Below are 57,671 nucleotides of genomic sequence, written 5' to 3'. Positions count from 1 at the left end.
GGATTGATACCGGAAAGCCCGACTTCCGCATTTCGCTGGTGTCCCCGGCCACGGTGCGCGAAGGATGTGGCTACGAATTCCCGCTGGAAACATCCTGCTACAACCCGTCCTACGGCCCGGACCGGCAGGCCAGGGTCTTCATCAACGAAGCCCGCTGGGTGCGCGGCGCCGTACCGTTCGAGGGCGATATCGGTTCCTACCGGCAGTACGTGATCAATCACGAGGTCGGTCACGCCATCGGGTACCTGCGGCACGAGGCCTGCGAGAAGCCGGGCGGCCTGGCCCCGGTGATGATGCAGCAGACCTTCTCGACGTCGGATGACGAGGCCGCGCCGTTCGATCCCGAATTCGTCAAGGCAGATGGCAAGACCTGTCATTTCAATCCCTGGCCCTACCCGATCGCCTGAGAGCGGCGGGGCGTCACCGTCCTTCGGCGCCGATCCGCGTGCCGAAATTGCGCCGACAGTTTGGCTGTTGAACACTGTTGCGCATCGTTGCCGCCTACCCGCGTACCTGCTGTGATTGGTTGGGCAACGTGTATCGGCGTTGAACCGCCATGATTGCCGAGGAGATGTTCGGTGTCCACGACAGCATTGCCGCCCCTGGTTGCGCCCGCCGCAACGCTGAGCCGCGAAGAGGTGGCCCGCTACAGTCGCCACCTGATCATCCCCGATCTGGGCGTTGACGGGCAGAAGCGACTCAAGAACGCGCGGGTCCTGGTGATCGGTGCCGGAGGGCTGGGTTCGCCCACGTTGTTGTACCTGGCTGCCGCGGGTGTGGGCACCATCGGCATCGTCGACTTCGACGTCGTCGACGAGTCGAACCTGCAGCGCCAGATCATTCACGGCGTCGCCGACGTCGGGCGCTCCAAAGCCCAGTCGGCGCGTGACTCGATCGTCGCGATCAACCCCCTGATCGAGGTCCGGTTGCACGAGTTCCGGCTGGAATCCGACAATGCGGTCGACCTGTTTGGCCACTACGACCTGATCATCGATGGCACCGACAACTTCGTCACCCGCTATCTGGTCAACGATGCCGCGGTACTGGCCGGAAAACCCTATGTGTGGGGTTCCATCTACCGGTTTGAGGGCCAGGTATCGGTGTTCTGGGAGGACGCCCCGGGCGGGCTGGGGCTCAATTACCGAGACCTCTACCCCGAACCGCCGCCGCCGGGAATGGTGCCTTCATGTGCCGAAGGCGGGGTGCTGGGCATCATCTGCGCCTCCATCGCGTCGGTGATGGGCACTGAGGCGGTGAAGCTGATCACCGGGATCGGAGAGACACTGCTGGGCCGGCTGATGATCTATGACGCGTTGGAGATGACCTACCGCACGATCAGGATTCGCAAGGATCCGGCGACGCCGAAGATCACCGCGCTGATCGACTACGAGCAGTTCTGTGGCGTGGTCTCCGACGACGTCGCCAGGGCCGCCAGCGACTCCACCATCACCCCGCAAGAACTGCGCGCGATGATCGACTCCGGCAAGAAGCTGGCCCTGATCGACGTGCGCGAGCAAGTGGAGTGGGACATCGTGCACATCGACGGAGCTCAACTGATCCCCAAGTCGTTGATCAGCACCGGTGAGGGCCTGGCGAAGCTGCCCCAAGACCGCACCACGGTGCTGTACTGCAAAACCGGCGTGCGGTCGGCCGAGGCGTTGGCCGCGTTGAAGAAGGCCGGTTTCGCCGATGCGGTCCACCTGCAGGGCGGGATCGTGGCCTGGGCCAATCAGATGCAGCCCGACATGGTGATGTACTAAGCCGGATGTCTTCTAAGCCGGATACAGGCCCAGCGCCCCGCGGGGCCTCCACTAGGCTGACTGCCGTGAGTGTCGAGCCACCGCCCGAGCACGTGTTGGCGGCATTTGGTTTGACCGGTGTGGAGCCCGCCTCTTTGGGCGCCAGCTGGGAAGGCGGCTGGCGGTGCGGTGAAGTCGTGTTGTCGATGGTGGCAGAGAATGCCCGGGCGGCCTGGTCGGCCCGGGTACGCGAGACCCTCTTCGTCGACGGCGTGCGCCTGGCCCGACCGGTCCGTTCCACCGACGGGCGGTACGTGGTTTCCGGCTGGCGGGCAGATACATTCGTGGCCGGAACACCGGAGCCGCGCCACGATGAGGTCGTTTCGGCGGCGGTGCGACTGCACGAGGCCACCAGCAAGCTGGAACGGCCGCGGTTTTTGACCCAGGGGCCCGCCACGCCGTGGGCGGCGGTCGACGTTTTCATCGTCGCCGACCGCGCCGCGTGGCAGGAGCGACCCCTGCAATCGATCCCGCCGGGGGCCCGCCCGACCCAGATGACCGAGGACGCAGAGCAGTCGATCGAACTCGTCAATCACCTCGCGACGCTTCGCAAACCGACGCGCAGCCCCAATCAGGTGGTGCATGGGGACCTCTACGGCACCGTGCTGTTCGCCGGAACGGCTCCGCCGGGGATCACCGACATCACACCGTATTGGCGGCCCGCGTCCTGGGCCGCCGGAGTGGTTGTCATCGACGCGCTGGCCTGGGGCGATGCCGACGACGGACTCATCGAACGGTGGGGTGCTCTGCCGGAATGGCCGCAAATGCTATTGCGTGCCTTGATGTTCCGTCTGGCTGTGCATGCGCTGCATCCCCGCTCTACCAGTGAGGCATTTCCGGGTCTGGCCCGCACCGCTGGGCTGATCCGGATGTTGCTCTAGCAACTGGGCGGGAATTCGTAACGCACCTGATCCAGCGCGATCTTGCCGTCCACGCTGAGCACCCCTTCGGCGCGCAGCAGCTCGAGTTGGCGGCTGGTCAGGTGCCGGGCCGGACGCCCGGAGGCAGTGATCACCCGGTGCCACGGCAGATCGACCGAGTCGGTACGCATGATCCAGCCGGCGATGCGGGGGCTGGAAAGCCCGGCGGCAGAGGCGATATCACCATAGGTGGCTACCCTGCCCGACGGAATCGCTGCGACCAGCCGGCGGACCCGCTCGACCTGCTCGTCGGTGACGGGGGCCATGGTCAGGGTGTTTTCAGCTGTTCGCGGATCAGTGTGGCGACTTCAGTGGGTTTGGCCTGGGGAACCATGTGTCCGCACTCGAATTCCCGCAGGGCGAAGTCGGCTCCCAGCCGTTCCCGCAGGGCCGCGATGAGTTCGTCGCTGACGTACTGCGGATCGGCACGCACCGCCCGCACCAGCGTGGTCGCGATTCCCGGGGGAGGCAGCGGGGCGTCGCGGGCGAGCTCACTCCAGTAGCACACCATGGCGGGCAGGCTGATTCGCCAGCTGTACCGCCCGTTCGGCAGGGTGATGAGGTGCTCGTCGAGTTCGGCGTCGAGCACCGCGGGATCCACGTCCGCCCACGCGCCGTATGCCCGCTCCATTCGCGCCTCGGCCGGGTCGGTGTAGTCGGGGAAGGCCACCATGGCGTCGACCACCTCGCGCACCCGTGAACCATCCAAACCGATCGCGGGATCCAGCAGTATCAGCGCTGCGACCAGGTCCGGATGCGCCGCGGCCAGTTGCAGCGCCACCGCCCCGCCAAAGGAGTGCCCCACCACCACTACCGGCCCGTCGGCTTGGTCCTTGAGCAATGCGGCCAATGCCGAAACGTTGGCATCGATGCTCCAGGGCGCGGCCCACGACGATCTGCCGTGGCCCAGCAAATCCGGTGCGGCGATGCTGACTTCGGGCAAGTAGCCGGCCAGGTATTCCCAGGATTGCCCATGCTCGGTGACGCCATGGATGGTCAGCACCCGCACGGGTTCCTCGGGGCCATAGCGGTGCACGTGCAGGTCGGTGCTCACGTGTCGATGGTGCCAGGTCGAGCACGAGTCGCCCCTCGAGGGAGGTGCGCGGCAAAAACACCGATCAGCGGTCAGCGCCCAAGTCGTCGTCGGAGGTCGCGACGATGTAGGCCTGATCGATCACATCGGCTTCGTTGGCATCGCGGTCCCCGGCGTCGCTCAGGTACTCGGTGTCCAACCCCGGCTCTTCGTCGTAACCGGCCGGAATGCTCTGTTCGGCGGCATCACCTTCAGGCACGGGATCGGGTGTACCTACTACTTCGGCATTGTTGTCGGCATTGTTCATGATCGATACTCCTGCCGTAGACATCCGGCATCAAGCCAGCTTAATCGGCCTGACCTGATGCCCGTCGCCGTTGCTGTTGCCGCGGGCTACGATAGCCGTTCACAGTGCGCGCCAGCGAACTTTTCGCGTCTGACGGCGTGGAGCGGGCCGAAATCCACCGGGAGCAGCAATGGACTGCATCAAGCGCGGTTGGGCGCTGACCGGGCAGAGCTGGCGGATCCTCAAAGGCGACCTGTCGCTGATGCTGTTCCCACTTCTTTCCACGCTTTTCGCGTTCCTGGCCGTGGTCGCCATCTGGGCGCCCACGCTGATCCTGCGGGGAGTGTTTGACGGCCAATACATCGACGAGCATGACCCGGTCTTCTACATTGCCGGCTTGGCAACGGCGTACGTGTCCACTTTCATCGCTATCTTCTTCAACGTGGCACTGGCCGCTTGCGCGGCGCGTTCCATGCGCGGTGAGGACACCAAGGTCAGCGATGGGGTCAGGGCCGCCATGCACCGCATCGGCCCGATCCTGGGTTGGACTCTGGTGGCCACCACGGTTGGGCTGATCCTGCGGGCCCTTGAAGAACGGATGCCGCTGTTGGGCAAGATCGCGGTCTGGCTGACCGGAGCCGCTTGGGCCATCGCAACGTTTTTCGTGATCCAAGTCGTGGCGCTCGAGGGCAGCGGGCCGATCGAATCCCTGAAACGTTCGGCGACCGTCGTCAAGGCGCGGTGGGGTGAAAGCGCAACCGGGGCCGCCGCCATCACGGTGATCATCTGGCTGGTCAGCATCATGATCGTGCTCACCGGCGTGGGGGGTGCCGTCGCGCTACTTGCGGTCAATCAGCCGGTGCTGGCTGCCGCCGTGGTGGCGATCGCGGTCGCCTGCATCATTGTCGTCTCGTTGATCTCGAGTGCGCTGGGCCAGATCTTCCGCGTTGCGGTTTACCAGTACGCCGTTTCCGGCCAGGCGCCGAGCGGGTTCGACGCGGGGCTGCTGCAGGCGGCGTTCGAGCGGCGCTAGCCGAGCCCTGCCGAGTCGGCTTGGCCGCACCGCGGTCAGCTTTGTACCTGAAACCACCTATGCACTAGCGAATTTGGTCCGATCTGGCGCCTTGGCCGCCATCAGCCGGGCCAACCTTGTCAGACCCCTGTGATTGCATGCCGTCATGTCACTGAGCTGGGGTGCCGAGGCGCGGGAGCTGCTGACGCCGGGGTCACGGGGACTGGTGCGGGTCCTGGGTGGTCCCGGCACCGGGAAGAGCGCCTTGCTGGTACAGGCGGCAATCGCTCATATCGCCGCGGGTGCCGATCCGGAATCGGTTCTGCTGCTTACCGGTTCCGGCCGGATGGGGATGCGGGCGCGCAGCTCGTTGACCACGGCGCTACTGCGCTCACACACCACCGGGAGCGGCCGCGCCGCGGTCCGTGAGCCGTTGGTGCGTAGCGTGCACAGTTACGCCTACGCAGTGCTGCGGCGGGCGGCCGAACGCACCGGCGATGCGCCGCCGCGGCTGCTGACCAGCGCCGAACAGGACGCCATCATTCGGGAACTGCTTGCCGGGGACCTCGAAGACGGACCGAGCGCCAGGTCGGCCTGGCCGCGACACCTGCTGCCCGCCCTGACGACCGCGGGATTCGCGACCGAGCTCCGAAACCTCCTGGCACGCTGCGCCGAACGCGGGGTAGACCCAATGGAGTTGGAGCGGCTGGGCCGTCGCAGCGGACGCCCCGAATGGGCCGCTGCCGGCCGATTCGCCCGACAGTACGAGCAGGTGATGTTGTTGCGCGCGGCGGTCGGGACGGCGACGCTACAAGCCACCGCACCGGCATTGGGTGCCGCCGAACTGGTCGGGAGCGCACTGGAGGCCTTCGCCAGCGATCCCGAATTGCTGGCCGCCGAACGTGCGCGGCTGCGGTTCTTGCTGGTTGACGACGCTCAGCAACTCGATCCGCAGGCGGCAAGGCTGGTTGAGGTGCTGGCGGCCGGTGCCGAGTTCGCCTTGATCGCTGGCGACCCCAACCAGGCGGTGTTCGGTTTTCGCGGCGGTGAGCCCGCCGGATTGCTGGGCGGCCCGCTGGACGGCGGTCCGGCGGTGACCTTGACGATGTCGCATCGCTGTGCCCCCGCCGTGGCGCGCGCCGTCAGCGGCATCGCCCGCCGGCTGCCGGGCGGCAGTGCCGGTCGCCACATCGATGGCACCGGAACCGAGGACGGGTCGGTCACCGTGCGCCTGGCCGCCACGGCGCATGCGGAGGCGGCGGCGATCGCCGCCGCGCTGCGACGGGCACATCTGGTCGACGGAGTTCCGTGGTCGCAGATGGCGGTGATCGTCAGGTCGGTACCCCGGGTCGCCGCGCGGCTGCCGCGGGCACTGGCGGCCGCGGGTGTTCCGGTGTCGATACCCCCGATCGGGGGGTCACTGGCCGAGGAACCCGCGGTAGGCGCGCTGCTTACGGTTCTGGCTGCGACCGCCGAAGGGCTCAACGCCGATCAGGCGCTGGCACTGATCACCGGACCCATCGGCCGCGTGGACCCCGTCACGCTGCGGCAGCTGCGCCGCACCCTGCGGCGCGCCGTCGCCGGTCGTTCGCCAGAGGATTTCGGGGACTTGCTGGTTGCGACGTTGTCCGAGGATGGGCGCCCTGCAGTCGGGTCAGCGGGGTCAAACCAGCCGCCAGGGCCACAGTTTGGGCCGCTACGGCGGGTGCGTGCCGTGCTGGCCGCGGCAACGCGATGCCACCGTGCGGGCCAAGACCCGCGCTACATCCTGTGGGCCGCATGGCATCGGTCGGGTCTGCAGAATCGCTGGCTCGCAGCCATCGATCGCGGCGGCCCGGCCGGTGTCCAGGCGACCCGCAACCTTGAAGCGGTAACGGCCTTGTTCGACATCACCGACCAGTACGTCTCGCGCACGTCGGGCGCATCACTGAGCGGACTCCTCGAGCACGTTGCGGCCCTGCAGTTGCCTCGAGTCAGCGAGGAGCCGGTAGCACAGAACGAGCAGGTCCGGGTGCTCAGCGCGCACGCGGCGCTCGGTCATGAATGGGACCTGGTGGTCATCGCCGGATTGCAGGACGGCTTGTGGCCCAACACGATTCCGCGCGGGGGAGTGCTGGCCACGCAGCGCCTGCTTGATGAACTCGACGGCGTCAGCGGCAATGCCTCGGCGCGGGCACCGCTACTGGCCGAGGAACGCCGGCTGTTGCTGGCGGCAATGGGCCGGGCGCGGCGGCAACTACTGGTGACTGCCGTCGACGGCGACACGAGCGGGGGTGGCCAGCAGGCCGCGCTTCCGTCGGAATTCTTCTTCGAGATCGCGCAGTGGGCCAACGGGGACAGCCAAGCCGTCGCAGCGCCGCCGGTTTCGGCGCCGCGCGTGCTGTCGGCCGCGGCGGTGGTGGGCAGATTGCGCGGCGTGGTGTGCGCGCCGGACGGCGCGGTTGACGACGCTGCCCGGCAATGTGCAGCAACACAATTGGCTCGGTTGGCCAAGGCCGGCGTGGCGGGGGCCGATCCCGCGGGATGGCACGGGCTGATCCCGGTGAGCACGACTGCTGCGCTCTACGGCGCCGGCGATGTTGTCACGCTGACGCCCTCCACCCTGCAGACCCTCAACGACTGTCCGCTGCGTTGGCTGGCCGAACGTCATGGTGGGACCAACCCGCGTGACCTGCGAGCCACCATCGGTTCGGTGCTGCATGCGCTGATCGCCGAGCCGGGCGCAAGTGAAGAGCAACTGCTGGCCGAGCTGGCCCGGGTGTGGAAGCTCCTGCCGTTCGAGGCGGATTGGTTTTCGAGCAACGAGCTTGCCCGGCACCGAGCGATGATCCAGGCGTTTGTCGAGTGGCGGGGCCAGACGCGCAGTGAACTGACCGAAGTGGGAGTCGAGATCGACATCGATGGAGTCCTGGACGCGGCCCGCGACGACGGCGGCGCAATTCGTCTGCGGGGACGGGTCGATCGGCTCGAGCGCGACGGTGCGGGGCGATTGGTGATCGTCGATATCAAGACCGCAAAGACACCAGTCAGCAAGGACGACGCACAGCAAAATGCCCAGCTGGCCATGTATCAGCTTGCGGTGGCCGAGGGGATGGTGGAGGCCGGTGCCGAGCCCGGTGGTGCGCGACTGGTCTATCCGGGCAAGAGCGCGGCCGCCGGTGCCGCCCAACGGGATCAGGATCCACTGACGCCGGCCGCTCGTGACCAGTGGCGCAATCTGGTCCGTCAGGCTGCCGAGGCAGCGGCCGGGCCGCACTTCATCGCTCGGCGCAACGATGGCTGCTCGCACTGCCCGATCCGGCCGTCGTGTCCGGCCCACACCGACCGGTCGCCGCGATGAACCCGCGCTACAGCCCGGATGAGATAGCAAGTGCGCTAGGAATTTTCCCGCCCACCGACGAGCAGGCCGCCGTTATCGCCGCCCCTCCGGGTCCGTTGGTTGTCATCGCGGGCGCGGGAGCGGGCAAGACCGAGACGATGGCCGCCCGGGTGGTTTGGCTGGTCGCCAACGGCTACGCCGAACCAGGCCAGGTGTTGGGCTTGACGTTCACCCGCAAGGCTGCCGGCCAATTGCTGCGCCGTGTCCGGTCGCGGCTGGCCCGATTGGCAGGTACCACCGTGGGTGTCGCCGTCGGCGAAGCAGCGGGTGCGCCCACGGTCAGCACTTATCACGCATTTGCCGGCTCACTGCTGCGTGACCACGGCTTGTTGCTGCCCATCGAGCCCGACACCCGGTTGCTCAGCGAGACAGAGCTGTGGCAGCTGGCGTTCGAGGTCGTCAACGGATATCGCGGTGAGCTGTGCACCCAGAAGACCCCGGCGGCGGTCACCGCCACGGTGCTGCGGCTGTGGGGCCAGCTCGCCGAGCACCTGGTTGACACCCGGCAGCTTCGCGATACCCACATCGAGCTGGAACGACTCGTGCACGCCCTGCCGGCGGGCCCAAACCAGCGCGATAGCGGCCCGAATCAGTGGCTGTTGCGGATGCTGGCCACCCAGACCGAGCGGGCCGAGCTGGTGCCCTTGCTCGACGCGTTGCATGAGCGGATGCGCGCCGCCAAGGTGATGGACTTCGGAATGCAGATGGCCGCCGCCGCACGGCTGGCAGCGACGTGCCCGCAGGTCGGCGGGGAGCTGCGCAGCCGGTACCGCGTCGTGTTGCTCGACGAGTACCAGGACACCGGACACTCCCAGCGCATCGCGCTGTCGGCACTGTTTGGTGGCGGCGTCGATGACGGGTTGGCGTTGACGGCAGTCGGTGATCCGATTCAGTCGATCTACGGCTGGCGTGGTGCCTCGGCGACGAACTTGCCCCGGTTCAGCACGGATTTCGCGCTGTCCGACGGTGCCCCGGCACCGGTTCTGGAGCTGCGGACCAGCTGGCGCAACCCGCCGCGCGCACTGCACCTGGCAAACGCGATCTCGGCGGAGCCCCGCCGGCGGTCGGTGGCCGTACATGCACTGCGTTCGCGCCCGGATGCGCCGGCCGGGACGGTTCGTTGTGCGCTACTCGCCGATGTGCAGGCCGAACGGGACTGGATCGCAGACCAATTGCAGGGTCACTATCAGCGCGCGGCGGCCGACGGGGTTAGCCCGCCGACGGCAGCGGTGCTGGTGCGCCGCAACGCCGACGCCGCACCCATCGCCGATGCACTGGTTGCGCGGGGAATCCCGGTTGAGGTTGTCGGGCTGGCCGGCCTGTTGTCCATTCCGGAGGTGGCCGACCTGGTAGCGATGCTGCGACTGGTGGGTGACCCGACGGCCGGGGTCGCGGCGATGCGAGTGTTGACCGGTCCGCGCTGGCGGTTGGGCGGCAGCGACGTCGCCGCACTTTGGCGACGGGCGGTCGCGTTGGTGGGCGGTCCTCAGGTGGGCGCATCGGTCTCTCCCGGCGCCGTCGCGGCGGCGGCGGGTCCGGACACCGATACGGCGTGTCTGGCCGATGCCATCTGCGACCCGGGCCCCGCCGACTGGTACTCGTCGGCGGGCTACGAGCGCATCGGTGCGCTGGCAGCGGAATTGAACGCCCTGCGTGGGCATCTTGGTCATTGGCTGCCGGATTTTGTCGCCGAGGTACGACGCGTGCTTGGGCTGGATTGCGATGTCCGTGCCGCGGCGACGGCTTCGGGGGCATGGGTCGGTGCCGAGCACCTCGATGCGTTTGCCGACGTGGTCGCCGACTACGCCGAGCGGGCCGCCATCTCGGCTGGTAGCGCCCTGTCAACCAAGGCATCGGTGGACGGTCTGCTCGCCTATCTCGATGTCGCGGCGGAGGTAGAGAACGGGTTACCGCCGGCCCAGTTGACGGTGGCACGGGACCGAGTTCAAGTGCTCACCGTGCATGCCGCGAAGGGCCTGGAATGGCAGGTGGCGGCGGTGGCACATCTATCGGCAGGTGTTTTCCCGTCGACCGCGTCGCGAAGCAGTTGGCTCACCGATCCGGGCGAGTTACCGCCGCTGCTTCGGGGGGACCGGGCGTCGGTGGGCGCGCTGGGCATCCCGGTGCTAGATACCTCGGCGGTGACAAACCGAAAGCAGTTGTCGGACACCATTTCCGCGCATCGGGAGCAGCTAGATCAGCGGCGCGTCGATGAGGAGCGCCGGTTGCTCTACGTCGGCGTTACCCGGGCCGAGGACACCGTGCTGGTATCGGGTCACCACTGGGGGGCCACCGGGCTGAAGCCGCGCGGACCATCGGACTTCTTGTGTGAACTCAAGGACATCATCGAGCGGTCGGCCGCGGCCGGCGATCCCTGCGGGACGGTGGATCAGTGGGATCGGGCACCGGTCGCTGGTGAACGGAACCCGCTGCTGGACGACGTTGTCGAAGCGGTTTGGCCAACTGATCCGTTGGCCACGCGGCGCGGCGATGTCGAACGTGGGGCCAGGTTGGTCGCGGAGGCGATCTCTGCCGATGCCGGTGTCGAGGCCCCCGCTGGCGGTGCCGCGGTCGCCGATATCGAGGGCTGGACAGCCGACGTCGATGCGCTGTTGGCCGAGCGGGCGCGTGCCGTGGGGCCGCCGACGCGAGCGTTGCCGAACCAGTTGTCGGTGAGCGGGCTCGTCGAGCTGGCCCGCGACCCGGTGGGGGCCAGGCAACGGTTGGTGCATCGCTTACCGACTCGGCCGGATCCGCATGCCCAGCTGGGCAATGCCTTTCACACATGGGTACAGCAGTTCTACGGCGAGGAGCTGCTGTTCGACTTGGGGGACCTCCCGGGTGCTGCCGACTCCGATGTGGGCCAAGTCGAGGATCTTGCGCCGTTGCAGGAGGCCTTCGCCGGATCTCCTTGGGCGGCGCGCACGCCGATCGCCGTCGAGGTGCCATTCGAAATGCCGGTCGGCGACACCGTGGTGAGGGGCCGCATCGACGCGGTATTCGAAGACCCCGATGGCGGCGCAACCGTCGTCGACTGGAAGACCGGTGAGCCGCCGCGTGGGCCCGAAGCCATGCGGCAAGCCGCCGTTCAGCTGGCTGTGTACCGGATGGCGTGGGCTGCCCTGCGCGGATGCCCCGAATCGTCGGTGCGTACCGCCTTTCACTATGTGCGCACCGGAGTCACCGTCATCCCCGATGAGCTGCCTGATGGGATGGCGTTGGCCGAGTTGCTCGCCGACTCCGATCCGCCTTGCAGTTGCTAATCGTGGTTACATGTTTCTCGTGCCTGTGTCGTGCATTGGGGTTAGCCGATGACGGATTTCCGTGGCGAAAGGTAGTTGGCGGCGGCTGAGGCGTCTCGACGAGAGACTGACCGCTCAGCCCAGTTACGCGCTTGTCGGCGTGCTGCGTATTCCTCAAGGGCAGGCCAGTCCTGCTCGCATCATTACGCGCAGGGTGACGATCGCCTTGGCGGCGCTGCTGGCGGGTGCCATCACGGTCTATCTGGATCGCGATGGGTATCACGATTCGCAGGGTGATGAACTGTCCTTCTTGGACTGCCTGTATTACTCGGCGGTGACCCTGTCGACCACCGGGTATGGCGACATCACACCGATTTCCGAACTGGCGCGCGCGGCGAACGTCCTGATCATCACACCGCTGAGGATTGCGTTTCTGATCTTGCTGGTCGGGACGACGCTCGAGGTTGTCACCGAAACGTCGCGTCAGGCACTGAAGATCCAGCGTTGGAGGAGCAGAGTGCGTAACCACACCGTGGTCATCGGCTATGGCACCAAGGGCAAGACGGCAATCAGCGCAATGCTCGGCGACGAGGCCGTTCCCGGTGAGATCGTTGTTGTCGACACCGACCGGGGCGCCCTCGACCGCGCCGCCGCGGCCGGGTTGGTCACCGTGCACGGTGACGCCACCAAATCCGATGTGCTGCGGTTGGCCGGTGCACAGCACGCGGCCTCGATCATCGTGGCCGCCAGTCGCGATGACACCGCGGCGCTGGTCACGTTGACGGCTCGCGAGATTTCGCCCAAGTCGCAGATCGTGGCATCCATCCGAGAGGCTGAGAACCAGCACCTACTCGAGCAGTCGGGAGCCGACTCGGTGGTGGTTTCTTCCGAAACCGCCGGCCGGCTGCTGGGGCTGGCCACCACCACACCCAGTGTCGTCCAGATGATCGAAGATCTGCTCACTCCGGATGCCGGGCTGGCCATCGCCGAACGCGAGGTGGAACAAAGCGAGATCGGTGGATCTCCGCGTCATTTGCGCGACATCGTGCTCGGTGTCGTTCGTGGCGGCCAGTTGCTGCGCATCGGCGCCCCCGAAGTGGACGCCATTGAGGCCAACGACCGCCTGCTCTACATCCGCAACACGGGGCACTAGTGGCGATCGCAAGCGCGGCGCAGCCGGGGGCAGCGGGTCGCCACCAAGGTGGCGGCGTGGCGATCGCAAGCGCGGCGCAGCCGGGGGCAGCGGGTCGCCACCAAGGTGGCGGCGTGGCGATCGTAAGCTCGGCGCAGCCGGGTCGCCAGGGGGGTGAGAGCTAGCGTGGACTTCCAGCTGCGCGAGGTTCCGTTGTTGTCCCGCATCGGCGCAGACCGGGCCGACCACTTGCGAACCGACGTCGAAGCGGCGGCCGCGGGGTGGGCCGATGCGGCGCTGATGAGGGTGGATTCTCGTAATCGGGTATTGATGGCCGACGGCCGGGTGGTGCTCAGCCCGGCCGCCGATTTCGCCGAGAAGCCGCCGCCGGAGGCGGTGTTTTTGGGCTGTCTCGAGGGCGGTCGCCATGTCTGGGCAGTCCGAGCCGCGCTGGAAGCTCCCGAGGATCCTGGAGCTCAGTCCGAGGTGGCCGACCTGCGCAAACTCGGCAGCATCATCGATGACACCAGCAGCCAGCTGGTGGCATCTGCCATGGCCTTATTGAACTGGCACGACGGTTCGCGGTTCAGCCCAGTCGACGGCAGTCCGACCAAACCGGCCAGGGCCGGCTGGTCGCGAGTGAACTCCCTGACCGGCCACGAGGAGTTCCCGCGCATCGACCCCGCGGTGATCTGCTTGGTGCACGATGGCGGCGACCGGGTGGTGCTGGCCCGCCAGGCAATCTGGCCGCACCGGATGTTCTCGCTGCTGGCCGGGTTTGTGGAGGCCGGCGAATCGTTCGAAGTCTGTGTCGCCCGGGAGATTCGTGAGGAAATCGGTCTGACGGTGCGCGATGTGCGTTATCTGGGCAGCCAGCCCTGGCCCTTACCGCGCTCGCTGATGGTCGGTTTCCATGCGGTGGGTGGCCCAGATGAAGACTTTTCCTTTAATGACGGCGAGATCGCCGAGGCGGCCTGGTTTACCCGCGATGAGGTGCGAGCCGCCCTTGCGGTCGGTGATTGGACGAGTGCATCGGACTCAAAATTGCTGCTGCCGGGATCGATTTCGATCGCCCGCGTGATCATTGAATCTTGGGCGGCAGCGCGCGACTAAGCGCTATTTGACTCGATCACAAATCAGGGCTCCCCCTGGATCACAAATGGCTTCGAGCACCGCATTCGCGATCCGCTCGGCGGGTTCGATGCCCAATACGCCAACGGATATTAGAACCGAATTCTTGGCCCGATACAGGTGGCTCCATCCCGCGTCGGTGATCCTCAGCGTGGTGGGATCCGACTTGTCCACATCGAAATCGTAATTGGGGTCGTGCATTGCCACACACGTCGTCAGGGACGTTTCGAGCTGATCGAGTGCATTGCGAGCGGCGTGCTCGTCCGGGTAGATGGCTACCGCCTGACTGACCGAGTCAATCAAGGCCTTTCCGCCGGGATCGATGTCGTCGGTGACCCCGCTGTAGCCCGCGCTACGAAATTCCAGCCATCCATTGGCAAAGGTGAGGTCACTGGTTCCGGCCGCCCGGCAGGGGCCCGGCGCGCTCAGGTCACCCGGCGGTGGATGGCGCAAGTCTGCGTGCGCGTGTGCGGTCAGTTCTTCGTAGTTAGCAATGCGACGCACTTCTTCGACGCTGATGATCAATGCGTCGGCGCCGCTGGGAGGTGTAGAAGTGGTGGTGCTGGGCTTGGCTGTGGTGCTCTGATGCGAGCAGGCTGAAATCGCCAACACCGCAATGCAGACGATGAAAGCCGACCTGTTGCGACGGCTAGACGCGGCACGAAAGACCATCTGCCACTTGCGCCAGCCTGCGAAACGCATCGCTGTCGTTCGGGTTGAGCCGTCTGGCCTCATCGTTGATAGCCGTTTTCTGCGGACTGCTGTCCGCGGTCGGAGTTGGCGTTGCTGTACCGGCGAGTCACCGGTACTCGACGACATAATGGCCATGGTACGGGCGGCTGCATTCTTTGTCGGGCACCCATGCATTGGGCGACAAGCTGTGTCGGAAACGCGCCGTGAGTGCGCGGTCCCCAATTAGCTAGCCGCCAATGTCGGCCATTTTTTTTCTTGACCTCCCGGGCGCTGGGGTTAGTCCGCGTCGAGCCGTCTGCGAACTTCACTGTCGGAACGGTCCGGTTGCCCCCGTTGACCGAGCCTACGAAATCCCCTGCGGCAGGTTCGCGTTCAATGTCGATCTCATCGTAGGCGATTCCTTCGGCTTTTAGGGCCGTCTTGAGCCGAAGACAATAACCACACCATGAAGTTGTGTAGATGGTGAGCGCGGCATTGGTCATGGGACGTAAACGTAGCCCGGTGATCGGGGGCTGCGCGCGGCAGGGCTGACCAGCGGCGGACGGCTTAGGGTAGAGGCGTCCGGCAGGGTGCCGGCCGCGTCTGGCGGCGTGGCGGGGCCCCCGGATTGTCAGCCCGCACTGTCAAGATGGAGACCATGCCGACGCTCGCTCAGCCACTGACCGCCGGGCTGGACGACGAGCAACGCGAAGCCGTGCTCGCGCCCCGCGGACCCGTCTGCGTGCTCGCCGGGGCCGGAACCGGCAAGACGCGCACCATCACGCATCGGATCGCTCAGTTGGTCGCTAGCGGCCACGTCGCCGCCGGGCAGGTACTCGCGGTGACATTCACTCAGCGGGCGCGGGGGAGATGCGCGCCCGGTTGCGAGGGCTGGATGCCGCGGCACAGACAAGCGCCGGTGTCGGTGCCGTCCAGGCGCTGACGTTTCACGCGGCCGCCCACCGCCAGCTGCGATACTTCTGGCCGCGCGTCGTCGGCGATATCGGCTGGCAGCTATTGGACAGCAAGTTTGCCGTCGTTGCCCGCGCGGCTGGCCGTGCCAGGCTCAACGCCAGCAGTGATAACGTGCGCGACCTGGCCGGCGAGATCGAGTGGGCCAAGGCATCGCTGATCACCCCCGAGCAATACCCGGCGGCGGTGGCCGCCGCATCCCGAGATACTCCGCTGGACGCCGCGCAGATCGCGGCCGTCTACGCCGAATACGAGTCACTCAAGGTGCGCGATGAGAGCCTCACCCTGCTCGATTTCGACGATCTGCTGCTGCATACCGCGGCCGCCATCGAAAACGACGCCGCGGTGGCCCAGGAATTCCGGGACCGGTACCGCTGCTTTGTCGTCGACGAATACCAGGATGTCACTCCGCTGCAGCAACGAGTCCTGTTGGCCTGGTTGGGAGATCGCGACGACCTGACAGTCGTCGGTGACGCCAACCAGACCATCTATTCGTTCACCGGGGCATCGCCTCGATTCCTGCTCGACTTTTCCCGCCGATTTCCCGACGCCACCCTGGTGCGTCTGGAGCGCGACTACCGGTCCACTCCGCAGGTGGTCTCGTTGGCCAACCGGGTGATCGCGGCGGCCCGCGGCCGGGTTGCCGGTAGCCGGCTGCAGCTGACCGGCCAGCGCGAGCCCGGCCCGGCTCCGTCGTTTGATGAATATCCCGACGAGGTCGCCGAAGCCACCGCGGTGGCGGCGTCGATCGCCCGGCTGATCCAATCCGGAACGCCCGCATCCGAGATCGCCATCCTCTACCGCGTCAACGCGCAGTCCGAGGTCTACGAAGAAGCCTTGACCGAGGCCGGTATCGCCTACCAGGTGCGTGGCGGCGAGGGATTCTTCAACCGCCAAGAGGTCAAGCAGGCGATGGTGGCCCTGCAGCGTGCGGCGGAGCGCGATATCGAGGCAGCGTTGCCCGATGTGGTCCGCACGGTCCTAGAACCCCTCGGGCTGACCGCCGAAGAACCCGCCGGGACCCGGGCCCGGGAGCGCTGGGAGGCGCTGAGCGCATTGGCGCAACTAGTCGACGACGAGGTGGCGCAGCGACCGCACCTGCAGCTTGCCGGATTGCTCGCCGAGCTTCGAGCGCGCGCCGACGCACGCCATCCACCGGTGGTGCAGGGTGTCACCCTCGCCTCACTGCACGCGGCCAAGGGTCTGGAGTGGGACGCGGTGTTCCTCGTCGGCTTGGCCGACGGCACGCTGCCGATCTCGCACGCGTTGGCGCATGGCCCCGAGAGTGAACAGGTCGAAGAGGAACGCCGGCTGCTTTATGTCGGAGTCACCAGGGCCCGAGTGCATTTGGCGCTGACCTGGGCGCTGACCCGGTCTCCGGGCGGGCGTCAGGGCCGCAAGCCGTCGCGCTTTCTCAACGGCATTGCGCCGCAGACACGTGCCGATCCGGGGCCGGCCAAGAACCGGCGCAACCGCGGCCCAGTGCGCTGCCGGATCTGCAACAAGGAGCTGACCACGCCGGCGGCCGTGATGCTGCGCCGGTGCGAAACGTGTGCCGGCGACGTCAATGAGGAATTGCTGCTGCAGCTCAAGTCCTGGCGGCTCAACACCGCCAAGGAACAGAACGTGCCCGCCTACGTCGTCTTCACCGACAACACGCTCATCGCGATCGCCGAGCTGCTTCCCGCCGATGATGCATCCCTGATCGCGATACCAGGCATTGGCGCCCGAAAGCTGGAGCAGTACGGGGCCGATGTGCTCGAGCTGGTGCGCCAAGCACGGTAAGCGGCAAAACCGCTGGTCAAAAAATCGGTTGTGATGTTCGGTCGCGACCGTTTAACCTCTAACAGGCTTATAGGTGCCGGCGCTGAACGCTGGCACGGCGGCGAGCAACACGAAAGGAGGCGGCCACGATGATGAACATGAATACGTTCGGTGTAGGCGTGGCTGCCGCCGTGTGGTACCCGGCCGCCCGTCATGCCGCCCGCACCGCCATCCCGGCGGCAGCGGGTAAGCACCGCGTCGCCGCCGCGACTGACTCGTCCGTGGATCGGAGCCCAACGTAGGCACTACGTAAAGCCCGATTTCCGCCCAAGTGGCCACGGACCTCAGTCACCAGGATCCGTGGCCAATTTTTTTTGGGTCAACCGCCCGCCGCCTGGTCCGGATCACTTCGAACGAAAGCCCCTAGACCAGGAAGCAGGTGAGCATGGACATGTCGGCACTGGCCGTCCCTAGACAGACGCTGCCGGTGTTGCCCTGTCATGTCGGTAATCCGGACTTGTGGTTCGCCGAGACCCCGGCCGATCTCGAGCAGGCCAAGGAACTCTGCGCGAGCTGCCCGATTCGCCCCCAGTGCTTGGCCGCTGCGCTTGAACGCGCCGAGCCGTGGGGAGTATGGGGTGGCGAGATCTTCGAGCGTGGCTCGATAGTGAACCGCAAGCGCCCGCGCGGGCGTCCGCCCAAGGTTGCCGCCTAGTAACCGCCCGAATCGCCGGGGCGCGGCCATCGCACCGATTCTCGATGGCCGCACCCTGGCGATCCTTACGCGGAACCCGGATCCCGCGGCCCGGGCGCCCGCTCAGACAGCGGCGGTATCGGGCTCGGCAAAACCGGGGATCAGCTCTTCGGACAGCGCCTTGATCGGCACATGCGCATCCAGCTGGCACAAAATGGCGGCCACCGACGCGATCACACGCATCGGAATGGCCAGCTTGGGCGGTAGATCCATTTGCCGAGCCGCTTTGATCTGCGCGACCGAGCGGTCAATCTGGCTCACGGTCATCCGCTGTAGCCACCTACGCGTGTAGTGGAAGACCTCGACTTGGATGGGTTCGACGTACTGGCGCAGCATCTCGTCGATCTCTCGCACCGAGACCTGTTGCCCCCGCTGGATGAGCCCGGCTTTCTCCATCGTCGGCAACAGCAGGTCATAGTTCTTGTCACGAGCCAACCGAATGGTCATCCCGAGCTCGATGGGGTAGCCGCCGGGCATCGGCGCCACCGCGCCGAAGTCGATGACGCCCATCCGCCCGTCTGGCAGCAGCATGAAGTTTCCCGGGTGCGCATCGCCGTGCAGCATCTCCAGCCGCCGCGGCGCGTCGAAGGTGAGCTCGAGCAGCAGCGTGCCCATGAGGTCGCGCTCCTGCTGGGTCCCGTTGCGGATGATCTGCGACATCGGCACGCCGTCGATCCACTCCTGGATCACCACCTTTGGCGCACTGGCCACGATGTGCGGTACCAGGAAGCGTGGGTGACCCGCGTAGGCCTTGGCGAAGGCACGCTGGTTATCGGCTTCGAGCCGGTAGTCGAGCTCCATTTCGGTCCGCTCGATCAGCTCGTCGACGACGCCCTGCACGTCGGCACCCGGCGAGAGTTGCTTGAAGACACCGACCATTCGCTGCATCGTCTTCAGATCGGCCTTCAACGCCTCATCGGCGCCGGGGTATTGGATCTTGACCGCCACTTCCCGGCCATCCGACCAGATCGCCTTGTGCACCTGGCCGATGCTCGCCGAAGCGACCGGGGTGTCGTCGAACGAGCCGAATCGATCGCGCCATTTGGTGCCTAGCTGCGCGTCCAGCACTCGATGCACCTTGGCCGCCGGCAACGGTGGTGCGTCTTTTTGTAGCTTGGTCAGTGCCTCGCGGTACGGTTCGCCAAATTGCTCGGGAATGGCCGCTTCCATCACGGACAACGCCTGTCCGACTTTCATCGCTCCGCCCTTGAGCTCACCCAAGACCGTGAAGAGCTGGTTGGCCGCCTTCTCCATCAGCTCGGCGTTGACCTCATCTTTTGACTTGCCGGCCAGTCGCTTGCCGACCCCTAGCGCTGCCCTGCCAGCAAAGCCGACCGGAATGCTGGCCAGCTTTGCGTTGCGCGCGGCCCGGCCGCGTTTGATGTCCGACACACCCCCATCATCCATTACGGACCTGTGCGCAGGGTATTGATCTGGCTACAACTGATTTCAATTGATTCAATCGCAATTGGTGCGGCCGTCCCAGCGCTGACGTTGCGTCGAGACCGGCGCGATCAGCAGCGCATATGTAATCTCTTGCAGGTCGCAATGGTGTGACTCATCGAAACCCACGTCCGGAGGGTGGACCCCGAGAAGCCATGTCAGCAAAACAGACGCAGCACGAGGCCGCAGATGCCCTGTTCAGGGCGATCATCGAAACGTTGGACAAGCACCGCAAAGATTGCACCTTGACCGAGGGCGTACTGGACGACTTGGCCAGGGCGTACGCGGCGATCTCCACCAACGTTCCCGAGCAGGGTCGCCTGGGCTAGCGGGCCCGCGGGGCCGGCGTCAGCACGAGCACAACGGGTGCCTGGCCCAATACCGCGCCACGACGGAGCCCGCCTGGAGGTCGAATTCCAACGTGGCATTCAGCGCCGACGGCGGATCGGACGGGTTTTCCTGATCTCGGACCGCGGCGATCACACCGTTGATTTGGCGCAGCGCCAGCGCCGCCGTCGCCAGCACGGTGGCCCGATCGGCCACCCCCACGGTGTCACGAAGCTGCGCCGCGATGGCCGGCCAGGCCGGGTCGCGGTCGCTGCGGTGTAAGTCGGCGCACCGCAGGCAGCTGGTCACGCCGGGAATCACCAACGGTCCGACCAGCCCGGTGCCGTCGCGAACCCGAACCGGCAGGTGCGCGATGCCCTCCCTTTGCAGGTCGCGCACCAGGCGCGGCTCGGCCACCAGGTTGTCGGACAACACCACCAGATCCACGGCGCTGCGGGTGACCGCCGCGTGTGGCTGACTGCTTTGGCCGATTCGTGCCCCCGAGCAACGCAGCGCCTGCACCAGCAGGTCGGACAACGGCCCGCGGCCGTGGATCCGGATTGACGCCGTTCGGCCGGTCCGATCCCGGTGCCGGCGGGTCGCGACGCCGGCACCGACCAGTTGGCTGACCAGGTTGGCCACGTCACCGGGCACCCATCCGCGGCCGGTGGCGTGGCGTTGCAGTTCGGTGATCGGTATCGGTGATCGCATGGACCGCAGCAGTTCGGCGACCGCCGTCGTCGTCAGCCCCTCTGGCGGGCGGATCAGCACGGCCCGTTGCGGATCCCAGCCCACCTGCACCGCACCGTCGGGACGCAGCAGCACCGGCATCGCCGGATCCAGCGAGTACAAGGCGGGCATGACCCGAGACTGTGCCAGGCCGGCCGGGCAGACCCCGCTCAGTTATCCACAGGACCGGCGCCCGGGTCCTCCCGGTTGCGCATGTCGCGGTCGAGCTCGGCTTTCAGGTCGGACAGTGCCTCGTCGATACCGGAGGTGTCGCCCCCGATGGTCCGATCGATGAACGCCGCCGGGTCATCGAGGTCCTCGATGGAGGGCAGCAGGTCGGGGTGCTGCCAGACCGCGTCGCGCGCGTCGATACCGGCGCCCTGAGTCAGCCGGTCCCATAGGGCCGCGGCCTCGCGCAGTTTGCGGGGCCGAAGTTCCAAACCGACCAGTGTCGTGAAGGTCTGCTCGGCGGGCCCGCCACTGGCCCGGCGGCGACGAAGTGTTTCGCTGAGCGCGGCGGTGCCCGGAATCCGGTCACCGAGTGCATCGGTCACCACGGTCTGGACCCAGCCTTCGATCAGGGCCAGCAGTGTTTCCAGACGCTCGAGCGCCTGGGTCTGCGCCGGGGTTGCCTGCGGCTCGAACACCCCTTGGCTCAACAACTGCTCCATGGCCGCCGGATCGCCCAGCGTGGCCGGGTTGAAGTCGCGGGCCAGCTCCTCGATGCCGCTCATGTCGATCTTCATGCCCGCGGCGTAGGCCTCGACCGCGCCCAGCAACTGGCTGGACAGCCAGGGAACATGGCTGAACAGACGATGATGCGCCGCCTCCCGGGCGGCCAGGAAGGTCATGATCTCGCTGCGCGGCTGTTCGAGGCCGGAGGCAAACGATTCGACGGCCTCGGGAAGGATCGCCGCCACGCCCTTGGGGCCCAACGGCAGACCGATGTCGGTGGAGGTCAGCACCTCACGGGACAGCCGGCCCAACGCCGGGCCCAGCTGCGAACCGAACGCCATGCCGCGCATCTGCGACATCATCGACAGCAGCGGTCCGGCCATGCTCTTGGCTTCCTCCGGCAGCGAGGATGCCCACACCGACGAGATCTGCTGGGCCATGGGATCGCACAGCCGCTTCCAGACGTCCATGGTGTTGTCGACCCAGTCGGTGGGGCCCCAGCCCACCGCCTTGGCGGTGCCGGCGGGCAGCGAGGTCGCCCCGTTGAGCCAGGTCTCAGCCAGGTGCACCGCGTCGGAGATGGCGGAGTTGGTCGCGTCGGGGATGGGCGCGATGAAGCCGATCGAGCTGGCGGCGACTTGCCGGGCCAACTGGTAGTTGACCGGGCCCGAGCTCTGGCCCGAGGTCATGGCGCTGCCGACGCCGCCGAACATTTCGCCCAGGCGGGTGAAGATCTGGCCCAGATCGGCCATGCCGAAATCCCCGCCGATGCCGAACGCGCCCAGCGGGTTGGCGTCCGACCCAGACTCGGGATCGTTGTTACCGGGCTTGTCGCGCCCAGATCGATCGTCGCGGGGGTCGTCTCCGGAGGAGAAGCCGAAAGGCAGGTCAGCCATAACCCCAACGGTACTCACCGGGGGAACAGAAAGCGCGAGGCACGGTCATGCTTGTAGCTGAACCGGCACCTGCTAAGGCCGTCTAGTGTATGCGGCGTGAACAGGCGGATATTGACGTTGATGGTGGCGCTGGTACCGATTGTGGTGTTCGGGGTGCTGCTAGCGGTGGTGACGGTGCCGTTTGTGTCACTGGGCCCCGGCCCCACCTTCGACACCCTCGGCGAGGTCGACGGCAAGCAGGTTGTCCAGATCGAAGGTACCCAAACGCACCCGACAACGGGTCACCTCAATATGACGACCGTGTCTCAACGCGATGGGCTGAGCCTGGGTGAGGCCCTGACCCTGTGGTTGTCCGGGCAAGAGCAGCTGGTGCCGCGCGACCTGGTGTATCCGCCGGGTAAGTCGCGCGAAGAGGTCGACAACGCCAACAGTGCGGATTTCAAGAACTCCGAGGAAAGCGCCGAGTACGCGGCCCTGGAGTACCTGAAGTACCCCGACGCGGTGACGGTGGCCACCGTGAGCGAGCCCGGTCCGTCCGCGGGCAAGTTGAAGGCCGGTGATGCCATCGACGCGGTCAACGGCACCGCGGTGGCCAATGTCGAGCAGTTCACCTCGATCTTGAAGGACACCAAGCCCGGCGACGTCGTGGTGATCGACTTCCGCCGGAAGAACGAGGCGCCCGGCGTCGCGCAGATCACGCTGGGCACCAACAAGGATCGCGACTACGGCTTCATGGGCGTCGCGGTGCTCGATGCGCCGTGGGCGCCGTTCGTGGTCGATTTCCACCTCGCCAACGTGGGCGGCCCCTCGGCCGGGTTGATGTTCAGTCTCGCCGTGGTGGACAAACTGACCACCGGCGATCTGGTCGGTTCGACCTTTGTGGCCGGCACCGGAACGATCACCGCCGACGGCAAGGTCGGCCCCATCGGCGGCATCACCCACAAGATGGCGGCGGCCCGGGCCGCCGGCGCCTCGGTATTCCTGGTGCCGGTCAAAAACTGCTACGAGGCGGCCTCCGATACGCCCAGCGGCCTTCGGTTGGTGAAGGTCGAAACGCTGGGCCAAGCGGTGGACGCATTGCACGCCATGACCTCGGGGACAGCGACGCCGAGTTGCTAGCACCAGGGGATGCGTAGAGTTGTGACCGTCTAGACAAATCTCTAGCAGCCGGTCGGGAAACGTCTCGTGGAACGACGGCCTTCAAAACGGCGCCAGCCAAACCGAGCAGGGAGCGTAGCTAGTGGGGATGCGGCCCACCGCAAGGATGCCGAAGCTGACTCGGCGCAGCCGGGTTTTGATCTTGATCGCTTTGGGTGTGATCGCCCTGTTGTTGGCGGGTCCGCGTCTGATCGACGCATACGTGGACTGGCTGTGGTTCGGCGAGCTTGGCTATCGCTCGGTGTTCACCACCGTGCTGGTCACCCGATTCCTGGTTTTTCTGGTGGCAGGAGTGCTGGTCGGCGGCATTGTCTTCGCCGGGCTGGCGCTGGCCTACCGCACCCGCCCGGTTTTCGTGCCGAACAACGACAACGATCCGGTGGCGCGCTATCGCACCGTCGTGCTGGCTCGGCTGCGGCTGTTCGGGATCGGGATTCCGGCGGCGATCGGCCTGTTGGCCGGCATTGTCGCCCAGAGCTACTGGGTTCGGATCCAGCTGTTCTTGCATGGCGGTGACTTCGGGATCACCGACCCGCAGTTCGGCAAGGACCTCGGCTTCTACGCCTTCGAGTTGCCCTTCTACCGACTGCTGCTCAGCTACTTGTTTGTCGCGATCTTCCTGGCGTTCGTGGCCAACGTGGTGTCGCACTACCTGTTCGGCGGCATCCGGTTGACCGGCCGCAGCGGCGCCCTGAGCCGCTCGGCGCGCATTCAGTTGGTCAGCCTGGTCGGGGTGCTGGTGCTGCTCAAAGCGGTCGCCTACTGGTTGGACCGCTATGAGCTGCTGTCACACACCCGCGGCGGCAAACCGTTCACCGGCGCCGGATACACCGACATCAATGCCGTGTTGCCGGCGAAGCTGATTCTGATGGCCATCGCCGTCATCTGCGCGGCGGCGGTGTTCTCGGCGATCGTTCTGCGCGACTTGCGGATTCCCGCCATCGGTTTGGTGCTGTTGCTGCTCTCGTCGCTGATCGTCGGCGCCGCCTGGCCGATGATCGTCGAGCAGATCAGCGTCAAACCCAATGCGGCGCAGAAGGAAAGCGAGTACATCAGCCGAAGTATCACGGCGACGCGGCAAGCCTATGGGCTGACCTCAAATGTGGTGACGTATCGCAACTACACCGGCGACGGCGAAGCGACCGCACAGCAGGTCGCCGCCGACCGCGCCACCACCTCCAACATCCGGCTGCTCGACCCGACGATCGTCAGCCCGGCATTCACCCAGTTCCAGCAGGGCAAGAACTTCTACTATTTCCCCGACCAGTTGTCGATCGACCGCTACTTCGACCGCAACAACAACCTGCGTGACTACGTGGTCGCGGCGCGCGAACTCAACCCGGACCGGCTGATCGACAACCAGCGGGACTGGATCAACCGGCACACCGTGTACACCCACGGCAACGGATTCATCGCCTCGCCGGCCAACACCGTTCGGGGCATCGCCAACGACCCGAACCAAAACGGCGGTTACCCCGAGTTCCTGGTCAACGTCGTGGGCGCCAACGGCACCGTCGTGTCCGACGGTCCGGCGCCGCTGGATCAGCCGCGGATCTACTACGGGCCGGTCATCTCCAACACCCCCGCCGACTACGCGATCGTGGGCAAGACCGGTGCCGACCGGGAATACGACTACGAGACCAGTGCGGACACCAAGAACTACACCTACACCGGTAGCGGGGGAGTGTCGGTCGGCAGCTGGATCTCCCGCACCGTGTTCGCGGCCAAGTTCGCCGAGCGTAACTTCCTGTTCTCCAACGTGATCGGCTCCAACAGCAAGATCCTGTTCAACCGTGATCCCGCGCAGCGGGTGGAGGCGGTGGCGCCGTGGCTGACCACCGACAGCGCGGTCTACCCGGCGATCGTCAACAAGCGGATGGTTTGGATCCTCGACGGCTACACCACCTTGGAAAACTACCCGTACTCGCAGCTGACCTCGCTGTCGTCGGCGACCGCGGACTCCAACGAGGTCGCCTTCAACCGGCTGCTCCCGGACAAGCAGGTCTCCTACATCCGCAACTCGGTGAAGGCCACCGTCGACGCCTACGACGGCACCGTCACGCTGTACCAGCAGGACGAGCAGGATCCGGTGCTCAAAGCCTGGATGCAGGTCTTCCCCGGGACGGTCAAGCCCAAGGGTGACATCAGCCCGGAGCTCGCCGCACACCTGCGCTACCCCGAAGACCTGTTCAAGGTGCAGCGCATGCTGCTGGCCAAGTACCACGTCAATGACCCGGTGACCTTCTTCTCCACCTCGGATTTCTGGGACGTGCCGCTGGACCCGAACCCGACCGCCAGCAGCTATCAGCCGCCGTACTACATCGTCGCGAAAAACATTGCGAAGAATGACAATTCGGCGTCATATCAGCTGATCAGCGCGATGAACAGGTTCAAGCGCGACTATCTGGCCGCCTATATCAGCGCCAGCTCGGATCCCGCGACGTACGGAAAGATCACCGTATTGACCATCCCGGGGCAGGTCAACGGTCCCAAACTGGCCAATAACGCGATCACCACCGATCCGGCGGTGTCCCAGGACCTGGGTGTGATCGGGCGAGATAACCAGAACCGCATCCGCTGGGGCAACTTGCTGACTCTTCCGGTGGGCCAGGGCGGGCTGCTCTACGTCGAACCGGTGTATGCATCCCCGGGTGCCAGCGACGCGGCCTCTTCGTACCCGCGCCTGATCCGGGTGGCGATGATGTACAACGACAAGATCGGCTACGGCCCCACCGTGCGCGATGCGCTCAACGGGCTGTTCGGGCCGGGTGCCGGTGATGCCGCCACCGGAATCCAGCCCACCGAGGGCGGAGCACCCGCCAATGTTCCGCCCAACAACGCGCCCTCGCCGGAGGCGCTACCGGGAACGCCGCCATCACCGCCCACAGCGGTGCCGCCGGCTCCCGAGGCGTCGGTGACGCTGTCACCGGCCAAGGCCGCGGCCATGAAAGAGATTCAGTCGGCCATCGGCGCGGCGCGTGATGCGCAGAAGAAGGGCGACTTCGCCGCCTACGGGGCAGCGCTGCAACGGTTGGACGACGCGATCACGAAGTTCAACAACACCCAGTAGGGGCGGGCTGGGGCTTGCCCTTGTCGCCCTTGTTGCTCTTGTCGCCCTTGCCGCCGCGAGCGTGCGTGTCTGTGCACTGACACGCCGCTTGGGCCGGCATTTTGCGCACGCTGGTGCTGGCCGTGGCCGACGTGGTGGTTGTCGTTACCCGTGCATGCGGCGGGCCACTTCGCCGTAGCGCTCGAATCGCCCAGGGTCGCCCAGGGCGTTGTACATCACCAGGCGGGTGGCGATGCCCCCGTATTTGTCGGTCAGCGCATCGGCCAGCCCATCCCAGCTGGACTCGGTGGCAAAGGCATCGATGTGCTCATCGGAGATCTGGGCCATCATGGCGGGGAAATCCCCGGCTTTCTGCTTTTCCCGAATCCGCGCGGTGGTCCCCTCGAACCCGGCCTCGTCCCAGATGAACGCGTAATTGGGCGTGCTTCCGTAGAAGGCCATGCTGGCGCGCACCGACTCGCGTTCGATCGCACGCTCCTCGTCGCTGTCGCCGACGATGGTCATCACCGGCAGGATGACGGCGATGTCCGCCGGTGAGCGCCCGGCTTTCGCGGCGCCCTTGGCGACGTTGGGCACGACATGGCGGGTGAGGTAGCCAAGCTCGCCGAGCGGATGGATGTGTACCCCGTCGGCCACCTCGCCCGCCATCCGCAGCATCCACGGATTCACCGCTGCGATATCGACTTTGGGGTCGGGGGCATCGATGGGGCCCGCGCTCCATTGGGGGGTGATGAAGTCGAGATCGTAGAACTCGCCATGGTGGTCCAGCGTCCCCGTGCGGAAGGCGGAGAAACACGCCTTGACGGCGAGCACGTAATCGCGCAGGCGCGGGCCGGGGCGTTCAAAAGCCATGCCGTAGCGCCGCACCACGTGGGTGCGTACCTGGGTGCCCAGACCGAGCCGGAACTTTCCGCCCGTCGCCTCCTGCAGCTCCCAGGCCGTGGCCGCGGTGACGAACGGACTGCGGGGAAAGGCCACCGCCACGCCGGTGGACAGCTCCAGGCCGGGCGCGGCCTGTGAGGCGATAGCGGCGTTGAGATAGGCCGTGCGGCCGGTTTCGGTGAACAGTAGACCGGAGAACCCCGCGGCCTGGGTGCGACGGGCCAGATCGCCGATCTGAGCCAATGGTTGCGGGATCGTCATCACATCGATGTGCACGCCGTCACAGTATGCCCGCGAAGCCGTCGCTGGCGATGCCTCCGCGGGCGGTAGTGCCCAAAACGTCCAGTTGAGCGCCGCTGTTGGGTCGTCTTGCCGCGGGCCGGATTGTTTGTTCGGTGTCGGGCGCCGACGGCGCCGCGTTTCCAGGCGTTTTCGGGCCGCGCGGGCCGCTGAGCGTGCGATTTGGAGAGCCCCGTACGTGTTCGGTAACCTTGCATTCACCAACGCGGGGTGGAGCAGCTCGGTAGCTCGCTGGGCTCATAACCCAGAGGTCGCAGGTTCGAATCCTGTCCCCGCTACCAGCGGAAATGGCCCTCGGAGGAGACTCCGGGGGCCATTTTCATTGGCGTCCATCGGACGACGATGGATGTGAGGACGGGCCGGTTGGTTTTGCCGGCGTAGAAGTGCTCGGATGCGGTAGCTGGTGAAGCCGCAGCCGATGCGTTTGATCAGCTTGTTTACATATTGAGCGAGTGCAACCACGCGTCTTCCCGCGCCAGAGCAACTCGCGACGGCACCCGCCGGCAAGTCCACCGGCGACCATCTGCCAGTGTGGTGGGCATGACTGCAAAGAAGCCTGAGATCGACTTTCCCGGCGGGGAGCCGCCCACCGACCTGGTCATCACCGACGTCGTGGAGGGTGACGGTGCGGAGGCTACCTCCGGCAAGACGCTGGTCGTGCACTACGTCGGGGTGGCCCACTCCACCGGCGAGGAGTTCGACGCTTCCTACAACCGCGGTGACCCGTTGATGTTCAAACTCGGCGTCGGCCAGGTCATCCAGGGTTGGGATCAAGGCGTGCAGGGCATGAAGGTCGGCGGCCGCCGACAGCTGCATATCCCCGCCCACCTCGCTTACGGCGACCGTGGCGCCGGAGGCGTCATCAAGCCCGGCGAGTCGCTGATCTTCGTGGTGGACCTGCTCGATGTCAGATAGCAAATGAGACCAGGCGAACATTCGACAACCTCTGGCCGCTAGCCCAGCGGCCGCAGGTTCGAAATTCGGTCCCCGCTACCAGCGAAGATGGCCCTCGGAGAGACTCCGGGGGCCATCTTCATGCGTTCTGCGAGCGTGACCCCGGTGCATTCGCGCCGGCGAGCGCGCCTGACCCCGCAGCGGCGCGGCCACTACCTACAATTGCCCAAGCCCGCCGACGGCATGTTCCAAGAGCGCCGGCGGGCGTGAGTGGCGCGTAGGTCATCAGCTCGATCGAGGGTGAAGTGGAGGGCCGCGATGGCGCATGACGCGACCGCGCATGACCCGGGCGAAAACCTGGACCGAACCCGACTACCGCTGCCGGATACACCGACCGGCGGCCATTCCGGCAAGACGGTCGCCGAGTCGAAGATGGCGACCATCACCCCCATCCGGCCCCCGCAGGGGGCGCCGAACGTGGTGATCGTGCTGCTCGACGACGTCGGCTTCGGCGCCACCGCAACATTTGGTGGGCCGGTTGAAACCCCGGCCGGTGACGCGTTGGCCCAGGAAGGGCTGCGGTACAACCGTTTCCACACCACGGCGCTGTGTTCGCCCACCCGGGCCGCGTTGCTGACCGGCCGCAACCACCACGTCGTCAACACCGGAACCATCACCGAGTTTGCCACCGGCTACGACGGCTACAACTGCATCATCCCGAAATCGGCGGCGACCGTAGCCGAGACGTTGCGACAGAACGGCTACAGCACAGCGGCTTTCGGTAAATGGCACAACACTCCGGTATGGGAAGTCAGCGCGGCCGGACCGTTCGATCGGTGGCCCACTGGGATGGGCTTCGAAGAGTTCTACGGATTCATGGGGGGTGAAGCCCACCAGTACAACCCGGGTCTGTATCACGGCACCACGCCGATCGAACGACCCGAAGACGCCGAGGACTATCACCTGAGCACCGATCTCGCCGATCGCATGATCGAGTGGGTCCACCGGCAGCGGGCCATGGCGCCGGACCGGCCATTCTTTGCCTACTGGGCGCCCGGCGCGACCCACGCGCCCCACCATGTGGCGCCGGAGTGGAGCGATCCGTTCCGGGGCCGCTTCGACCAGGGCTGGGACGTGCTGCGCGAGGAGATCTTCGCCCGGCAGAAGCGGTTGGGGGTGATTCCCGCCGATGCCGAGCTGACCGAGCGCCACGAGTCGCTTCCCGCGTGGGACTCGCTGCCCGAGCAGCGCCAGCGCATCGCATCGCGACTGATGGAGGTGTATGCCGGGTTTCTGGCCCACACCGACCATGAGGTCGGGCGAATCATGGACGCCCTCAAAGAGATTGACGTATGGGACAACACGCTGTTCATCTACATCATCGGTGACAACGGCGCCGCCCCCGGGGGCGGGCTCGGTGGCGTCTTCAACGAAATGGTCACCCTCAACGGACTCCAGGAGGACGTCGATGTGGTGCTGTCGAAGATGGACGAGATCGGCGGGCCGAGGGCCAGCAACGAGTATCCGGTCGGATTCGCCTGGGCCATGTGCACGCCGTTTCAGTTCACCAAGCAGTTCGCCAGCCATTTCGGCGGCACCCGCAACCCGATGATCGTGAGCTGGCCCGCGCGGATCACCGACCGCGGCGGGCTGCGTTCGCAGTTTCACCACGTCGTGGACATCGCACCCACCATCTTGGAGGCCGCGGGTATCCCCGCACCCGAGATCGTCAACGGGGTGGCGCAAAAGCCCCACGACGGGATCAGCCTGATGTACACGTTCGACGACGCGGAGGCCGCCGATCGTCGCCGCACCCAATACTTCGAGATCGGCGGTCTGCGCGGGATCTACCACGAGGACTGGATGGCCTGCACCTACCACGGTCGCATCCTGTGGCGACCGGGGGCGCTGCCCGCGTTCTCCGACGATCGCTGGGAGCTCTATGACCTGTCCCGCGACTACAGCCAGGCCGTGGACCTTTCGGCGCAATTCCCCGACAAGCTCGAGCAACTCAAGGCGCTGTTTGACGCCGAAGGCGTGAAGAACAACGTCTTTCCGCTCGATGACCGGGGCCGCCTCGCCCGCGCGCTGGAGCCCCGGCCCACGATCTTGGGATCGCGGACCTCGATCTCATTCCGCCAAGGCGCCACCCGCATCCCCGAAGACATCATTCGCAGCGCCTTCAATCGGTCGTATTCGATCACCGCAGTCATCGACACCCCCGGCGGCAGCACGGTCGAAGGGGTGCTGCTGGCGGCCGGGGGATACTTCGCCGGCTTGTCGCTGTATGTGCAGCACGGGATCCCCAAGTTCACCTACAACTATTTCGGGTCGACCTACACCACCGTCGCGGCCACCGAGGCCCTGCCCGCCGGCAAAGCCACCGTGGCGATGGAATTCGACTACGACGGCGGCGGTCTGGGCAAAGGGGGACTGGTCAGACTGCTGCTCAACGGACGCGACGTCGGGCAATCTCGCATCGAACGGACCGTGCCGCTGGGCTTCAGCGCCGACGAGGGCGTCGACATCGGCATGGACTGCGGAACCCCGGCCGCAGACACCTACGAAGGCACCTTCGTGTTCAACGCCACGATCGAGCAGGTGACCATCCAGTTGCGCTGATCCGCCGGCCGATGCGGCCACTCCGGCGCGACTGTTGCGGAGTCCGCCACGGCCCGCAGGCCTGGCCGGTATTGTCGACGGCGTCCCTTTCCCGGTTGGCTTTGGCATGCAGATGGATATCTCGACGGCAATTTCCAGTCCCGAGCTCGAAGCGCTGTCCCGCCGATACGCGGCAGCGGTCGATCACCGAGACAGTGCTGCCCTCATCGAGGTGTTCACCCCCGATGCGACGATGCGAATCCACCGCCCCGGACGCGAACCCGCACTGCTCACCGGTCACAGCGAGCTAGCGGGGATCATCACCATCGTGGCGCGCTTCCCGCGCACCGTACACCTGGTGGCGCAAAGCCTCTACGTCATCGAAGGGAAGACGGCCAGCGGCGAAGTCTATTGCACCGCCAACCATTTCAGTGAGAAGCAAGGTGCCTGGCGTAACCACGTGATGTACATCCGCTACCTGGACCGGTATCTGCTCGGCGGCGACGGGGCGTGGCGGATCTCGCACCGCACCGTCGCCATCGATGCCACCGAGGACCGTCCCGTGTCGATCACCGAAGGCGGGGCATGACCTCGGTGCAACTGTCGATGGGGATCCCCTCATTTTCGGCCGAGCCGCCACCGAGCTGGGAACACCTGACCGACTGGGCCCAACTTCTCGAGGGCTTTGGGTTTGATCGAGTGCTGGTTTCCGAGCACATCGCGTTCGGCGCGCACATGGACGCCTACGCAAATCCCGCGACGGGGGGAACCGCCGGTGGCCGCCAGCCCACCGGCCCGGACGGCCACTGGTTGGAGCCGCTGACCACGCTGACTTATCTTGCCGCTCGCACCGAACGAATCCGGTTGGGCACCAACATCCTGCTCGCCGCGCTGCGGCCCGCGGCGGTGTTGGCGAAAACCCTGGCCACCATGGATGTGCTGTCAGGTGGGCGCATCGACATCGGTGTGGGCGTGGGCTGGCAGCGCGAGGAATACGAGGCCGCTGGTGTCGACTTCGACCGCCGCGGGGCGGTCCTGGATCAGACCCTGGAAGTGTGTCAGCGCTTGTGGCGGGAGAACGAGGTCAGCTTTGAGTCTGCGGGGCTGAATTTCGAGCGGATCCATCAGATGCCCAAGCCCGCGCAGCCGGGGGGAGTGCCGATCTGGGTGAGTGGGACGGTCAACCGGGCGGTCGCCCGCCGGCTGGCGCGCTTCGGAGCGGGCTGGATTCCCTGGGGTCCCGACGCGCGCGATGTCGCCGCGGGAATCGCGCGGATGCGCGCGGCGGTGGCACATGCCGGTGGCGACCCGAACGGTTTCGGCGTAGCGGGCGCGCTGCGGGTCAAAGCTGATGCGGATGGCCGACCCGACCTGGCCGACGTGGCCGAGCGGGCAAAAATGCTGCGGGACGCGGGCGTCACCGAGCTGAGGATGACCCACTGGCCACTCGCGCCGGAAAACCGCGAACGTGACATCAGCGCCGTCGTCGAAGCGGTGCGCGCCGCCACCGGCGGCTGAGGCCACTTGCGCTGGGGCCCAACGTTCGTCGCCTTAGCCGAGAGGGCGCCCTAGCGCTCTGTGCTGATCGCCGGCGGATAAGGCAGATCGGTGCTGGTGTGCGGATCTACCCGCACCGGGCGGCCCAGGTAGGGGAAGGCGCGTTGCGGGCAGGAGGGGCGATCGCAGATCTTGCAGCCCGCGCCGATGGCGGCGATCGCCTCGGTGTCGGTCAGGTCGACCCCGACGGAGTAGATCAGCTTGTCGGCGTGGGCCAGGTCGCATCCCAGGCCGATGGCAAAGCTCTTCCCGGGTCCGAGGTAGCGGCTGGGCTCGGCGGTGGTGGTTCGGGCGATCCAGAAATAGGTTCGCTCATCGGGCATCTGGGCCACCTGGGTCAGGAACTGACCGGGCCGGGCGAACGCTTGGTGAATCACCCACAGCGGACAGTTCCCGCCGACTCGGGAGAAGTGAAATGCCGTGGCGGATTGGCGCTTGGAGATGTTTCCGGCACTGTCGGTGCGGACGAAGATGAACGGGACCCCGCGGGCGTTGGGGCGCTGCAGGGTGGACAGCCGGTGACAGATGGTCTCGAAGCCGACCTCGAATCGGCGCGCCAGTTGATCGATGTCATAGCGCGTGCTTGCGGCCGCGTCCAGAAACGGCCGGTAGGGCAGCAGCAACGCTCCGGCGAAGTAGTTGGCCAGACCGATGCGGGCCACCCCCCGCGCCTCATCGCTGAGCTGATCGTCACCGGCGATGATGCCGGTGATCAGGTCGGCCTGGGTCAGCAGCGCGATCTGAGTGGCCAGCTGAAAGGCGCGCTGGCCGCGGTTGAGCCAGCGGGCCAGGTAGAGCGTCTTGGACTCTGGCTGAAACATGCGCTTGGAGTTGGGGTTTAGCGACTGCCCATCGTCGAGCACCACGGTGATGCCGAGGTTGTCGCCGAGTAGCCGCGCCAATTGCGCGTCAAGCCCCCCGAGGTGCAGGCCGTGGCGGCCGAACATCTGCTCCGCGGCGATGTCCAACTCGCCGATGTAGTTCTTTCGGTCATAGAAGAAGTCGCGGACTTCTTCGAAGGGCATCGGCTGCCCGGACACCGCCGAAACGTCGGCGGTGGCGCGGCTGTGCAGCGCTTCGAGCTCGGCGGTGGCGTCGTAGAGCCGTCGATGCAGGTTGACCAGCGTCTGTCCCACCGCGGGCATCCGGGCCACCAGTTCCTCGATCTGCGCCGGGGTGGCGGGCCCCTCGGCGAAGACCTCACGCAAGTCCGAGACCAGCCGTGCATCGGAGTCCGGCGCGAAATAGTGGGTCGGCAAGTCGAAACGTTCGGCAAGAGCGAGCAGCACCGAGACCGTGATCGGGCGCTGGTCGTTTTCCAGCTGATTGACGTAGCTGGTCGACAGGCCCAGCGCGCGTGCCAGCGCCACCTGGGTCAGCCCGTGGTCCTCGCGGAGTCGCCTCAGCCGCGCCCCGGCGAAGGTCTTTGGCACGTGTGACACCCTACGCGTACCGCCTTTCACAAGATTTGCAAAATCGCGCCGGTGAGGACACAAAATTACGCCCTTATAGGGCATTTACCCCGAATGTGTGGCTGCGTACTGTGCGGTTTATGCGGATGCACGACGTTCGAACCAGGCGCAGCGCCGAGGACTTCCCACGCCGCGAACACCTGGCGTACCAGATCGCCGAGGTGGCGGCGGACCCGGTCGCGGTGCCCGCCGAAACCGAGGCGATGGTGATCAACCGGATCATCGACAACGCTGCGGTGTCGGCAGCTTCGCTCACCCGCCGCCCGGTGGCCGTGGCCCGGGCGCAGGCACGGGCGTATCCGCGGTCAGACAGGGGCGCAAAGGTTTTCGGCATCACTGGGAACCATGCGCCGGAGTGGGCGGCCTGGGCCAACGGAGTCGCGGTGCGCGAGTTGGATTTTCATGACACCTTTCTGGCTGCCGAATACTCCCACCCGGGCGACAACATCGCACCCTTGGTCGCCGTCGCCCAGCACCTCGGCCTGGATGGCACCGACCTGATCCGAGGCATCGCCACCGGCTACGAGATCCAGATGGCCCTGGTCCGCGGAATCTGCTTGCACGAGCACAAGGTCGACCACGTGGCACACCTGGGCCCATCGGTGGCGGCCGGTCTGGGCACCATGCTCGGGCTGGACCCCGACACCATCTACTCCGCGGTCGGCCAGGCCCTGCACCTGACGACGTCCACCCGGCAGTCGCGCAAGGGATTGATCTCCAGCTGGAAGGCGTTCGCACCCGCCTGGGCGGGCAAGGTCGCCATCGAAGCGGTTGACCGCGCGATGCGTGGGGAAGGGGCGCCGGCGCCGATCTGGGAGGGCGAGGACGGCGTGATCGCCTGGCTACTGTCGGGCCCCGAGCACACCTACCACGTCGCACTGCCCGGCCGCGGTGAACCAAAGCGGGCCATTCTGGACAGCTACACCAAAGAGCATTCGGCCGAATATCAGAGCCAGGCCCTCATCGATCTGGCCCGGCGGATGCGCGGGCGCATCGGTGACTCAGACCAGATCGAGACCATCGTGCTGCACACCAGCCATCACACGCACGTGGTGATAGGCACCGGCTCCAACGACCCGCAGAAGTTCGACCCGGATGCCTCGCGGGAGACCCTCGACCACTCGGTGATGTACATCTTTGCGGTCGCCCTGCAGGACGGCAGCTGGCATCACGTGCGCTCCTACTCGCCGCAGCGGGCGCACCGACCGGACACGGTGGCGCTGTGGCACAAGATCTCCACGGTCGAAGATCCGGAGTGGACCCGGCGCTACCACAGCGCCGATCCGGCGGAAAAGGCATTCGGTGCGCGCGCGGAAATCACCCTCAACACTGGCCAGGTGATCGTCGACGAGCTGGCCGTCGCGGACGCTCATCCGCTGGGGGCCCGTCCTTTTGAGCGCAAGCAGTACGTGGCCAAGTTCCTCGGCCTGTCCGACGGGGTGATCGGTGAAACCGAGCAGCGACGGTTCCTCTCGACGGTCGAGGGCCTGTCGAGCCTGCCGGCGGGCTCGCTGGGTGGGCTCAACCCGATCGCCGATGCGGGGGTGCTGGACCGGTCCCCGACGATTCCGCCCGGGATCTTGTGATGAAAACGGTGTTGGGCACCGCGGTGTCGGCGACCGAGAAGCGCACCGGGTTTCGCGCTGCGCTGGAAAGTGGCCGGCTGCTGCGATTCCCGGGAGCCTATTCGCCGCTCGTGGCCCGATTGGTCGCCGAGATCGGCTTCGACGGGGTGTACGTATCCGGTGCTGCGCTCTCGGCCGACCTGGGGTTGCCCGACATCGGCTTGACCACCCTGACCGAGGTCAGCGCGCGGGGAGCGCAGATCGCGGCCGCCAGCGAGCTGCCCACTTTCATCGATGCCGACACCGGTTTCGGTGAACCGATGAGCGCGGCCCGCACGGTGGCCGTGCTCGAAGATGCCGGGCTGGCCGGCTGCCACCTGGAAGATCAAGTCAACCCCAAGCGGTGTGGGCACCTGGACGGCAAGGCGGTGGTGCCCGTCGGCGTGATGGTCAGTCGGCTGCGGGCCGCGGTATCGGCGCGGCGCGACCCCAATTTCATCGTCTGCGCTCGCACCGACGCCGCGGCGGTCGAAGGGCCCTCCGCTGCGATCGATCGGGCCAAGGCCTACGCCGACGCGGGCGCCGACCTGATCTTCACCGAGGCGCTGCGCACCCCCGCGGAGTTCGAACAGTTTCGCGCGGCGGTGGATACACCGTTGCTGGCCAACATGACCGAGTTCGGAAAGTCTGGGCTGCTGAGCGCCGATGAGCTCCGCGGGATCGGCTACAACGTGGTGATCTATCCGGTGACCACCCTGCGACTAGCCATGTACGCTGTCGAGGCCGGTCTTCGCGAAATCGCCGATGCGGGAACCCAATCCGGACTTCTGAACCGCATGCAGCAGCGTAGCCGGCTCTACGAGCTACTGCGCTACGCCGACTACCAGCAGTTCGACTCCAGCATCTACAACTTCGTCCGCCAAGGAGATCGGCCATGAGCACCCTCGACGACACACCTCGAATCTGTAAGGGCCTGGCCGGCGTCGTGGTCGACAACACCGCCATCTCCAAGGTTGTTGCCGAGACCAACTCGCTCACCTATCGCGGGTATCCGGTTGAGGACCTCGCCGCGCACTGCAGCTTCGAGCAGGTGGCCTACTTGTTGTGGCACGGCGAGCTTCCCGACGACCAGCAGCTGGCATTGTTCATGCAGCGCGAGCGCGCCGCCCGCCGGTTGAACCGATCCATGTTGTCGCTGTTGGCGAAACTGCCCGATACCTGCCACCCGATGGACGTGGTGCGGACATTGATCAGCTACCTGGGGGCCGAAGACCCCGACGAGGACGACAGCAGCCCGAGGTCCAACTACGCCAAGTCGCTGCGGATGTTTGCGGTACTGCCCACCATCGTTGCGGCCGATATGCGGCGTCGGCGCGGCTTGGCACCCATCGCGCCCCACAGCCACATGAGTTACGCGCAGAACTTCTTGCACATGTGCTTCGGCGATGTCCCCGAGAGCGCGGTTGTGGATGCCTTCGAGCAATCCCTGGTGCTCTACGCCGAACACAGCTTCAACGCTTCCACGTTCGCCGCCCGGGTCGTCACCTCCACCCAATCCGACATCTACAGCGCGGTAGCGGCGGCGATCGGTGCGCTCAAGGGGACGCTGCACGGCGGGGCAAACGAAGCGGTGATGCGCGACATGCTCGAGATCGGTTCGGCGGACCAGGCATCGGAATGGTTGCGGCGCAAGCTGGCTCGCAAGGAAAAGGTGATGGGCTTTGGCCATCGGGTGTATCGCAACGGCGATTCCCGGGTCCCGACCATGAAACGGGCCCTCGACCGGGTGGCTGCCGTGCGTGATGGCCAGCGGTGGCTGGACATCTACCAGGTCTTGGAGCGGGAGATGCTGGCCGCCACGGGAATCAGGCCGAATCTGGACTTTCCCACCGGTCCCGCCTACCACTTGATGGGATTCGATATCGGCTCCTTTACCCCGATCTTCGTGATGAGCCGTATTACCGGGTGGACCGCACACATCATGGAACAGACCGCGTCCAACGAGTTGATCCGTCCGCTCAGCGAATATGTGGGTCCGGCCCAACGCACGCTGAAGTTCGCCCGATAGAGACGTTGGGCCGCGAGCGGCTGCCCGCCGGGGCGCCGGACGATGTCAATCAATACGGGATCCGGCGCCGTGGCAGCTGGCGACGGTGTAACGTCGGTCATGAATCCATTGGCCAGGGCTGACCGGAGTGCTTGTTCATAACTGAGACGCCAGGCCGTGCGTGGTTTTGTTTGTCGATCCTCACATGCGTGTGCCGGGTCTACCCGAAGCGAAGGGATCGCGGATGGATCGCCAATTGTCTTGGCCGGGCCAACGGGAGGCGGTACCCGTTCCTGCGCCGCCAATCTCGCCGCGGCAAATTGGGCGCCAAGGTCTTGACGGCACAAAGCGTGCTGTCGCCGGCGCGATGTTGTTGACGCCATGAGCGCAACTGCGGCTGCTCGGCGCTTGGCTAGTCCGGTGCGGGTTGCCGTGGCGATCGATCTGGGTGCGGTCCTTGACGGGGCATGGTGGCCACGTACAGCCTCGATATCCCAGGAGCTGCCCGAGTTGGTCGACGCCCTGTCCTCGCGCCTGGGCAAGATCATCGAGATCGGCGTCAACTGGTCTTCGCTGGACGGCTCACCGGATCTCGACGCGCTGAACCCGCTCAGAAGTGGTGAACCCGCTCGGCCCGCCGGGCGCCAGCGGCTGATGATGATCACGGGTAGCCGGGCCTCGGCAAACCTGCTGGTCGTACCGTGCCGAACCTCGGTCGCCCTGGCGAAGATGATCCTGCGCAGTGCCGCGCGGCTGCCCATCATGCCCATCGAACGCGAAACCCAGGAATTCCGGACCAGCGACGACGTGGTGCGGGCCGCGCGTGCACAGAGCGCCTTGGGTGGGCAACATCCGCCCGATTGCGAACCTGACCCCGCTGCTCCAGCGATTCCCGATTGATCAATCCGCCCGAACCCCGGGGCGTCGGCGAGCTTACGTGCGGGTACCACAAACTCCGGTCCGCCCAATGCGAGCGACCGTATCGGCAACGCGTCACCTTTGGCGCGCAGTGAGAAAAGGATGGGTGTTATGGCCATGCGGGACAGGTGTGATGCACCACAGGTTCATCCATCCGAGATTCGGATCGGTGACACCATCGGCACCATGGACGACGAACATCTTCCATTCCTGGTCAAGCTGATCAGCGAACCGCAGCGAAGTCCGCAGCGCTGGACATTTTTCGGCAGCGACGAGCGGGGTCTGCAGCACGTGAGCACCTGTGGCGAGGACCAATTGGTTCACCGATACGGCAAGGCGTCGTGACGGCGCCGTTATCACCCGATTGCCAGTGCCCCTACCTCGACCGGGATTGAGTCACTAGACTCCGGAGTTCATGGCCATTCGTCGCGCTGTGCTCGCCATCTCCGACATCGGCGGATACACCAATTACATGAATTGGAACCGGATGCACCTGGCCCACGCGCAGTGGGCGGTCGCCGAACTGCTCGAGGCGGTCATCGACGCCGGCAAAGGCCTCAAGCTGGCCAAGCTGGAGGGGGACGCGGCATTCTTCTGGGCCCCCGGCGGAGACGCGAAAGTCGTTGTTTGTGAACGTATCGCGGCCATGCGGCAAGCTTTTATGGAACGACGGGAACGGATCAAGAAGGACATCTCCTGCGACTGCAAGAGCTGCGCACAGATCGATGATCTGTCGCTGAAGTTCGTCGCGCACGAGGGCGAGGTTGCCGAGCAAAAGGTCAAGCGCCGACTTGAATTGGCCGGGGTCGACGTCATCCTGGTGCACCGGATGCTGAAAAACTCGGTGCCGGTGTCGGAGTACGTGCTGATGACAGAGTCCGTTGCGGAATGCCTTGATGAGTCGATACGCGGGCTCTCGATGCCGCTGACCCACGATTTCGAAGGCATTGGTCAAACGCCGACGTACTACATCGATCTGGCCACCGCCGAGGTGCGTCCCGTGGTGCCCGAACGCGGTTTCGTGAGCCGGTTTTCGGAGATGTTCAAGTTCGAGCTGAAGTCGCTGCCATTCATCCTGGGCGCCAAGCAGGCGTGCGCGGGCTTCCGCAACCTCGATCGCGGCCGAGCCGAGGGACTGCCGGCGGCCTGACGTGGCGCCGCCGTCGTAAGCCCACCCTAGCCTGGCTAGGATCACGGGGTGTCGATTGCGCTGCTTCGTGAGATGTTCGAGAAGATGGTCGTTGCCAAGAACGCCGAGTTGATCGGGCATTACTACGACCCTGACTTCGTGATGTATTCCGACGGGCTGCGCCAGGAATTCGCCGAGTTCAGCGAGGGGCACCGCAAGATCTATGCGAGCGCCATCAGCTACGCGATCGAATACGACGAGGACGCGTGGGTGCAAGCCCCCGACCGGGTCGCCGGACGCGTGTGGATCACCACATCGCGGCCCGGGGAAAAGCCGACGCGAATCGAAGTCATACTCATCGCCGCATACCGAGACGGCCGCATCCACCGAATCTGGGAGACAACATGGCCGAGTTGGCGCAATGTGGCCGCGCTCGAAGACTACTGATCGGCCCCGTCCGGTAGCACCGCGACGGCCTGATGCGCGCGCCAGCGACCACCGATCGGGCGGTGGTGGATGAGGCCTGAACCTGCGGCGGTCGCCCGGGACTTCATTGCGGCGTTCTCGGCGGCGGACTTTGGCGCGATGCGACATCTGCTCGCCGCCGACCTGATTGCGCACATCACCAACGCCGATGGCGGTGCGGACGTCGTCAACGGACGCGAAGACTACCTGCGCCGCATCGAGGCAATGGATCTGGATGCGGCGCAGTTCCGGGTCGAGTTGACCCAGCCGCCCCAGCCCGTCGATACCGATCGTGTCCTGGTCATGGTCGAGGTCCGTGCCCGTAAAGGCGACAGTGACCAGCTCCAAGACCTGCACAACTACGCGGCCCACTTATTGCGGGTCGTGCGCGGACAGATCGCAGAACTCCACATGGTTGACGCGAAACCCGCTGAAAGCGCCAGGTTTTGGGCCTAGCGCGGCGTCGTCACTGCAGCTGGCGCATCAACTCGGCGGCCGCGGATCGGCCGCTGATCAGCGCTCCGTGCACGGTGGCGGGATTGTCGACCCCCACGGCCTCACCGGCCAGGTAGAGCCGATCGCTGATCGGTTCCTACAGCTGGCGGCGATCGTCGAGGCCGGATCCCGGTGCGTGAAAGGAATACGAGCCGAGGGCAAGGGGATCGGTGCTCCAACCCGACGATCGGACCTCGGCGGGGGCGATGTCTTTGCCGAACAGCTGCCGGGCGACCGGTAGCGCGCCAGACATCAACTCACTGGGGGAGCAGGACTCCACGTGCCGGCCACGACGGCCGGCGTTGAAGGCCAGCACAATTGGGCCCGCGGCGGCCGGCAGGGTAAGCCACTGTGACCACATGCTGCCCGGGGGGCCGAGGAACTGGTAGAAGGCGTTGTCGGCATCCCAGGTGCGTCTGTCGAACCGGAAGTAGCTCTTGGACAGGACTCCAAATCCCAACGCGACTATGGCGCGACGGTGGTCATCGGGCAGGGGAGGATCAAAGGTGATGGCGCCGGCTTTCAGGACGCCCAGTGGGGCGGTGACTATTGCCGCGGGCCCCTGGAAGGTTCGGCCCGCCGCCCGCACCAACACCGAGTCATCCTTGTGCACAATGGAATCGACCTTCGTGCCGAAGACGATCGGCAGCCTGTCGGCGAGGCGCCGCGGCAATGCGTCGTAGCCGCTGGTGATAACGACCTGCGGCCCGCTCGAATACGTGCCCTGGTCGTAAGTCGTCGCGGAGAGCTGATCCGCGTCCGCGGCGTACTCGTCTTCGATCACGGTGTTGACGTAGTAGGCCAACTCGGCGCGCTCCCGGTCGGACAGGTCGTCACGGGGGGCCTGAGCGTCCAGCGCCGCGGCCAGACTCCCGTCGTCGACATCGCGGCGAGCTTGGGCCACCAGCCGTCGCCAGGTGTCGTCGTCGTAGCTGATCGGCTCGAGGCGCGGGTCAACCGCCAGCTTGGCCGGGGTGTCATAGTCGGTTGGCGCAAGCCGTGCCTCGACTTGGCCGGCCAGCTCGACGAGCGGATTGTCGGTCGTGCCGTGGATCCAGGAGGCGCCCATTTCCAGCGGCACGCCCCAGTCCCGGACGGTATTGACCCGGCCGCCGACCCGATCGCGGGCCTCGATCAGCCGCACCGGCCATCCGGCATCGGCAAGTGCACGCGCGGCGCCCAGCCCGGCCATCCCGGCGCCGATGACCAGAATCGACCGCGTATCCGTCTTATCCGCCGGCGTTGCGGGGGCGCTCGGCCGGGCTGCGTGATCCGACGCGCATCCGGCGCCCAACTCGGCAGCGGCGCCGCAGCTCAGGCCCGCTGTCGCCGCCAAGAATTTCCTGCGGGGTACCCGGGACACGTCGTCAGCGTCTCATATTTCACCCGATCGCGGCTGGTCCGCGGCCCGGGGGTCGTTATCGGACCGTGTTCGGGGATTGTGATCGGCGGCACATTGCGCTCATGTAAACTTTCGCCCATCCAGAAGGCGGCAACGGGGCCGCGTTGAAGGGGGAGCGGCGATGAGTGCTCGGAAGGCCACCGACGGCAAGGCGCATACCAAGGCGCCCGCTGCATTGCCGGACGTTCTACCCCCGAGCCGCAGCCTTACCGTCCGCGCGGCGGACGGCACCGCACTGCACACCCAGGTCTTCGGGCCGGCCGATGGCTACCCGATCGTGTTGACGCATGGTTTCGTCTGCTCCATCCGGGCCTGGGCCTACCAGATCGCCGACCTGGCGACCGACTACCGGGTGATTGCATTCGATCATCGTGGTCACGGGCGCAGCGGCATCCCGCGGCGCGGCGGCTACACCCTCGAACACCTTGCCTCCGACCTGGATTCGGTATTGGATGCGACGTTGGCCCCGCACGAGCGGGCGCTGATCGCCGGACATTCGATGGGCGGCATCGCTATCTCCGCTTGGTCCGAGCGCTACCGGCACAAGGTGCATCGGCGTGCCGACGCCGTCGCATTGATCAACACCGCCACCGGCGACTTGCTGCGCAAGATCAGAATGCTGTCGGTGCCGCGGGAATTGTCGGCGGCTCGAGACTTTGCCGGCCGGGGTCTGATCAACGCGTTCGGCGGGTTTCCGCTCCCGAGCGCAGTCCGGATTCCCACCCAGTACTTGATCGCGATGATGGCGGTCGGGGCCGACGCCCATCCAACCGCGGCACGCCTGCTCTACGAACTGTTCGCGCAGACGTCGGCGGCGGGCCGTGGCGGCTGCGCGCGGATGCTGGTCGGCGAGGTCGGATCGCGCCACATCAGTCTGGACGGTTTGACGGTACCGACGCTGGTGATCGGCAGTGAGCGTGATCGGCTCACGCCGATCAGCCAGACCCGCAAGATCGCAAGCACTGCGCCCAACGTCTTCGATTTGGTCGAATTGCCGGGCGGGCATTGCTCGATGCTGGAACAGCACCACGAGGTGAACCGGCACTTGCGGACACTCGTCGATTCGGTCGGCGGCCGCTCCCGGGCCCGCATCAGCTCATAGCAGGGCGGCGACCTCCGCGGCAGCGCGTTGGCCCGACCTGACCGCCCCGTCGAAGTAGCCGGTCCATTCGTCCGCGGTCTCGGTACCGGCCCAGTGAATCGGCCCGACCGGTTTTCGCAATAACTGGCCGTATCTGGTCCACGACCCTGGCGGTACCGCGGCGGTGGGTCCGCCTGGCGCGAATTGTTCTGTGCCCCAGCAGTAATCGGCGTAGTCGAGGGGCTCGAGCTCGTCATCTCCGAACAGCGAGGCGAAACAGCGCAGCGTCCGGTCGCGACGCTGGTCGGCAGATAGCGAGTCGAATTCACGGGCGTCGACGAAGCCCATCAGAATGCCGGGACCGTCGTCGTGCGGACTGGCGTCGAAGATGATGAAAACGGGGCCCATGTCTGACAACGACTGCCCGGTGAAGCCGTTGATGCGCCAAAATGGCGTCGAATACGCCGCGTAGGCCTTGCTCAACCGGCCCTGCGGCCAGTTGTCGGCGAGTTCCTGGTACCCGGTGGGCAGCGGGGGGTTGAACTCGATGGCGGCGCGATGCGCGGGCGGAATCGCGACAATGACAAAGCCCGCCTCGGCCTGGCCTTGATCGGAGGTGACGGTCACACCGGCACCGTGTCGGTCGATGCGACGAACGGGTGCGTCCAGCACGACATGGGTGCCCAGTTCGGCCGCGGCCAGTTCGGCGATCTGCTGGGTGCCGCCGGGGATGAGCTCCTGCTGGGCCCCGTTTTCCACATCGAGCAACCGGTCCAGCCCGCCGGCGGCCCGCACGTAGCGGGCCGCGTGCAGCATGGACACGTCGTCGGGCTCGCACCCCCAGGTCACCCGGGTCATGATCGCCATCAGGTCGTGTGAGGACGCAGAAGCGCGAACCGATCTCAGCCATTGCCGCAGCGAGACACCGTCGAGGTCGGCGGCCCGGTTCGCAGCCCAGGGAGCCGATATCGGGATGCTGCGGGCAAGCCTCTCGAATTGCCAGCGTAGCCGCGCGATGTCGAGCAGCCCCGTCAGCGAAAGTCTGGGAATGGTGCCGCTGTAGGGGCGGACCCCGCCGCGCCAGCGGATCACGTTCTTGCCGTCGTGGAAGGTCGGAACGGTGGGAACACCCAACTCGGCGGCCAGCGCCAGGACTGCGTCCTGGGTGGGGCCAACGAACGAGCCGCCCATATCCGCCGGCAATCCGGCGATGGAGCCGGTGAAAGAGCGGCCGCCAACGCGATCGCGACCTTCTAGTACCAGCACATCATGACCTTGACGCGCCAGGTCGCGGGCTGCGGCCAGACCGGCAAAGCCGGCGCCCACTATCACCACGTCGACAATCCACGATGGGTTTGTCACGCCCTCCAGTGAACAGCATCTCAGCCCATCCGTACGCTAAATTTCGACTGCCCGAAATTCCGGCGGGCGGCGGCGCTGCCCACATTGTCGACAGGCAGGTGCGTTGAGGGTCTTCACCGCGTTGTACGGGTTAGCCGACGCCGCCGAGCGGGCGCGGGAGCTGCGGGACGCCGGTGCGAGTGGGGTAGCCACCTTTGAGGGCCCACACGACGTATTCGCTCCACTGACCCTCGCCGCCACGGTAGGCGGCCTGGATCTGATGACCAACGTGGCGATCGCTTTTCCACGCAATCCGATACACCTGGCCCATCAGGCCTATGGCCACCAGCTGCTCAGCGGCGGCCGATTCATCCTGGGCCTTGGCACCCAGGTGCGCGCCCAGATCGAGGATCGGTTCGGCGCCGCGTTCGACCACCCGGTGGCCCGGATGACCGAGCTGATCGCTGCCTTGCGGGCAATCTTTGCTGCCTGGAATTGCGGTGACCGGTTGAACTTTCGCGGACAGTTCTACCGGCACACGCTGATGACACCGACTTTCAACCCCGGCCCAATTCCCTTCGGCCCGTCCCCGATATACGTCGGTGCGCTCGGGCCCAGGCTGACCCGGGCCGTCGCCCAGCATGCCGACGGTCTGCTGGTAATGCCGTTTGGCTCCAAGCGTTTTCTGCATGCCAACACGATGCCGGCGGTACACGAGGGGCTGCGTGCCGGCGGGCGTCAGGCCGGCGAATTCACGATAATTCCGGAGATCATTGTGTCGGCCGGCGACACCGAGGCCGACCGGGAACAAGCCGCCGCGGGCACCCGACGGCTGCTGGCCTTCTACGGGTCTACCCCCGCCTACCGGCCGGTGCTGGCGGCGCACGGCTGGGAAGGCTTGCAGCCCGAACTCAATGCCCTGTCCAAGCAGGGGCGCTGGCAGGAAATGGGCGCGCTGATCGACGACACCATGATGCACACCTTGGCGGCCTGCGGCACACCCGCCGACGTTGCGGCGCACATCCGCGATCGGGTGGATGGGATCTCTGACACCGTGTGCCTGTATCAGGCCGCACCCATTGGGCTTCGCACGCTCGCTGCGATCATCGACGAGCTGCGCTGAACCAATTGGGTTGTCTGTCAAGCGCTTCGGGGCCCTGATGGATTCGGGGCGGGTGCATCGGCTAGGGCAGGCCGTCGCTTCCGTCTTGGCCGAGCAGCAGCCCACCGGAGCCGCCGGCACCGCGAGTGCCGGTGCCGGCGCCCACACCGCCGTTGCCGCCGTTGCCGCCGGTGCCGATCAGCACGGCGTTACCGCCCATGCCACCGGCCCCGCCGCTATCGCCGACACCCAACGATTCTGCGCCGGAACCGCCGGCCCCGCCGGTACCCAGCAGTATTCCGCCGGTGCCGCCGGCCCCGCCGGAGCCGCCGGTTCCGGCGATACCGAGCCCGCCGGCCCCGCCGGCTCCACCGCAACCGAGCAAGCCGGCATTGCCGCCGGCCCCACCGGAACCGCCGCCGTTGGCGACACCGAATCCGCCGAAGCCACCGGCCCCGGCGCTGGAGAACAACAACCCGGCATTGCCGCCGGCCCCACCGGTGTTGCTGCCGAACCCGCCGTCGGCGACGGCGCCCGCTCCGCCCGTTCCGCCGGAACCACCCGGGCCGCTGAGCAGCCCGGAATTGCCGCCGGCCCCGCCGGCGCCACCAGCACCGGTAAGGCCGTAACCACCGGCCCCACCGTCACCGCCGCCGGCTCCGACCAGCCCACCCAGCAGCCCGCCGGCTCCGCCAACACCACCGGCCGCGCCGTTCAACGCGCCGAAGCCGCCAGTCCCGCCGATCCCTCCGCCGCCCCACAGCCCGCCGGCGCCGCCGGCCCCGCCGACGCCGCCATCCGCGGTCGATGAGTATCCGCCGGCCCCGCCGGCCCCACCGGCGCCGCCGTTGAAGCCGAACAAGCCGGGCCCGCCGGCCCCGCCGGCCCCGGCGTTACCCGACAACCATCCGCCGGCTCCGCCGACTCCGCCGGCACCTCCGTCGCCGAACGCCGAGCTCCCGCCGGCTCCGCCGGCGCCTCCCGAGCCCAAGAGTCCCGCCGCCCCGCCAACCCCGCCGACCCCGCCGGTCGGGTTGGCGACGGTGCCCGGTGTCCCCGAGCCGCCGATCCCGCCGTCACCGAGCAACCAGCCGCCATCGCCACCGTTGGCTCCGGTCCCCGGGGCCCCGTTGGCGCCGTTGCCGATCAGCGGGCGTCCCGTGGCCGCCAGCAACGGCGCGTTGATGAGGGTCAACAGCTGCTGCAGCGGGCCGGTGTTGGCCGCTTCCGCGGCGGAATAGCCGCTGGCGCTGGCGCTCAGGGCCGCCACGAACTGGTCGGAAAAGACCCCCACCTGGGTACTGAGTTGCTGGTAGGCCAGGCCATGGCCGGAAAACTGCGCCGCGATCGCCGCCGACACCTCGTCTTGGGCCGCGGCCACGACCGTTGTTATCTGGGTAGCGGCGGCCGCATTGGCCGCATTGAGGGTCGTATTCAGGCCTGCCAGATCGTTTGCTGCGGCCTGCACCATGCCGGGCACCACGTCAACAAGCGTCATGTCACACCTCCGCTGGGTCGTTACACCCGGGCTGCGGCTCGGATTTCCATCGATACGCTCGGCAAACTGGAGCCTACTGCGGATGCGGTGTGAAATACCAGGTTCTTGGCGCTCTGATCGCGTACGCCGGGCGTCGAGCAACGCGCGGTGCGGTCAGGGTGCAACCGTGAGCCAGTCGGAGAATCCCGACGGGTCGTGGCGTCCCAGCGCCCCGTGCTCGTAGAGGCCCCAGCCTTCCACCGGATCCGTGTCGCCGTCACGGCATACCGCGCGGCCCACGTGGTCGATGACGCCGAAGCCGGACCGCGCGATGATCGCCGGATCGGTCATGCCGTAGGTCAGCCGCTCGACGAACTTCTCGCCCTTCCACATGCCGTGCAGCCAGTCCGAATCGCCGCCGTAGCCACCGCCGACATGAATCGGAACCGCCAGCTTGGATTCCACATCGAAGTGCACCGGCGTGCCATCGGGTCTGGTGGCGTCGATGGTTGCCCCGGTCGGGATGCGGGTGCCCGAGCGGTAGTGAATCTTGACCCGCGGCCAGCCCAGCTGTTCGACGCGGCCATCACGCCAGATCCGGGTGCAGTCATTGAGCGAGCGGAATCCGCTGGGCTCCTCTTGAATGATCAGCACGATCGCGAAGTCGTCGAACGCCATGGGGACATACAGCCACCGCATGCCCTCAAACGGCGGGTCCGCGGGTCGCCCAGCCGGCTCGGGCTCGCCGACCGGCCGGATGCCCCACGATCGGTCCCGACTACCGATCCAGGTCGCCGGGTCGACGTCGATCTGCTGCCCGTCGACCTGGATTTGGCCGCTCCAGGTGCCGAGCTGGGCGAAGCGCTGCGCATCCAGGGTCACCCGGTTGCCGGACCGCAGCAGATGCGGCTGCTCCGCAACGACGTCGAACAACCCCTCCCAGGTGAGATCGGCTGACACGCCTTCGGTTTCGTTCAGCACCAGGCGCAGCTTGCGCAGCGGCTCTATCACGTCGATCCGGTAGCCGTTGACATGCTGGTGCAGCCGGTCCTGATCGATCGCGTCCGAAAGGTGCACCGCGGTTTGGGTATCCCCGCGCCTGATCAGCAGGAACGCGTCCTTGACGCCGAGGTTGGGGTAGTAGCCGATACCGCTGATCACAAAGATGTTTCCGGTGCGGTCATGGGCGTTGAAGTAGGAGCGGTCGTAGAAATTGCGGTCGGAGGAGCCGGGCCAGGCGATCGGTTGGCGAAGTTGATGTACCGGGTACTCGTCGAGGGGGCCAAGTGGTTGCGGCATCAGCGCTCATCTCCGATCAGACGTTTCATCAATCCAGCGTGGTAGAAAAGTGATTCGACATCGTCGGGCTTTTCCACCTCACCGAAATGCACCCGACGCGCCCCGGTGCGCATGAAGACGCAGGCCCACATGACTCCGGAATAGACGTAAAACCAGTGCAGGTCACCAAGTTGGGTACCGGTGAGTCGCTGGTAGGTGCGGCGTACGTCGTCCTCGCGCATCACCGTGGGCAGCCCGGGCAACGTCGCCAATCCGGCAAGTTCTTCAAAAACCATGTGCGCAAATATCATCCACACGACATCGAGTTCGCGGGGTCCCAACGTGACCATCTCCCAGTCCAGTACCGCCACGGGCCGAAAGTCGCGGTACAAGACGTTGCCCACCCGGGCGTCGCCCCAAAGCAGCACGGGTTCGCGTGCGGCCACCTCGCTGGGCCAGTGCTCTTGCAGCCACTGGAAGGTCCGCTCTATCAGCGCGGAGTTGCCGATGCCAGGTACCGCGAAGTCGTACCACGAGCGCACCCAGTCGAAATGCCTGCGCAGCGCGGTGTCACCGGACGGCCCGTCGGACAGGAAGCCAAATGTGTCTTGCGGCTTCGGTATTGAATGCAGCATGGCCAACAGTCCGACGGTGGCGTCCTGTAGTTCACGCTGCCGCTCGGCCGGCGCATCGGCGAACCAGTTGTTGCCGAACGTGTAGGGCATCACGTCGGGCGGTACCACGCCCTCGACGTAGTCCATCAGAAAAAACGGCGTCCCCAGCACTTCTCCGGTGGGTTCCATCCAGCGCACTCGGGGCACCGGGACGTCGCTGAGTTCACCCACCAGCTTGATGACTTCGAATTGGTGGTCGAGTCGGTAGCTGGGGAACACGGGCACATCTCCGGCGGCCGGCGCCACCCGGGCCACCAGCTTCTGCTGCACCGGCCGGTGATTCTCGTGCCAACGTGCGGTCAGGATGATCGTTTCCGAAGACATCCCCGTCGAGTCGACACCGCTTTCCACGGTCACCTCGGGTGCCGCGTTGCCGGGCAGCACGCCCGCCAGCCACCGTGCCATCACTGCCGGCAAAGTCGTCATGTCGCGGCTGGAGCGCTGTAGGTGGGCTACATCTTCGACCGGCGTTTCGTTGGCCACAGCTGCTTCCTTCAAGAGGCAATTACGATACGGTAGGTAGCGTTATGAAAGCAGACCCCTCTTCCCTTGACAAGGCCCCCGGCGCCGGGCGGCCGCGGGATCCCCGCATCGACTTTGCCATTTTGAGCGCGACCATGGAACTGCTTGTGCAAATCGGCTATTCCAACCTCAGCCTGGCTGCTGTCGCGGAGCGGGCGGGCACCACCAAGTCTGCGTTGTACCGGCGGTGGTCGAGCAAGGCCGAGCTGGTCCATGAGGCCGCGTTTCCGGTGACGCCCAGCGCGCTGTCGGCTCCGGCCGGCGACTTCGCCGGAGATATCAGGATGATGGTCGCGGCGACGCGCGATGTCTTCACCACCCCGGTGGTTCGAGCCGCATTGCCGGGGCTGGTCGCCGACATGACCGCGGACGCCGACCTCAACGCCCGGGTGCTGTCGCGTTTCACCGAGTTGTTCGCTACGGTGCGTATCCGGCTGCAGGAGGCCGTCGACCGTGGCGAGGCGCATCCCGACGTGGATCCGAACCGGATGATCGAATTGATCGGGGGAGCCACGATGCTGCGGGTACTGCTGTATCCGGACCAGATGCTCGACGAGGCATGGGTGGATCAGACCACCGCGATACTCGTGCATGGTGTGACCCGGTGACGGGTGCGCTCGCCGGGCGGGCGGCCATCGTCACCGGCGCCAGCCGTGGGCTGGGGCGCGCCATTGCGCTTGCCTTGGCCGCCGAAGGGGCCGCCGTTGTCGTGGCCGGGCGTACCGAGCAGGTGTGGGACAGCCGCTTGCCCGGAACCATCGGTGACACCGTCGCCCAGATCGAGGCGGCAGGGGGACGTGCGGTGGAGGTGCGCGCCGATCTGACCGACCGCGACGACGTCGCGGCGCTGGTGACGGCGGCCCGGGACAGCCTGGGCCCCATCACAATTCTGGTGAACAACGCCGCGTTCACCGCCCCCGGACGGCCACCGGTGCCCGGTGCGGCACCGCGCGCCAAATCCAGCAGAGCCGCGGTCGGCAAGCCGGGCTGGCCCGGATTCGTCAGCGTCCCGTTGGCGGCGTACCGCCGGCACTTCGAGACTTCGGTTTTTGCCGCATACGAGTTGATGCAACTGAGCTGCCCCGACATGATCGCGGCGGGGGCCGGCTCGATCATCAACATCACTTCGGTGGCATCCCGGCTACCCGGCGACGGGCCCTATTCTGACCGCAGCGGCGGCGTCCTGCCCGGATACGGCGGCTCCAAAGCCGCGCTCGAACACCTGACCCAATGTGCGGCTTTCGATCTCGCCGACCACCACATAGCGGTGAACGCGCTGGCGCCTTCGAAGCCGATTCCGACCCCGGGGCTGTCCTATTACGCACGCGAATTCGATGACACCGCTTCGGCGGAGGAATTCGCGCGGGCGGCCGTGGTGCTGGCGTCGGTGGACGCCGACCTGGTTACCGGGCGCACCATCGGCCATCACGAAGTCCTCGACGGTAGCTTTCGGGCGTTCGGGCGCGACTAGCGCCCAGGGCGCCGAGGCGGCCAGCGATAGTGTGCGTGTTCCTGGCGGCGCGGACTCCTGACGTGCAACTATGAACAAATACCATGCCGCAGATGGCGGCAGGCAGGTGTGTGCCGATGCCCGGAATTGACAAGCCGACGGGACGCGTTGTTGCGCTGATCGTGTTGCTGATTCTGGTTGCCGCTGCCCTGCGCGGCTATCTCCCGGACGACGATGGCACCTCTCACACCGAACCGGCTACCAGCCGTCCGGCGCTGGTATTCGTCATAGCGGTCTTGAGCGGCAGTGTCGCTTTGATGGCATTCGCCATCATTGCGCGGCTGCGGGATCCGCGCGCAGTGGCGCCCAGCGCGGGGGACCTCGCCCAAATGCTTGGCGGCGGACACCGACGAACCAGTTGGCGGGTGTTGCTGATCGGACTCGCGGTGATTGCCGCCTATCTGCTGTTCACGCTGCTGCTGTCGCGCCTGTTTACCCCGGACGAAGTCGCGCCGTCGGCGCCCGCTTCCGATCCCGGCGTGCCGGCGCCGACCGGCGACGGTGCGCCCAGGCCGCAACAACCACAACAGCCTTCCGACGACAACATCAATACCCTCGAAATTCTGCTCGCAGCAACAGCGCCGTTGCTCCTGACCATCCTGGCTGCGGTGGCGGTTCTGTGGCGGCGCCGATGGCGTGCCGAGACCTCCAATACCCACACCGACGTTGCCGGCGAATCCCCGGAGCCGCCGCAACGTTCGCAACTGCTGGTGCGGGCGGCCAAAGTCGGACTGGCCGAGATGGCCGACCTCGAGCGCGATCCACGCGAGGCGATCATCGCCTGCTATGCGGCCATGGAACGCGAACTGGCCAATGTCCCCGCGGCCGCGCCGCGCGACTTCGACACCCCAACCGAGGTGTTGGCGCGCGCAGTGCAACATCATGCGCTGCAGGCCGATAACGCCGTACAGCTGGTGAACCTGTTCGCTGAAGCGCGGTTCAGCACGCATGTCATGAACGAGGGCCACCGCGAGTTGGCGGTGCGCGTTCTGCGGCTAGTGCTCGACGAACTCGCGGCGCCCGTGGGTGCCTCGACCGGCCGAGGCGATGAAATGTGAAAAGGCTTATTGTGCTGGGCGTTTTGCTCATTGTCGCGGTGGAGCTGCTGACGCTGGCCGTGCGTGACCACCGACTGGTCCTGGCGGCCTCGGGGGTGGCCGTCGCCCTGGTGCTGCTCAACATTCGTCGAGTGGTGGGGCACGCAATGGCGCCGCCGGCGGAGACGGACCCCGATGACGTGGGCGACGGACTGCGTCGCTGGCTGTCGGGTACCGAGACCACGATCCGTAGGTCGGAATCCACCCGGGCGGACTGGGACCGGCATCTGCGTCCGATGCTCGCGCGACGATACGAAATCGCGACCGGGCAGCGGCAAGCCAAAGATCCGGCGGCATTTCACGCCACCGGGCGCATGCTGTTCGGGGAGGACCTGTGGGAGTGGGTCAATCCGAACAATGTCGCGCGCACCGGGGATCGCCAGGCCGGTCCCGGTCGTGCGACCCTCGAAGCGATACTGCAGCGGTTGGAGCAGGTGTGACAGGCCCTTGGCATCGGGAGTTGAAGCGGGAGCGGATGTGAGCCGAACATGACCATGCCGGCCGCGCTGACGACCGCTGCCTGCGAGGCGGTGATCGATGAGATCGAACGCGTCGTGGTCGGCAAACGCGCGGCACTGACCCTGATACTCACCGCGGTACTGGCTCGGGGCCACGTTCTCATCGAAGACCTCCCCGGCCTGGGTAAGACGTTGATCGCGCGCTCGTTTGCCGCCGCGTTGGGGCTGGAGTTCAAACGGGTGCAGTTCACTCCCGATCTGCTGCCGGCAGACCTGCTCGGCTCCACCATCTACGACATGCAATCGGGTCGCTTCGAGTTTCGGGCGGGGCCGATCTTCACCAACCTGCTGATGGCCGACGAGATCAATCGCACGCCGCCCAAGACCCAGGCGGCGCTGCTGGAGGCGATGGCCGAAGGACAGGTCAGTATCGACGGCCAAACGCACAAGTTGCCCATGCCGTTCATCGTGTTGGCCACGGACAACCCGATCGAGTACGAGGGCACCTATCCACTGCCGGAGGCGCAGCTGGACCGGTTCGCCATCCGGCTCGAACTGCGCTACCTCTCCGAACAGGATGAGACGGCGATGCTGCGGCGCCGGCTCGAACGCGGGTCAGCCGAGGCGACGGTGAACCAGGTGGTGGACCTGCACGACCTGTTGGCCATGCGGGAATCGGTCGAGCAGGTGACCGTTCACGACGATGTCTTGCAGTACGTGGTGTCGTTGGCCACCGCGACCCGCAACCATCCGCAGGTCGCCGTCGGTGCCAGCCCTCGGGCCGAACTCGACCTGGTCCAGCTCTCCCGCGCCCGGGCGCTGCTACTCGGGCGCGACTACGTGATCCCCGAAGACGTCAAAGCGCTGGCTACCGCGTCAATCGCGCACCGGATCACCTTGCGTCCGGAAACGTGGGTGCGCAAGATCCAGGGAGCCGATGTCATCGCAGAACTGTTGCGGCGCTTGCCCGTTCCGCGCACCAATGCGGGAAGCCGATGAGCGACGGCGCGATGTGATCCAAACTCGTGATGTCGAGTTGCGCTGGCGTGCTTCGCCACTGACGCTGGCCGTCGCCACGTGCGCCGGAGTGGCCCTGGCCGCCGCCCTCATTGCCGGCCGGTGGCAACTGATCGCGTTCGCGGCGCCACTGCTCGGCGTGCTGTGCTCGATCTACTGGCAGCGGCCGGTCCCGACCGTTCATGTGCACGCCGAGCCCGATCTGCAGCGTTGCTTTGAAGACGAGCGGGTGGGCGTGAAGGTTTGGGCAACAGTGGATTCGGCGGCCGGGGAGGGAAGCGAGGCGGTCCTGGTCACCGTCCGGGCGCCGGCCGGCATGCAGCTCGACATCGACGCGTCGAGTTCACGCCAGGTAAAAAGCGTTGAGGTGGTGACACGGCGGTGGGGCCGCTATCCCATCGAGGCGCGCGTCGATGTCGTCGCGCGCGGCGGGCTGTTGATAGGCGATGGGACGGTCGAGGCCGCCCAGGTGGTCGTCTTTCCGCTCACACCGCCGCAGCCGACGGCCATTCCGCAGACCGAGCTGCTCGACCGGTTGGGTGCCCACCTCACCCGGTACATCGGCCCAGGCGTCGAATACGCCGACATTCGCCCCTATGTTCCGGGGGGACCAGCTGCGGGCGGTGAACTGGGCGGTCAGCGCGCGGCGCGGACGTTTGCATGTGACGCAGCGGTTGACCGACCGAGCCGCCGACGTCATCGTGCTGATCGACACTTACCGGCAGCCGCCGGGCCCGGCCAGCGAAGCCACCGAGCGAGTAGCGCGCGGGGCGGCTCAGGTGGTTCAGACCGCCCTGCGCAATGGTGATCGGGCCGGGATCATCGCGCTGGGCGGCAATCGCCCGCGGTGGATGGGAGCCGACATCGGCCAACGTCAGTTCTATCGGGTGCTCGACACCGTGCTCGGTAGCGGCGACCGGTTCGAGAAGACGACCGGGACACTCGCTCCGCGTGCCGCCGTTCCGACCGGGGCCATTGTCATCGCGTTCTCCACGTTGCTGGACACCGAATTCGCGCTGGCGCTGATCGACTTGCGTAAGCGGGGCCATGTCGTGGTTGCCGTGGACGTACTCGACGGCGCTCCTTTCGAGGGGGAGCAGGACCCGCTCGTGGTCCGGATGTGGGCGCTGCAGCGTGCCGGGATGTATCGGGACATGGCAACGGTGGGCGTCGACGTACTCGACTGGCCGGGAAACCGTGCACTCGAGCAGTCGATGGGGGCGTTGCCCGATCGCCGCCGTCGGATCCGCGGACGGCTGCGGGGGAGCGTCTGACATGGGATCGGTGGCCGGAACCGGCAGTCGAGTCCTGTCCCCGGTATTCGGGCTGCTCATGGTGGGCGCCGCCGGTGCCGGAGCTCAGGGGCCGGTATCGCCGCCGTCGGATCCGCGGACGGCGTGCGGGGGAGCGTCTGACATGGGATCGGTGGCCGGAACCGGCAGTCGAGTCCTGTCCCCGGTATTCGGGCTGCTCATGGTGGGCGCCGCCGGTGCCGGAGCTCAGGGGCCGGTAATCGTCGCTCTGGCCGGAGCCGTCATTGCCTTGGTAGCGGGAATCTTGGTGCGTACGGCGGCAACGGTTGCGGTATTGCTGACGGTGCTGGCGCTGGTGTTGTCGGCGCCGCCGCAATTGCTTGCCGCACTGTGTGGCCTTTGCGCCGTGGCCTACCTGGTGAGCCGGCACGCGGCCGGGGCTCCCGCCGGCGTCGCGATGGCTACCTGGCCGACTATCGTTGCCGCCCTTGGATTTGCGTTCGCAGGCCTGGCGGCCACCGCATTTCCGCTGCAGGTGCCGTGGTTGCCATTGGCGGCGCCGTTGGCGGTGCTGGCAATCTATGTATTGGCCACCCGTCCGTTTCTGCACTGAACGTTTTTGCGGCGCCGGCGAGGATTGCGGGCCGGCGCGGACTGGCGTATTTCCGGCACGTAAAAGAAATTTCGCGAAACCCCGGATATCGGACTCCGATTTTCCTAGAGTCCTGTTCTACAGGCCGGGTCCAGGGGCCGACCGTCTGAGCAGGGCCAGATGTGGACGTGTCCGGGTGCGGGGCCGCGGTCTGTAGCGACTTCGAGAAAGGGATGGGCTGATGAGCTTTGCAGTGTTGCCTCCGGAGATCAATTCATTGCGAATCTTCGCTGGCGCGGGGTCCGCGCCGATGTTGGAGGCAGCGGTGGCCTGGGATGGGCTGTCGGCAGAGTTGGGGATGGCGGCGGAGTCGTTTGCATCGGTGACCTCAGGATTGACGGGTCAGGCGTGGCAGGGCGCGGCGGCCAAGGCGATGGCGGCGGTCGCGGCGCCCTACTCCAGTTGGTTGAGTGCGGCGGCCCGGGCGGCGGGGGCGGCCGGGCAGGCCAAGATGGTGGCGTCTGCGTTTGAGGCGGCACGGTCGGCGATGGTGCATCCGCTGGCGGTGGCGGCCAATCGCAACGTGTTTGTGCAGTTGGTGATGTCGAATCTGTTCGGTCAGAACGCGCCGGCGATCGCGGCGACCGAAGGCACGTATGAGGAGATGTGGGCCGCGGACGTGGCCGCGATGGTCGGGTATCACGGTGGCGCCTCGGCTGCCGCGTCGGGGCTGCCGTCGTGGCAGCAGGCGTTGTCGGGGTTGCCCGGCATAGGTCAAGCGGCGGCGGCGCCCGCGGCAGCGTTGTTCAACTTGCCTACCGTCAACACTGGCCTGGGCAACTCGGGCCAGTGGAATCTCGGCGGCGGAAACAACGGCTCGTTCAACCTGGGCAGCGGAAACTTCGGAAATCTGAACCTGGGCGGCGGCAACATCGGCAACCTCAACCTCGGTGGTGGGAACTTTGGTTTCGCCAACCTGGGCAATGGCAACATCGGCAATACCAACTTCGGTAGCGGCAACAACGGCAACCTCAACTTCGGCGGCGGAAACTTGGGGAACGGAAACTTCGGTCTCGGCAACTTCGGGAGCGGAAACTTCGGCAACGCCAACGGCATGGACCCCGTGTCGTTCAGCACCGGGAACAACATCGGTGACGCAAACCTCGGTGCCTTCAACCTCGGCAGCGCCAACATCGGTTTGTCCAACATCGGGTTGGCGAATATCGGAAATAACAACTTCGGATTCGGCAACGTGGGTAACAACAACATCGGTTTCGGTCTCAGCGGAGATAACCAGGTCGGCATCGGTTCCAGGGAACGCCGGAGCTCTGGCATCGGTTCGTTGAACGCGGGCACCGGGAATTTCGGTTTCGGCAACTCCGGTGACAACAACATCGGATTCTTCAACTCCGGCAGCGGCAACGTCGGGGTGTTCAACTCCGGGGACGGCAACACCGGTTTTGGCAACTCCGGCGGCGTGAACTCCGGCTTCTGGAATTCAGGCGGGCTCAACACCGGTTTCGGTAACGCGGGCGCCAACAACCTCGGTTTCAACAACGCGGGCTCCAGCAATGTGGGTGATAGCAATGCCGGTGGTTCCAACATGGGCTCCGGTAACGCCGGCTACAGCAACACCGGTTTCTTCAATTCCGGGGGCTCAGCCACGTTCATCGGTGGGAACACGGGATTCTTCAACTCGGGTGACCTCAACACTGGCGGCGGCAACGCCGGCAGCGTCAACACCGGCTTCCTCAACTCGGGTGATTTCAACACCACCGTGGGCAGCGCCGACACCCCAGCCGGTGCCACCCAGTCAGGCTTCGGGAACACCGGCGACAACGTGTCCGGCTTCAATAACACCAACGATGCGATGTTCGGCGGCGGCGTATCCGGCTTCCAGAACATGAACACGGGCTTCTTCAGCGTCGGTTCGGGCTTCGGGAACACGGGTGAGTATCAGGTCGGCTTCAACAATGCCGGGACCGGATTCAACACCGGAGTCGGGAATACCGGCTCGTTCAACACGGGCTTCAATGTGACGGGTTCGGGTAGTTCGGGCTTCGGGCACTCCGGCGACGGCAGCTCCGGCCTTGCCAACTCGGGTGATAGCTCATCAGGAGCGTTCAACGAAACCGACAACACGGCGGG

The 57,671-nt window shown here is 66.3% G+C and carries 46 protein-coding genes, 1 tRNA gene and 4 pseudogenes (2 of these 51 running past the window's edge); 36 read left to right on the top strand and 15 right to left on the bottom strand.

From position 1 onward, the window contains the following. The 3 genes from MMSP_RS21515 to MMSP_RS21505 all read left to right on the top strand — a co-directional run. Positions 1–407: the final stretch of a DUF3152 domain-containing protein gene (locus tag MMSP_RS21515; RefSeq protein WP_051153717.1), read on the top strand. Its footprint begins 619 nt before the window's first position; only the last 407 of its 1,026 coding nucleotides appear in the window; its start codon lies off the left edge, out of view; it ends in the stop codon at positions 405–407. Between the two features lie 171 nt (positions 408–578). Beyond that, the gene (moeZ, locus tag MMSP_RS21510) at positions 579–1,760 is read left to right on the top strand and encodes an adenylyltransferase/sulfurtransferase MoeZ (RefSeq protein ID WP_020788329.1); all 1,182 of its coding nucleotides are present in this window, start codon (positions 579–581) and stop codon (positions 1,758–1,760) included. 65 nt (positions 1,761–1,825) lie between these two features. After that, entirely contained in the window at positions 1,826–2,680 is an 855-nt protein-coding gene (locus MMSP_RS21505; RefSeq protein ID WP_020788328.1) for a TIGR02569 family protein, read from the top strand. Here the strand turns inward: MMSP_RS21505 and MMSP_RS21500 are convergent. The 3 genes from MMSP_RS21500 to MMSP_RS21490 form a co-directional block, all read right to left on the bottom strand. Further along, positions 2,677–2,985, bottom strand: coding sequence for an MGMT family protein (locus MMSP_RS21500; RefSeq protein ID WP_015354894.1), 309 nt, complete (start codon positions 2,983–2,985; stop codon positions 2,677–2,679). The genes MMSP_RS21505 and MMSP_RS21500 overlap by 4 nt on opposite strands. Positions 2,986–2,987: 2 nt before the next feature. Then, positions 2,988–3,773 carry an alpha/beta fold hydrolase gene (locus MMSP_RS21495; protein WP_020788327.1) on the bottom strand — a complete coding sequence of 262 codons (786 nt, stop codon included), beginning with the start codon at positions 3,771–3,773 and terminating at the stop codon, positions 2,988–2,990. A gap of 64 nt (positions 3,774–3,837) precedes the next feature. Continuing rightward, positions 3,838–4,059 (bottom strand): hypothetical protein, encoded by a 222-nt coding sequence (locus tag MMSP_RS21490; protein ID WP_012393222.1) that lies wholly within the window; start codon positions 4,057–4,059, stop codon positions 3,838–3,840. 169 nt (positions 4,060–4,228) lie between these two features. On the opposite strand from MMSP_RS21490, the gene MMSP_RS21485 reads away from it, so the two are divergent. The 5 genes from MMSP_RS21485 (at position 4,229) to nudC (ending at position 13,916) form a co-directional block, all read left to right on the top strand. Further along, complete coding sequence (locus tag MMSP_RS21485) at positions 4,229–5,071, top strand: DUF6159 family protein (RefSeq protein ID WP_020788326.1); 843 nt, start codon at positions 4,229–4,231, stop codon at positions 5,069–5,071. Between the two features lie 145 nt (positions 5,072–5,216). Continuing rightward, positions 5,217–8,390 carry a PD-(D/E)XK nuclease family protein gene (locus tag MMSP_RS21480; RefSeq protein ID WP_020788325.1) on the top strand — a complete coding sequence of 1,058 codons (3,174 nt, stop codon included), beginning with the start codon at positions 5,217–5,219 and terminating at the stop codon, positions 8,388–8,390. Continuing rightward, a complete protein-coding gene (locus MMSP_RS21475) occupies positions 8,387–11,692 on the top strand; it encodes an ATP-dependent DNA helicase (RefSeq protein WP_020788324.1) in 3,306 nt (1,101 codons plus the stop codon). Before MMSP_RS21480 ends, MMSP_RS21475 begins: the two co-directional genes overlap by 4 nt. 61 nt (positions 11,693–11,753) lie before the next feature. Further along, a complete protein-coding gene (locus MMSP_RS21470) occupies positions 11,754–12,824 on the top strand; it encodes a TrkA family potassium uptake protein (protein WP_012393226.1) in 1,071 nt (356 codons plus the stop codon). Positions 12,825–12,977: 153 nt separating this feature from the next. Then, entirely contained in the window at positions 12,978–13,916 is a 939-nt protein-coding gene (gene nudC, locus MMSP_RS21465; protein WP_200861956.1) for an NAD(+) diphosphatase, read from the top strand. Positions 13,917–13,919: 3 nt separating this feature from the next. Here nudC and MMSP_RS21460 read toward each other — a convergent pair whose 3' ends face one another. Both MMSP_RS21460 and mrx1 read right to left on the bottom strand, forming a co-directional pair. Beyond that, complete coding sequence (locus MMSP_RS21460; RefSeq protein ID WP_235065899.1) at positions 13,920–14,606, bottom strand: sensor domain-containing protein; 687 nt, start codon at positions 14,604–14,606, stop codon at positions 13,920–13,922. Between the two features lie 269 nt (positions 14,607–14,875). Then, positions 14,876–15,109, bottom strand: a pseudogene (gene mrx1, locus MMSP_RS26370) (mycoredoxin Mrx1); the annotation flags it as partial. Between the two features lie 155 nt (positions 15,110–15,264). Between mrx1 and MMSP_RS21455 the strand changes: the two are divergent. Further along, positions 15,265–17,363 (top strand): annotated as a pseudogene (locus tag MMSP_RS21455) (ATP-dependent DNA helicase UvrD2). Positions 17,364–17,793: 430 nt separating this feature from the next. Continuing rightward, positions 17,794–18,057: a WhiB family transcriptional regulator gene (locus MMSP_RS21450; RefSeq protein WP_036427475.1), complete on the top strand. Its 264-nt coding sequence runs from the start codon at positions 17,794–17,796 to the stop codon at positions 18,055–18,057. Between the two features lie 102 nt (positions 18,058–18,159). On the opposite strand, the gene MMSP_RS21445 is transcribed toward MMSP_RS21450, so the two are convergent. Further along, positions 18,160–19,503 carry an AarF/ABC1/UbiB kinase family protein gene (locus MMSP_RS21445; protein WP_012393232.1) on the bottom strand — a complete coding sequence of 448 codons (1,344 nt, stop codon included), beginning with the start codon at positions 19,501–19,503 and terminating at the stop codon, positions 18,160–18,162. Positions 19,504–19,694: 191 nt separating this feature from the next. On the opposite strand from MMSP_RS21445, the gene MMSP_RS27035 reads away from it, so the two are divergent. Further along, entirely contained in the window at positions 19,695–19,868 is a 174-nt protein-coding gene (locus MMSP_RS27035; protein ID WP_012393233.1) for a hypothetical protein, read from the top strand. A gap of 19 nt (positions 19,869–19,887) precedes the next feature. Here the strand turns inward: MMSP_RS27035 and MMSP_RS21440 are convergent, their stop codons facing one another. After that, positions 19,888–20,727 (bottom strand): TOMM precursor leader peptide-binding protein, encoded by an 840-nt coding sequence (locus MMSP_RS21440; RefSeq protein WP_015354904.1) that lies wholly within the window; start codon positions 20,725–20,727, stop codon positions 19,888–19,890. 38 nt (positions 20,728–20,765) lie between these two features. Beyond that, complete coding sequence (locus MMSP_RS21435) at positions 20,766–22,184, bottom strand: zinc-dependent metalloprotease (RefSeq protein ID WP_152522469.1); 1,419 nt, start codon at positions 22,182–22,184, stop codon at positions 20,766–20,768. Positions 22,185–22,262: 78 nt separating this feature from the next. On the opposite strand from MMSP_RS21435, the gene MMSP_RS21430 reads away from it, so the two are divergent. After that, positions 22,263–23,285 (top strand): PDZ domain-containing protein, encoded by a 1,023-nt coding sequence (locus MMSP_RS21430; RefSeq protein WP_036426843.1) that lies wholly within the window; start codon positions 22,263–22,265, stop codon positions 23,283–23,285. Positions 23,286–23,406: 121 nt separating this feature from the next. Next, positions 23,407–26,394, top strand: coding sequence for a UPF0182 family protein (locus MMSP_RS21425; protein WP_020788317.1), 2,988 nt, complete (start codon positions 23,407–23,409; stop codon positions 26,392–26,394). A 144-nt stretch (positions 26,395–26,538) separates the two neighbouring features. Here the strand turns inward: MMSP_RS21425 and MMSP_RS21420 are convergent, their stop codons facing one another. After that, the gene (locus MMSP_RS21420; protein ID WP_020788316.1) at positions 26,539–27,552 is read right to left on the bottom strand and encodes a TIGR03617 family F420-dependent LLM class oxidoreductase; all 1,014 of its coding nucleotides are present in this window, start codon (positions 27,550–27,552) and stop codon (positions 26,539–26,541) included. Between the two features lie 228 nt (positions 27,553–27,780). Between MMSP_RS21420 and MMSP_RS21415 the strand changes: the two genes are divergently transcribed. The 5 genes from MMSP_RS21415 (at position 27,781) to MMSP_RS21395 (ending at position 32,589) form a co-directional block, all read left to right on the top strand. Further along, positions 27,781–27,857, top strand: a tRNA-Met gene (locus tag MMSP_RS21415). Positions 27,858–28,116: 259 nt separating this feature from the next. After that, the gene (locus tag MMSP_RS21410; RefSeq protein ID WP_015354909.1) at positions 28,117–28,491 is read left to right on the top strand and encodes an FKBP-type peptidyl-prolyl cis-trans isomerase; all 375 of its coding nucleotides are present in this window, start codon (positions 28,117–28,119) and stop codon (positions 28,489–28,491) included. Positions 28,492–28,788: 297 nt separating this feature from the next. Further along, the gene (locus tag MMSP_RS21405; protein WP_020788313.1) at positions 28,789–31,092 is read left to right on the top strand and encodes an arylsulfatase; all 2,304 of its coding nucleotides are present in this window, start codon (positions 28,789–28,791) and stop codon (positions 31,090–31,092) included. A gap of 112 nt (positions 31,093–31,204) precedes the next feature. Beyond that, positions 31,205–31,660, top strand: a complete 456-nt coding sequence (locus tag MMSP_RS21400; protein WP_231991308.1) for a nuclear transport factor 2 family protein — start codon at positions 31,205–31,207, stop codon at positions 31,658–31,660. Beyond that, positions 31,657–32,589, top strand: a complete 933-nt coding sequence (locus tag MMSP_RS21395) for a TIGR03619 family F420-dependent LLM class oxidoreductase (RefSeq protein ID WP_020788311.1) — start codon at positions 31,657–31,659, stop codon at positions 32,587–32,589. Before MMSP_RS21400 ends, MMSP_RS21395 begins: the two co-directional genes overlap by 4 nt. A 50-nt stretch (positions 32,590–32,639) precedes the next feature. On the opposite strand, the gene MMSP_RS21390 is transcribed toward MMSP_RS21395, so the two are convergent. Beyond that, on the bottom strand, positions 32,640–34,070 hold the full coding sequence (locus MMSP_RS21390) for a short-chain fatty acyl-CoA regulator family protein (protein WP_020788310.1): 1,431 nt from the start codon (positions 34,068–34,070) through the stop codon (positions 32,640–32,642). A 110-nt stretch (positions 34,071–34,180) separates the two neighbouring features. On the opposite strand from MMSP_RS21390, the gene prpD reads away from it, so the two are divergent. The 8 genes from prpD (at position 34,181) to MMSP_RS21350 (ending at position 40,680) form a co-directional block, all read left to right on the top strand. Next, positions 34,181–35,686, top strand: a complete 1,506-nt coding sequence (gene prpD / locus MMSP_RS21385) for a 2-methylcitrate dehydratase PrpD (protein ID WP_036426841.1) — start codon at positions 34,181–34,183, stop codon at positions 35,684–35,686. Then, positions 35,686–36,603, top strand: coding sequence for a methylisocitrate lyase (prpB, locus tag MMSP_RS21380; protein ID WP_015354914.1), 918 nt, complete (start codon positions 35,686–35,688; stop codon positions 36,601–36,603). Before prpD ends, prpB begins: the two co-directional genes overlap by 1 nt. Continuing rightward, positions 36,600–37,733: a bifunctional 2-methylcitrate synthase/citrate synthase gene (locus MMSP_RS21375; protein ID WP_020788309.1), complete on the top strand. Its 1,134-nt coding sequence runs from the start codon at positions 36,600–36,602 to the stop codon at positions 37,731–37,733. The genes prpB and MMSP_RS21375 overlap by 4 nt, the downstream gene beginning before the upstream one ends. Positions 37,734–38,093: 360 nt before the next feature. Continuing rightward, positions 38,094–38,612, top strand: a complete 519-nt coding sequence (locus MMSP_RS21370; RefSeq protein ID WP_235065808.1) for a DUF5994 family protein — start codon at positions 38,094–38,096, stop codon at positions 38,610–38,612. Between the two features lie 129 nt (positions 38,613–38,741). Further along, positions 38,742–38,975: a hypothetical protein gene (locus MMSP_RS21365; RefSeq protein WP_020788307.1), complete on the top strand. Its 234-nt coding sequence runs from the start codon at positions 38,742–38,744 to the stop codon at positions 38,973–38,975. 70 nt (positions 38,976–39,045) lie between these two features. Next, positions 39,046–39,780 carry a DUF2652 domain-containing protein gene (locus MMSP_RS21360; RefSeq protein ID WP_020788306.1) on the top strand — a complete coding sequence of 245 codons (735 nt, stop codon included), beginning with the start codon at positions 39,046–39,048 and terminating at the stop codon, positions 39,778–39,780. Between the two features lie 48 nt (positions 39,781–39,828). Further along, positions 39,829–40,206, top strand: coding sequence for a nuclear transport factor 2 family protein (locus tag MMSP_RS21355; RefSeq protein ID WP_012393251.1), 378 nt, complete (start codon positions 39,829–39,831; stop codon positions 40,204–40,206). A 69-nt stretch (positions 40,207–40,275) separates the two neighbouring features. Next, entirely contained in the window at positions 40,276–40,680 is a 405-nt protein-coding gene (locus tag MMSP_RS21350) for a nuclear transport factor 2 family protein (protein ID WP_011740450.1), read from the top strand. Between the two features lie 10 nt (positions 40,681–40,690). On the opposite strand, the pseudogene MMSP_RS21345 reads toward MMSP_RS21350, so the two are convergent. Further along, positions 40,691–41,911, bottom strand: a pseudogene (locus tag MMSP_RS21345) (flavin monoamine oxidase family protein). Positions 41,912–42,242: 331 nt separating this feature from the next. On the opposite strand from MMSP_RS21345, the gene MMSP_RS21340 reads away from it, so the two are divergent. Then, positions 42,243–43,223 carry an alpha/beta fold hydrolase gene (locus MMSP_RS21340; RefSeq protein ID WP_012393253.1) on the top strand — a complete coding sequence of 327 codons (981 nt, stop codon included), beginning with the start codon at positions 42,243–42,245 and terminating at the stop codon, positions 43,221–43,223. Here the strand turns inward: MMSP_RS21340 and MMSP_RS21335 are convergent. Further along, a complete protein-coding gene (locus MMSP_RS21335) occupies positions 43,218–44,564 on the bottom strand; it encodes a flavin monoamine oxidase family protein (RefSeq protein ID WP_020788304.1) in 1,347 nt (448 codons plus the stop codon). The two genes, MMSP_RS21340 and MMSP_RS21335, sit on opposite strands and share 6 nt — an antisense overlap. A 103-nt stretch (positions 44,565–44,667) precedes the next feature. Here MMSP_RS21335 and MMSP_RS21330 point away from each other — a divergent pair, with 103 nt between their 5' ends. Further along, entirely contained in the window at positions 44,668–45,666 is a 999-nt protein-coding gene (locus tag MMSP_RS21330) for a TIGR03617 family F420-dependent LLM class oxidoreductase (RefSeq protein WP_020788303.1), read from the top strand. Positions 45,667–45,727: 61 nt separating this feature from the next. On the opposite strand, the gene MMSP_RS21325 is transcribed toward MMSP_RS21330, so the two are convergent. The 3 genes from MMSP_RS21325 to MMSP_RS21315 all read right to left on the bottom strand — a co-directional run bounded on the left by MMSP_RS21325 (position 45,728) and on the right by MMSP_RS21315 (position 49,500). Next, positions 45,728–47,143, bottom strand: coding sequence for a PE family protein (locus tag MMSP_RS21325; RefSeq protein ID WP_020788302.1), 1,416 nt, complete (start codon positions 47,141–47,143; stop codon positions 45,728–45,730). A 153-nt stretch (positions 47,144–47,296) separates the two neighbouring features. Next, positions 47,297–48,421 carry a hypothetical protein gene (locus MMSP_RS21320; protein ID WP_020788301.1) on the bottom strand — a complete coding sequence of 375 codons (1,125 nt, stop codon included), beginning with the start codon at positions 48,419–48,421 and terminating at the stop codon, positions 47,297–47,299. Next, positions 48,421–49,500, bottom strand: a complete 1,080-nt coding sequence (locus tag MMSP_RS21315) for a phosphotransferase family protein (RefSeq protein WP_223161842.1) — start codon at positions 49,498–49,500, stop codon at positions 48,421–48,423. Before MMSP_RS21315 ends, MMSP_RS21320 begins: the two co-directional genes overlap by 1 nt. 101 nt (positions 49,501–49,601) lie before the next feature. Here MMSP_RS21315 and MMSP_RS21310 point away from each other — a divergent pair, with 101 nt between their 5' ends. The 8 genes and pseudogenes from MMSP_RS21310 to MMSP_RS21275 all read left to right on the top strand — a co-directional run. Then, positions 49,602–50,204, top strand: a complete 603-nt coding sequence (locus MMSP_RS21310) for a TetR/AcrR family transcriptional regulator (protein ID WP_012393258.1) — start codon at positions 49,602–49,604, stop codon at positions 50,202–50,204. Beyond that, a complete protein-coding gene (locus MMSP_RS21305) occupies positions 50,201–51,067 on the top strand; it encodes an SDR family NAD(P)-dependent oxidoreductase (protein ID WP_020788298.1) in 867 nt (288 codons plus the stop codon). The genes MMSP_RS21310 and MMSP_RS21305 overlap by 4 nt, the downstream gene beginning before the upstream one ends. A gap of 116 nt (positions 51,068–51,183) precedes the next feature. Beyond that, positions 51,184–52,164 (top strand): DUF4129 domain-containing protein, encoded by a 981-nt coding sequence (locus MMSP_RS21300; RefSeq protein WP_036426838.1) that lies wholly within the window; start codon positions 51,184–51,186, stop codon positions 52,162–52,164. Beyond that, a complete protein-coding gene (locus MMSP_RS21295; RefSeq protein WP_015354925.1) occupies positions 52,161–52,643 on the top strand; it encodes a hypothetical protein in 483 nt (160 codons plus the stop codon). The genes MMSP_RS21300 and MMSP_RS21295 overlap by 4 nt, the downstream gene beginning before the upstream one ends. A 48-nt stretch (positions 52,644–52,691) precedes the next feature. Beyond that, positions 52,692–53,660 carry a MoxR family ATPase gene (locus tag MMSP_RS21290; protein WP_020788296.1) on the top strand — a complete coding sequence of 323 codons (969 nt, stop codon included), beginning with the start codon at positions 52,692–52,694 and terminating at the stop codon, positions 53,658–53,660. Positions 53,661–53,673: 13 nt separating this feature from the next. Further along, positions 53,674–54,952: pseudogene (locus MMSP_RS21285) on the top strand (DUF58 domain-containing protein). Between the two features lie 142 nt (positions 54,953–55,094). Continuing rightward, positions 55,095–55,544 (top strand): hypothetical protein, encoded by a 450-nt coding sequence (locus MMSP_RS21280; protein ID WP_020788293.1) that lies wholly within the window; start codon positions 55,095–55,097, stop codon positions 55,542–55,544. Between the two features lie 220 nt (positions 55,545–55,764). Beyond that, on the top strand, positions 55,765–57,671 hold the 5' portion of the coding sequence (locus MMSP_RS21275; RefSeq protein WP_036426836.1) for a PPE family protein. It continues 19 nt past the right edge of the window; 1,907 of the gene's 1,926 nt are visible here — the first part of the coding sequence; the start codon lies at positions 55,765–55,767; the stop codon falls past the right edge of the window.

The sequence above is a fragment of the Mycobacterium sp. 012931 genome, from assembly GCF_000419295.1.
Taxonomy (GTDB): Bacteria; Actinomycetota; Actinomycetes; order Mycobacteriales; family Mycobacteriaceae; genus Mycobacterium; species Mycobacterium marinum.
The sequence above is the reverse complement of the archived record's forward strand: the minus strand, read 5'-3'. Positions and strand labels throughout refer to the sequence as shown.

What these genes read in the sequence shown, in the direction of transcription:
- MMSP_RS21340 (WP_012393253.1), top strand. Translation starts at nt 42,243, where the DNA reads ATGAGTGCTCGGAAGGCCACCGACGGCAAGGCGCATACCAAGGCGCCC.
- MMSP_RS21475 (WP_020788324.1), top strand. Translation starts at nt 8,387, where the DNA reads ATGAACCCGCGCTACAGCCCGGATGAGATAGCAAGTGCGCTAGGAATT.
- MMSP_RS21370 (WP_235065808.1), top strand. Translation starts at nt 38,094, where the DNA reads ATGAGCGCAACTGCGGCTGCTCGGCGCTTGGCTAGTCCGGTGCGGGTT.
- MMSP_RS21440 (WP_015354904.1), bottom strand. Translation starts at nt 20,727, where the DNA reads ATGCCCGCCTTGTACTCGCTGGATCCGGCGATGCCGGTGCTGCTGCGT.
- MMSP_RS21460 (WP_235065899.1), bottom strand. Translation starts at nt 14,606, where the DNA reads ATGGTCTTTCGTGCCGCGTCTAGCCGTCGCAACAGGTCGGCTTTCATC.
- MMSP_RS21410 (WP_015354909.1), top strand. Translation starts at nt 28,117, where the DNA reads ATGACTGCAAAGAAGCCTGAGATCGACTTTCCCGGCGGGGAGCCGCCC.
- MMSP_RS27035 (WP_012393233.1), top strand. Translation starts at nt 19,695, where the DNA reads ATGTCAGCAAAACAGACGCAGCACGAGGCCGCAGATGCCCTGTTCAGG.
- MMSP_RS21310 (WP_012393258.1), top strand. Translation starts at nt 49,602, where the DNA reads ATGAAAGCAGACCCCTCTTCCCTTGACAAGGCCCCCGGCGCCGGGCGG.
- MMSP_RS21500 (WP_015354894.1), bottom strand. Translation starts at nt 2,985, where the DNA reads ATGGCCCCCGTCACCGACGAGCAGGTCGAGCGGGTCCGCCGGCTGGTC.
- MMSP_RS21490 (WP_012393222.1), bottom strand. Translation starts at nt 4,059, where the DNA reads ATGAACAATGCCGACAACAATGCCGAAGTAGTAGGTACACCCGATCCC.
- MMSP_RS21450 (WP_036427475.1), top strand. Translation starts at nt 17,794, where the DNA reads ATGTCGGCACTGGCCGTCCCTAGACAGACGCTGCCGGTGTTGCCCTGT.
- MMSP_RS21280 (WP_020788293.1), top strand. Translation starts at nt 55,095, where the DNA reads ATGGGATCGGTGGCCGGAACCGGCAGTCGAGTCCTGTCCCCGGTATTC.
- MMSP_RS21320 (WP_020788301.1), bottom strand. Translation starts at nt 48,421, where the DNA reads ATGCCGCAACCACTTGGCCCCCTCGACGAGTACCCGGTACATCAACTT.
- prpB (WP_015354914.1), top strand. Translation starts at nt 35,686, where the DNA reads ATGAAAACGGTGTTGGGCACCGCGGTGTCGGCGACCGAGAAGCGCACC.
- MMSP_RS21375 (WP_020788309.1), top strand. Translation starts at nt 36,600, where the DNA reads ATGAGCACCCTCGACGACACACCTCGAATCTGTAAGGGCCTGGCCGGC.
- MMSP_RS21290 (WP_020788296.1), top strand. Translation starts at nt 52,692, where the DNA reads ATGACCATGCCGGCCGCGCTGACGACCGCTGCCTGCGAGGCGGTGATC.
- MMSP_RS21300 (WP_036426838.1), top strand. Translation starts at nt 51,184, where the DNA reads ATGCCCGGAATTGACAAGCCGACGGGACGCGTTGTTGCGCTGATCGTG.
- MMSP_RS21395 (WP_020788311.1), top strand. Translation starts at nt 31,657, where the DNA reads ATGACCTCGGTGCAACTGTCGATGGGGATCCCCTCATTTTCGGCCGAG.
- MMSP_RS21400 (WP_231991308.1), top strand. Translation starts at nt 31,205, where the DNA reads ATGGATATCTCGACGGCAATTTCCAGTCCCGAGCTCGAAGCGCTGTCC.
- MMSP_RS21325 (WP_020788302.1), bottom strand. Translation starts at nt 47,143, where the DNA reads ATGACGCTTGTTGACGTGGTGCCCGGCATGGTGCAGGCCGCAGCAAAC.
- MMSP_RS21360 (WP_020788306.1), top strand. Translation starts at nt 39,046, where the DNA reads ATGGCCATTCGTCGCGCTGTGCTCGCCATCTCCGACATCGGCGGATAC.
- MMSP_RS21350 (WP_011740450.1), top strand. Translation starts at nt 40,276, where the DNA reads ATGAGGCCTGAACCTGCGGCGGTCGCCCGGGACTTCATTGCGGCGTTC.
- prpD (WP_036426841.1), top strand. Translation starts at nt 34,181, where the DNA reads ATGCGGATGCACGACGTTCGAACCAGGCGCAGCGCCGAGGACTTCCCA.
- MMSP_RS21365 (WP_020788307.1), top strand. Translation starts at nt 38,742, where the DNA reads ATGGCCATGCGGGACAGGTGTGATGCACCACAGGTTCATCCATCCGAG.
- MMSP_RS21480 (WP_020788325.1), top strand. Translation starts at nt 5,217, where the DNA reads ATGTCACTGAGCTGGGGTGCCGAGGCGCGGGAGCTGCTGACGCCGGGG.
- MMSP_RS21485 (WP_020788326.1), top strand. Translation starts at nt 4,229, where the DNA reads ATGGACTGCATCAAGCGCGGTTGGGCGCTGACCGGGCAGAGCTGGCGG.
- MMSP_RS21445 (WP_012393232.1), bottom strand. Translation starts at nt 19,503, where the DNA reads ATGGATGATGGGGGTGTGTCGGACATCAAACGCGGCCGGGCCGCGCGC.
- MMSP_RS21405 (WP_020788313.1), top strand. Translation starts at nt 28,789, where the DNA reads ATGGCGCATGACGCGACCGCGCATGACCCGGGCGAAAACCTGGACCGA.
- MMSP_RS21315 (WP_223161842.1), bottom strand. Translation starts at nt 49,500, where the DNA reads ATGACGACTTTGCCGGCAGTGATGGCACGGTGGCTGGCGGGCGTGCTG.